We start from the raw sequence: 55,392 nt of genomic DNA, 5'->3' as shown, positions 1-55,392 counted from the left end.
TCTGCGCGACCCAGCCTTCGATGTTTCGTTGCGGCGCGACGGTGATGGCGAGCGCCCCAGCTGGAACGTCCTTCCGGACGACCGTTCCCGCTCCGGTGTACGCTCCGTCACCCATCCTAACGGGCGCGACGAGCACCGTGTTCGTGCTGATCCGGACGTGCGAGCCGATGGTCGTGCGGTGCTTGTTCACGCCGTCGTAGTTGGCGGTGATGACGCCGGCCCCGAGGTTGCCCTTCTCCCCCACCTCGGCGTCGCCGACGTAGTTGAAGTGGGCGAGCTTGGTGCCCGCGCCGATGACCGCGTTCTTGGTCTCGGAGAACGTGCCGATCTTGCCGTTCGCGCCGAGGATCGTGCCGGGGCGGAGGTAGGAGAACGGGCCGACCGTCGCGCCGTCGCCGATGACCGCGAGCGTGGCGTCGGTGCGCTTGACCGTCGCGCCCGCTCCGACCTCGGTGTCGACCAGCGTGGTGTCCGGGCCGACCTCGGCGCCGGTGCGGACGACGGTCGCGCCGCGCAGCTGCGTGCCGGGGAGGATGGTGACGTCGGGCTCGAGGACGACCTTCACGTCGATCCAGGTCGTCGCCGGGTCCTGCACGGTCACGCCGGCGAGCTGCCAGGTGCGCACGACGAGCGCGTTGAGACGGGCCGCGGCCTCGCTGAGCTGGGCGCGGTCGTTGATGCCCTCCACGAGCCACGACTCGGACACCGGGAGGGCGTCCACGTCGAAGCCGGCCTCCCGCAGCAGCCCGATGACGTCGGTGATGTACTTCTCGCCCTGGGCGTTGTCGGTGGTCACGTTGGCGAGCATGTCGCGCAGGGCCGCTGCGCCGAAGACGTAGATGCCGGCGTTGATCTCGCCGATCGCGCGCTCGGCCTCCGTGGCGTCCTTGTGCTCCACGATCCGGTCGAGGTGACCCTCCGGCGTGCGCACGATGCGGCCGTAGCCGGTGGCGTCGGCCGGGAACGACGAGAGGATGGTCGCCGCGGCTCCGCCCGCGCGGTGCGCCGAGACCAGCTCGCGCAGCGTCGCGGCGTCGAGCAGCGGGACATCGCCGTTGACCACGAGCACGTCGCCCGCGAAGCCCTCGGGGAGCGCCGCGACGGCCTGCTCGACCGCGCGGCCGGTGCCGGGCACCTCGTCCTGGTCGACGATGACCGCCTCCGGCAGGTCCGCCTCGATCACCTCGGCCAGCCGGTCGCGCTCGTGGCGCACGACCGCGACGACGCGGGCGGCGTCCAGCTCGCGCGCGGTCGCCAGCACGTGGCCGACGATCGGGATGCCGCCGAGCGGGTGCAGCAGCTTGGGCGTGGCGGACTTCATCCGCGTGCCCTGGCCGGCGGCGAGGACGACGATGGCGAGATTCTGATCGGTCATGGAAGCTCCGGGTGCGATGAGGTCGGGCGGATGTCGTGTCGGTCGGGCGGACGAACGCTCCGCCTCCAGGACTCGAACCTAGACCTCACAGCTCCAAAGGCTGTCGTGCTGCCATTACACCAAGGCGGACCGCGCAACGCGCACAGACAGTCTGCCAGACTCGGCCCGCGCCGCCGCCGAGCGGAGGCCCGCGCCGAATAGCATGGAGGGATGGCGGAGGCACAAGACCAGGGCGGGCGCACCGGCGCGCGCGACGAGGTCGACCGCATCGTCGGCGCCTGGCTGCGCGAGCGGCCCGACCTCGACTTCTCGCCGCTGCAGGTGCTCTCCCGCGTCGACCGGCTCTCCCGCCACCTCGACCGCGCCCGCCGCGGCGCGTTCGACCGCTCCGACCTCGACTCGTGGGAGTTCGATGTGCTCTCGGCGCTGCGCCGCGCGGGGTCGCCGTTCCAGCTCAGCCCCAAGTCGCTCCTCCAGCAGACGCTGGTGTCGTCCGGCACGATGACCAACCGGATCGACCGGCTCGTCGCCCGCGGCCTGGTCGAGCGCCGCACCGACCCGAACGACGGCCGCGGCATCCTCGTGCAGATGACGACCCAGGGCCTGGCCCGGGTGGACGCGGCGATCACGCGGCTCGTGGATGCGGAGGCCGACCTCCTGGAGGCGCTGTCGCCGGGCGAGCAGGAACGCCTGGCCGGCCTCCTGCGCAAGCTCAGCCTCGGCTTCGACGCCGGCGCGTGACGCGGGCCTGACCGGCGGCGTTCCCGGCGCAGGCTTCGCATCCTCTCAGGTGTCTGTTATCCCGCTCTCATAAACTCGTCGCCGATGAGACTTTCCCTGAAGCGCCTTCCGTCCCGGGTGAAGCGCGCAGCCCGCTTCGAGATCCACGCGCACTGGCGCCGGCAGCCGCTCGTCCTGGGCTCCGTCTTCTACGAGTCGTTCTCCGGCAACGGGATGCTCGACAACCCCGAGGCGATCTTCCGGCAGCTGCTCGCCGCACCCGACCTCACGCACCTCACCCACATCTGGGCGCTGTCCGACCTTCACCAGTACCGCGCCGCGGTCGAGGAGTTCGCCGACGACCCGCGCGTCACGTTCGTGCGCTACGGGTCGGCCGCCTACTACCGGGCGCTCGCGACCAGCCAGTACCTGGTCAACAACGCGACGTTCCCGTACGACTTCTCCAAGCGGCAGGGCCAGGTCTACCTCAACACCTGGCACGGCACCCCGCTGAAGCGCATGGGCTACGACATCGAGGGCGGCGCGCTCGCGACCGCGAACATCGTCCGCAACTTCGTCCAGGCCGACTACCTGCTCGCCGCCAACGAGTTCATGACCGACCAGATGTACCGCACCGGCTACAAGCTCGACGGCATCTACCGCGGCACGATCGTCGAGGAGGGCTACCCGCGCGTCGACCGGCAGTTCCTGGACGACGCCCAGCGCGAGGACGTGCGCCGCCGTCTGATCGCCTCCGGCATCCCGCTCGGCGACCGCAAGGTCATCCTGTACGCGCCGACCTGGAAGGGGCAGGTCTTCGGTCGCCCGGAGGACGACCTCGACGCGCTGCTCGCCCACATCGCCCAGGTGGAGGAGCGGATCGACACGAGCCGCTACGCCGTGCTGGTGAAGACCCACCAGAGCGTGCACGCGCTGGCCGCCGGCCGTCCGGAGCTGGCACGGATGCTCGTGCCGAACGAGATCCCGACCAACCTGGTGCTCGGCGCCACGGACATCCTGGTGTCCGACTACTCCAGCATCTTCTTCGACTTCCTGCGCACCGGGCGGCCGATCCTGTTCTTCACGCCCGACCTCGCCGACTACGCCGGCACCCGCGGCCTCTACTTCGAGCCGGAGGAGTGGCCTGGCCCCGTGCTCATGTCGGCACGCGAGCTCGGCGACGCCCTCGCAGCCGTGGCGGACGACGGCGATCAGGTGCCGGCCGAGGCCCGCGATCGCTACCTCGACCTGCAGCGACGGTTCACCCCGTATGACGACGGCTCGGCCGCCGAGCGCGTCGTGGACATCATGTTCCGCGGCGTCCGCGAGGGCTACCGGCTGCGCACGTCGCTGGACGACGACGGCCGCGAGAAGATCCTGCTGTACCTCGGCGGGATGCGCCCGAACGGCATCACGACCTCCGCGCTCAACCTGCTCAACAACCTGGACCACGAGCGCTACGACGTGTCGGCGTTCTTCGCCCAGAGCAACTCGCAGGCGGCGATCGGCAAGCAGCAGCAGATCCACCCGGCGGTGCGGCAGTTCCCGCGCGTCGGCGGCATGAACGGCGCGAAGCTGCGACACCTGGCCCGTCACCTCGACTTCCGGCGCGGCCGCACCGCCCAGCACGCGGACACCGCCGCGCAGAACCGGCTCTGGGACGACGAGTGGTACCGCTGCTTCGGCGACAGCCGCTTCGGCTACGTGGTCGACTTCTCCGGCTACGGGCCGTTCTGGGCGATCCTGCTCCTGCACTCCCCCGACGCGCAGCGCGCCATCTGGCTGCACAACGATCTGGCCTCCGACGCGCACCGCGAGGTGAACGGCGAGAAGCGGATGCTGCACTCGCTCACCCAGCTCTTCACCCTGTACGCGCAGTACGACCACCTGGTGTCGGTCTCCCCCACGCTCTCCGAGGTGAACCGGACGTCGCTCGCGGAGTTCGCGCCGCCGGAGAAGTTCCTCTCTGCGCTCAACACGGTGGACGCCGAGCACATCCTCGACAACGCGAAGGGCGACCTCCGGACGCTGACCTTCGACGAGGAGACCGGGAGCGTCCCCGACTGGGCCGAGGCGCTGATCGCGCCGGCCGACGGGGTCAAGACGTTCGTCAACGTCGGACGGCTCTCGCCGGAGAAGAACCAGGAGCGCCTCATCCGCGCGTTCGCGCAGGTGCACGCCGACGACCCGAAGACCCGCCTGGTCCTCGTCGGCGCCGGCCCCCTCCAGGACCACCTGGAGGCCGTCGTCGCCGAGCTCGGTCTGCAGGGGTCTGTCCATCTGACCGGGATGCAGCGCAACCCGCACGCGATCATGGCGAAGGCGGACTGCTTCGTGCTGTCGAGCGACTACGAGGGCCAGCCGATGGTGATCCTCGAGGCGCTGGTCCTCGGCCTCCCGATCGTGACGGTGGAGTTCGCGTCCGCGAAGAACGCCCTCCCGGCGGGCAGCGGCCTGGTCGTCCCCCAGTCGGTCGACGGCGTCGCGGACGGGATGCGCGCGTTCCTGCGCGGCGACGTCCCGGACAGCGTGTTCGACTGGGCGGCGTACAACCGCAAAGCCGTCGGCGAGTTCTACCGCGCGATCGGGGCGGAGCCGATCGTGGCGGCCGCCGCTGAGGTGGAGGCGGCCGCGCCGTCGGCCGTGCCGCTGGACGCGCCGGAGCCGACGCCGGTCGCTGCCTCCGAAGCGACGGAGGCTGCGGCGGCCGAGTAGCGCGGCTCACCCCAGAACCGGGACGGGTGCACCGGCTCCTGCTGCTCCTATGCTGACGGAATGATCTTCGGTGCGCTGCTGCTCACGGTCGCAGCGGCGTTGCTCCTCACAACGCTCCTGATCGCCGAGCGGACGTCCCGGATGCCGCGCTCGCTCGTGGTCGAGTACCTACCGCTTCGGGGCGCGCGAGTCATCGACGACGCCGTGCTCGCCGGCCGGGAGAAGCGGGCGGCGGCGGCCGCGCTGCTCGACCTGGCCGTCCGGGGACGTGTCCGGCTGATCACCGAGCCGGCGCCGAAGCGGAAGCGTCCCACCATCGCGATCGAGGTCGCCGATCCGGGTGCGCTCGGCCGCGACGACCTCGCCCTGCTGGACGCGCTGTTCGCCTTCAGCCGCGGTAAACGCCGCAGGCTCTCGAGGTACACGGGTGAGACCGCGTTCCGGGTGCGCGACCTCATCCGGATGAGCGTCTCCCGGCTCCGGCGCGCGGGGCTGCTGGCGAACGACGGCGTCGCCGGTCCGCTGCTGCTGCGGGCCGGGATGGTCGTCCTGCTCGTCGTCGTCGCCGTCGCGCTGATCGCGTTCCTGGCCGGCGCCCACCTCCTCGGCGTCCTCGCCGTCGGCGCGCTCGCGCTCGTGGTGGCCGAGATCGTCGTGGCCGCGCGGATCCTCCCGCGCCGGTTCACCGCCGCGGCGACCGCGCGTCGTGCGCACCTCGACGGCCTCCGCCAGTACATGCGGCTCGCGGAGGCCGACAGGCTCCGCACCCTCCAGTCGCCGCTCGGCGCCGTGGGGCTGCCCGCCGGCCCGGAGGGCGACGCGGTGCGCCTGAAGCTGCACGAGCGGCTGCTGCCGTACGCCGTGATCTTCGGGATGGAGCGCGAGTGGACGAAGGTGATCGCCGCGGACTACGGCGCGCTCGACGCGGACACCCTCACCGGGCTCGCCGGTGTCGGGCAGTCCGCCGCCGACATCCTTCACGCGGCGGGTGCGCTCGGGGACATCATGGACGCCGTCGGCGCGATCGGCAGCGTGGTGGACGCCGCAGGATCCGCCTTCGATCTGGCCGGAGCACTCGATCTGTTCGATTGGTCTCCCTGAGTCCGCGAGGACGGCCTTCCGCTCAGGCGCGCGCGACGATCCCCGCCGTGTCGAGGCCCGGCGGCAGTTCGCCGTACAACGACCCGCGGTCCGCTCCGAGGCGCGCCGCGACGAACGCGTCCGCGACCGCGGCCGGAGCGTGCCGGATGAGCAGCGACGCCTGCAGCGCCACCGCGAGCGCGGCGACCAGGGCGCGGGCCGACGACTCGTCGGCCTCCGCGACCGCGCGGCGCAGCCGATCGTGGTGCGCGTCGTACGCGGCGTGCGTGCCGCGGGCCGCCGCGAGCTCGGCGTCGAAGGCCGCGACGCTCTCCGGCTCGCGGCCGAGCGCGCGCAGCACATCCAGCGCGATCACGTTGCCGGAGCCCTCCCAGATCGCCATCACCGGCTGCTCCCGATACCGCCGGGCCAGCGGGAACGCCTCGGTGTAGCCGTTGCCGCCCAGGCACTCCATCGCCTCGTAGGCATGACCCGGCCCGCGCTTGCAGACCCAGTACTTGCTCACCGCGGTGGCCAGGCGCCGGAATGCGACCTCGGTGTCGGGGGCATCGTCGTCGTGCGCGCGGGCCAGCCGCAGCGCGACCGCCGTCGCGGCCTCCGACTCCAGCGCCAGATCCGCGAGCACCGCCGTCATCGCGGGCTGCTCGACCAGCCGGCGGCCGAACGCCTCCCGGTGCCGGACGTGCCACGCCGCCTCCGCGACCGCCTGCCGCATCCCGGCCGCGCTGCCGAGCACGCAGTCGAGCCGGGTGCGGTTCACCATCTCCAGGATGGTGCGCACGCCCCGGCCCTCCTCGCCCAGGAGGTAGCCGACCGTGTCCGAGAACTCGACCTCGCTGGAGGCGTTCGACCGGTTGCCGAGCTTGTCCTTCAGCCGCTGGATGAGGAAGACGTTGCGCGTGCCGTCCTCCAGCACCCGCGGCACGACGAAGCAGCTGAGTCCGCCGGCGGTCTGCGCGAGCACCAGGAACGCGTCGGACATCGGCGCAGAGCAGAACCACTTGTGGCCGGTCAGCAGCCAGCGCCCGTCGCCGTCGGCGAGGGCGCGGGTGGTGTTGGCGCGCACGTCCGAGCCGCCCTGCTTCTCGGTCATCGCCATCCCGAACAGCGCGGAGGGCTTGTCGGCCCCGAGCCGCCCGTCGTACTCCCGCGACAGCAGCCGCGGCACCCACTCGGCGGCGAGCTCCGGGGAGGCCGCGAGCGCCGGGACGGCCGCGTGCGACATGGAGATCGGGCAGGCGTGGCCGGGCTCGACCTGCGCGAACAGCATGAATGTCGCCGCGCGCGCGACGTTCGCCCCGGCCCGCGGCTCCGCCCAGGCCGAGGTGTGCGCTCCCGCAGCGACGGCCTCCCGGATCACCCGGTGGTAGCTCTCGTCGTAGTCGACCTCGTCGACGCGGGAACCCCACCGGTCGAAGGTCCGCACCTGCGGCTCGCGCACGTTGGCCCGCTCGGCGTCGGCCTGGAACTCGGCGGACCCGACCAGCCGCCCGACGGCGCCGAGGTCGGACAGCGCCCAGTCGGCGTCGTACCGCTCGACGGCCTCCCGCAGCGGGAGATTCGCGGCGAACTCGTCCAGGTCGACGCGCGGCGGGGACTGGTTGAGGACGGGGGTTTGGGCCTGATTCACGACGATGTGGGTCGGCATGCGGCGAGTCTAACCGGAGGGGCCGTGGGGCGAGTCGCCGATGCCCGAGCTCGCGTGCGGCGGACCATCTCCCCGAATCCACTCGACGACGTCTCGCGCGAGTCCCTCGTCGCCGCGGACCCAGGAGAAGTGCGGATCCTTCCCGACCGGCGGCGCCGGGCGGACGACGGCGGTCACTCGCGAACGCGGCATCTTTCTCCGCAGTTCATCGATGGCTCCTTCCGGGGCGAGCGTGTCGCCGACGACTCCGACCAGGAGCACCCGCTGCTCCGCGCGCCGCAGGTCGTCGTCGTACTCCCGCCCCGTTTCACCCGAACGATAGCGTCCCGTGCGAACCAGATGGGCCCAGTCGAGAAGGAGCCGGCGCGGCTGGCGGCCACCGAAGCCCACCCGATCGCCCGGCCAGTATCCCAGGACGACGGTCAATGCGGCGAAGCACGGCGCGAGGAGCCGGTTGCGGATTCCGCGCCACGATGGGAAGGCGCGGAAGTGCGCTGAGCCTGCCGCGACAAGGACCAGGCCGGAGATGGGAAGCGCCGCGTGCGCGGCGCTGACCGCGGACAGCTGACCGCCGAGGCTGTGCCCCATCAGCCAGATCGGATGACCGGGCCACCGGGATCGAGTCTCGGCCACGATCGCCGGGATGTCGACCTCGACGATCTCGCGGAATCCGCTGTCGGAGTGTCGCCCGCGAACATCGTGCCCCCGGAGGTCGGCGGCGACGACGATGACGCCCAGTCGGCGGAGTCTGTCGATCAGTGGACGGTAGTACGACCAGCCGACACCCATCGCCGGATGGAACACGATCACCGGGGTCGCAGCATCCACGAGATCGGGGACAGCCCAGGTGCCCGACGTCGCGGAATGAGGTGCTGCGTTAGAGATGCGTGTTGCCTTTCGGTGCCGATCGCTCCACTCTATGTGCGGCGGAACCGCCGAACCGCGGTGCGCGATTACGCTGACCGGGTGCGCATCCCCACCACCCTCACCACCGACCGGCTCACCCTGCGACCGTGGCGCGACGACGACGTGGACTTCGCCTTCGACCTCTACTCGCGGTGGGAGGTGGCGCGGTTCCTCGGCCGCACGCCCGCGGTCATGACGGATCGCGTCGAGGCGGAGCGGCGGATCGCCCGGCTGCGGGCGCTGGAGGACGACCTGCGTGCGTTCCGGGTGGTGGAGCTCGCCGGGACGCCGGTCGGCACGGTGATGCTGCAGCCCATCCCGGCGTCCGGCCCAGAGCCGTTGCGGCCGTCCGGGGACACCGAGATCGGCTGGCACTTCCACCCGGAGCACTGGGGCCACGGCTACGCGGCGGAGGCGGCCCGCGCACTCCTCACGGCGGCGCTCGCCGACCTCCCGCGCGTGGTCGCCGTCACCTACCCCGACAACGCCGCGTCGCAGCGGGTCTGCGAGCGGATCGGCATGCGCCGACTCGGCCCGACCGACGCGTACTACAACGTGCGGATGGAACTGTTCGAGGCGTCGGCAACGGAGGAGTCCGGAGCCGACACGCCGCCGGAAGGCAGCTAACGGAGGACTCTCGCGCGCTCCGGAGCCCGATCTCCTCCGTTGCCGACTTGGTAGGAGGGCGAGGTGCGGGGGTAGCGGAGGAGATGGGGGGCAAGGCGAGTGGGATGTCCTCCGATGGCTGCGGTGGTGCGGCGTGGCGGGGTGGATGTCCGCCGTTGCCGACGCGGAGCCGACGTGGGCGTCAGCCCTCCAGCTGCTCGCTCAGCTCCAGCCAGCGGGTCTCCTGGTCGGCGATCTCGCCCTCCAGGGTGCGCAGCTCGTCGGTGAGGCGGCCGAGGCCGACGTAGTCGCTCTGGTCGTGGCGGGCGATCGACTCGTGGTGGGAGGTGACCTGGCCGGCCAGCTTCGCCAGGCGGCGGTCGATGGAGGCGAGCTCCTTCTCGGCTGCGCGCAGGGCGGCGCCGGAGAGCACGGGCGACGCGGGAGCGGAGCCCGAAGCAGCAGGCGCAGCCGACGCAGCAGGCGCCGCACTCCTCTCCCTCCGCAACCGCAGATACTCGTCCACCCCGCCCGGCAGGTGCCGGAACGCCCCCTCCACGACCGCGTACTGCTGGTCGGTCACCCGCTCCACCAGGTAGCGGTCGTGCGACACCACGAGCAGCGTGCCCGGCCAGCCGTCGAGGAGGTCCTCCATCGCGGCGAGCATGTCGGTGTCCAGGTCGTTGGTCGGCTCGTCGAGGATGAGCACGTTCGGCTCGTCCAGCAGGATCAGCAGCAGCTGGAGGCGGCGCTTCTGGCCGCCGGAGAGGTCCTTGACCGGCGTCGAGAGCTGGGCGTTCGTGAAGCCGAGGCGTTCGAGCATCTGGCCGGGTGAGACCTCCTTGCCGCCGGCGAGATAGGTCGTGCGCTTGTCGGCGACGACGGCGCTGACCCGGAGGTCGCGCACGGCCTCCAGCTCGTCCAGCTGCTGGGTGAGGGTCGCGATCTTGACCGTCTTGCCGCGCTTGACCCGGCCGGCCGTCGGCTCGACCGTTCCGGCGACGAGGCCGAGCAGCGTGGACTTGCCCGCGCCGTTGATCCCGAGGATGCCGGTGCGCTCGCCGGGCGCGATCCGCCATTCGACGTCGCGCAGGACGGTCTTCGGCGGGAACTCGACGGTGACGTCGATGAGGTCGACCACGTCCTTGCCGAGCCGTGCGGTCGCGAGCTTGGTCAGTTCGACGGTGTCGCGCGGGGCCGGCTCGTCGGAGATCAGCGCGGCGGCGGCGTCCATCCGGAACTTCGGTTTGGAGGTGCGCGCCGGCGCCCCGCGGCGCAGCCAGGCCAGCTCCTTGCGCATCAGGTTCTGCCGCTTGGTCTCGGCGACCGCCGCCATCCGGTCACGCTCGACGCGCTGCAGGATGTACGCCGCGTAGCCGCCCTCGAACGGCTCCACGATCCCGTCGTGGACCTCCCAGGTCGCCGTCGACACTTCGTCCAGGAACCAGCGGTCGTGCGTCACGACCACGAGCGCCCCGGAGGCGGACGGCCAGCGCCGCTTGAGGTGGTCGGCGAGCCAGGCGACACCCTCGATGTCGAGGTGGTTGGTCGGCTCGTCCAGGAAGAGGATGTCGTGGTCGTGCACCAGGAGGGCGGCGAGCGCCACGCGACGGCGCTGGCCTCCGGAGAGCTCGCCGATCGTCGCGTCCCACGGCACGTCAGAGACCAGGCCGGCCAGCACGTCGCGCACCTTCGGGTCGCCCGCCCAGGTGTGCTCGTCGCGGTCGCCGACGATGGCGCGGCCGACCGTGAGCGCGTCGGGCAGCTCGTCGCGCTGGTCGAGCATCCCGACCGTGACGTCGCGGCGTCGGGTGACCCGGCCGGAGTCCGGTTCGAGACGGCCGGCGAGCAGCGAGAGGAGGGTGGACTTGCCGTCGCCGTTGCGGCCCACGACGCCGATGCGGTCGCCCTCGGAGACGCCGAGCGTCACCGAGTCGAAGACGACCCGCGTCGGGTATTCGAGGTGCAGCGACTCGGCGCCGAGGAGATGAGCCATACGGTCCTCCAGCCTACCGTCGCGAACCGGGGCCGCCCCACGCGATGACCTCGTTCCCCCCACCTTTTGGGGAAACCGACCGCACACCCCGATGTGCGATGATCGACCCACCGGACCACGCGTTCCCGACCCGCGCGGTCGATGGGGGCTGAGCGTGACCGACGAGCTGGCGACCGTGCGCCCACTCTTCGGACGCGACCGGGCGCGGGAGACCATCCTGCTGGTCGCCCACCGCGCGATCGACCGCGGCGGCGCGGTGCTGGTCACCGGCGAGGCGGGCCTCGGCAAGACCTCCCTGCTGGCCGACATCGCCGAGCGGCTGGACGGCTGGACCGTGCTGCGGGTGAGCGCCGACTCGTTCGAGTCCGACCTCGCCTACGCGACCGTCGAGACGCTGGTGCGCGGACTGACCGCGCTGCGCGGCGCGAACGGCGGCCCGAACGCCGCCATCCGCCCGCCCGCCCCGGAGGACGACGCCCTCACGGTCGGGAGGCTGCTCCTCGACACGATCGACGGCCTGAACGGCCCCGTGTGCCTCATCGTCGACGACGCGCAGTGGGTGGACGAGCCCTCGGCGCGGGCGCTCCGGTTCGTGGTGCGGCGGCTGTCAGACCGCGGCTTCCTGTTCACGGCGGCGTCGCGTCCACAGCCGAACAGCGTGACCGCCCTGTTCGACGACCTCGCCGCGACCTCCGTCAACCACGCCCGTATCGACCTCACCCCGCTCACCGTCTCCGACACCCAGGAGCTGGCCGAGCACCTCCTCGGCCACCCCATCTCCCGCCGCACGGCGACCCGCCTCACCGAGGCGACGCAGGGCTCCCCGCTGCTGCTGAGCGTCCTGCTCGGCCAGCTGCGCGACACGTTCGAGCAGGCGCTGCATCCCGCGGGCTGGGACCTGCCGGACACCGCGATCATGCCGCTGGCCTCGGCCATCTCGGCGGCGCTGGAGGGCGCCGACCCGTCCGTGCGCACCGCGGCCGAGTTCGTCGCCGTGCTGCGCGACCCGCTGCCAGCGCCCGTCGTCGGCAGCGTCGCCGCCCGCCTCGGCACGAAGCTCGACCTCCCCGGAGCGGTCACGCGCGGGCTGGTCCTCGGCCTCACCCGCGACGGCGTGCTCTGGGTGGAGCCGGCGCACGCGCTGCTCGCCGACGCGCTCGCCGCCGAGCTGACCGTCGAGCGCCGGGTCGCGATCCACCGGGTCGCCGCGGAGGTGCTGGACGGCCACCGCGCCCTCCGGCACCGGGTGGAGGCCGCCGACACCGCCGACCCGCTGCTGGTCGACGAGCTGCTCACCGCCGCGCTGGCCGCCGCCGACCAGGGGCACGCCGAACAGGCCATGAGCTACGCCCGCTCCGCGATGCACCTCGCGACCGACGGTGAGCTGGAGCGCGCGCTCATCGAGCTCGGCCTCCTCGCGATGCGGTTCCGCCTGCACGAGCAGATCCTGGAGCTGCGGCCCGCCATCGAGGCGCTGCCGACGTCGCCTGCGCGCGACGCCGTGCTGCTGGAGCTGCGCACGCTCTCCCGCGACGTGCCCGGCGCGCTGGAGCTCGCCCTCAAACTGGAGGCCGCCCCCGCGGTCACCCCGGACGAGCGCGCGATCCGCACCCACGTCGCCGAGGCGATCCCGAAGGTGCTCATGGCGATGGGTGACTTCGCCGGCGTCCTCGACCACCTGGAGACGGCGCGCGCGCACATCGCGGAGTGCCCGCGCCCCGAGGAGGTCGCCGACCCGGCGCTGCGCTGGCTCGCGGAACCCGACGAGCACCTGGTCCGCCTGCTCGGCTGGGCCCTCAACTCGGCGGCGCACGCCGGGCGTCCCGACCTGTTCGCCCCGCTGACCGCGGAGCTGGACACGCTGCTGGCGCAGCACGAGTCGCCCGCGGCCGTGGACGCGCTCGTCGCGCGCTCCCGGGTGTTCATCCTCGGCGGCGACGTCGAGCGCGCCCGCGCCGACCTGGCCCGTGCCAACGAGCTGGTCCGCCGGTTCCCGTCGAGCTGGACCGCCGGCTTCGTCCGCACGATCTACGCGCACATCCTCTTCCTGGTCGGCGAGTGGGAGGAGTCCGTCACGCTGGCCGACACGGCCGTCGCGCTGGCACTGGACGAGACCGACCTGTCCTGCTGGCCGATCGCGCTCTGGACCTCCGCGCTGGTGCGCGCCGGCCGCGGCGAGGCCGACTCGGTGGGCGACCGGCTGCGCTCGGCCGCGCGCGCGGATCCCCGGTTCATCGGCTCCTACGACGGCGACCTGCCGTTCCTCGCGCGGGCCGAGCTCGCCCGCGCGCTCGGCCGTCCGGAGGAGCAGCTGCAGGCCACTGTCGACGCCGAGGCCGCCGCGACCCGCGCCTCCACCCTCGGCTGGCTCAGCTACCGCGTCGACGCGCTCGCCGCCCTCGGCCGCGCCGCCGAAGCGCGCGCCGCCTTCGAGCGCTGCACCGCCCCCGGCCTCTGGCGGCCCTACTACGGCTCGCTGCGCTGGCTCGAGGGCCGGGTGCTGGAGGCCGAGGACCGGCGCGACGAGGCGGTGACCGCGTACCGGGAGGCCGCACAGGAAGCGCGCTTCGCCTTCCCCGAGGCGGTCGCCGCGCTGGACGCCGGCAGGCTGCTCGTCGCCGGCAGGCTGCTCGCCGACGGCCACCACGACGCCGAGGCCCTGCTCGAGTCCGCCGCCGCCACATTCCGCCGCCTCGGCGCCAGCAGCTACCTCGCTCGCACGGCGCAGTACCTCGACGAGGTCCGGTCCGGGACCGGCGCCGCCGACGGCGAACGCGAGGCGGCCGCCGCCGACCCGCTCGCATCGCTCACGACCCGCGAGCGGCAGGTGGCCCACGCGCTGGCCGCGGGCATGACCAACAAGGAGATCGCCGAGCGGCTGTACGTGTCGGTGACGACCGTCAACTTCCACGTGCGCAACATCCTCGCCAAGCTCGGGATGCGTTCCCGCCGGGAGCTGCGCTCGCTCGCCCTCCCCCGCCGCCGGCCCGTCAGAAGCGACCGACCCGTCAAGAGTTGACGGTTTTCCGGTCCCCCACTAGGAGGACACGCGGGCCGCTCGCTAACGTTGATCTCACCCGGGATGCCCGACCCGCACCCGCACGGAAACGACTCACTCAAACGAATCGTCTCAACCCGACGTGCGATGCGGATCGGGCATCCTCGGGCTCAGGCGCCGGATTCGCGCGCCTGGGCGCCTCACCAGCTGCCGAGTATGCCCGCGCCGGGATGTGGCCCGACATGGCCCGGCTCCCGGGATACTCGGCAGGGGGTGGCGGGGGCGCTGCGCGGTCGGGCGGCCGGATCAGTCGCCGACGACCCGCGCGCCGTGCACCGGCCCGGTCGCCCGCACCGCGCGGATCCGGGACGCGCTGAGCGCGATCTGCAGGTCGAGGGCGTTGTCGAGGTCCGCCACCAGGAACGCCACGGTCGGACCGGAGCCCGACACGATCCCCGCGAGCGCGCCGTTCAGCTCGCCGAGCTCCAGCACCTCCGCGATGCTCGGGGCCAGGTGGATGGCCGGCGCCTGGAGGTCGTTGGTGAGCGCCTCGGCCAGCATCGCCGGGTCGCCCGCGCGCAGGGCCTGCAGGATCTCCGCGTCGACGCTCGGGCTGCGCTCGGCGGGCGCGATCTCGCCGATGTGTCGCTGCCGGTGCCGGTCGAGCTCGCTGTAGACGGCGGGCGTGCTGAGCTCGCCTTCCGGCAGGGCGAGCACCCACTGGAACTGCCCGGTGGCAAGCGCGGGGCTGAGCCGGTCGCCGCGGCCGGTGCCGATCGCCGTGCCGCCGATCAGCGCGAACGGGACGTCCGCGCCGAGCCGCGCGGCCAGGGCGAGCAGTTCCTCGCGGCCGAGCTCGGTGCCCCAGAGCGCATCGCAGGCGACCAGGGTCGCGGCCGCGTCGGCCGAGCCTCCGCCCATGCCGCCCGCGATCGGGACATGCTTCTCGATCTCCAGCCGGACGCCTCCGGTGTGGCCGGTCTTCTTGGCCAGCAGCTTGGCGGCCTTGATCGCGAGGTTCGTGCCGTCGGTCGCCAGCTCGCTGGTGTCGACACTGCCGGAGAAGCTGACCGAGAACTCGTCGTCGCGGTAGGCGCGGACGTCCTCGTAGAGCGAGACGGCCTGGTAGGCGGTCGCGACGTCGTGGTAGCCGTCGTCGCGGACGGCGCCGACTCGCATGAACACGTTGATCTTGCCCGGCGCCCGCACATGCACGGCATCCACGTCCCACCCCGTACCAGCCTCGACCATGCCTCAAACCTACACAGTGCGGGGGTCCCGGGAGGACCACGGCGATCAGGCGGAGGCGGCGAGTCTCACGAAGTCGTCGAGCTGGAGCTGCTCGCCCCGCAGCGACGGGCTGATCCCGGCGGCCTCCAGCGCCGTCGCGGCGGAGGTCGGGTCGCCGAAGACCACGGAGAGCGACTGCCGGAGGGTCTTCCTGCGCTGCTGGAAGGCGGCGTCCACGAGGGCGAACGTGCGGCGCCGGAGCGCTTCGTCGCCGCGCGGCTCCGCGCGCCGGTCGAAGCCGACCAGCACCGAGTCCACGTTGGGCACCGGCCAGAAGATCTGCCGGCTGACGTTGCCGGCCGTGCGCCAGTCGCCGTACCAGGCGGCCTTCACGCTCGGCGCGCCGTAGACCTTGGAGCCGGGGCCGGCCGCGATGCGGTGGCCGACCTCCGCCTGCACCATTACCACGCCGGAGCGCAGGGTCGGGAAGGTCTCCAGGAAGTGCAGCAGCACCGGCACCGAGACGTTGTACGGGAGGTTGGCGACCAGCCGGGCGGGCTGCTCGGGCAGCTCGGTCACGGTGAGGGCGTCCTGGTGGACGACCGTCAGCCGCCCGGCCGCGGACGGCGCCAGCTGCTCGACCGTGACCGGGAGCTGCCGGGCCAGGCGCCCGTCGATCTCCACGGCGACGACGCGCGCGTCCGCCTCCAGGAGGCCGAGCGTGAGCGAGCCGAGGCCGGGGCCGACCTCCACCACCACGTCGCCGGCCTCGACCTCCGCGACCCGGACGATGCGGCGCACGGTGTTCGCGTCGATGACGAAGTTCTGGCCGAGCTTCTTGGTCGGGGTGACGTCCAGCAGCTCCGCGAGGTCGCGGATCTCGGCCGGTCCGAGCAGGCGCAGCTCGCTCACGCGATGGTCCCGATCGGGCCCGACGGCGGCTGGCCGACGGGCTCGCTGTCCCAGCGGCCGTAGACGAGCTCCGTATTGGAGTTGATCTGCGCCGCGAGCGTGGAGGCGTCGGTGCTCAGGTACTCCGCCATCGCCCGCAGCGTGTGCGGGATGAGGTACGGCGCGTTCGGCCGGCCGCGGAACGGCGCGGGGGTGAGGAACGGCGCGTCGGTCTCCACCATGATCAGGTCGCGCGGAGCGGCCTGGAGGGCGGCACGCAGGTTCGGCGCGTTCTTGAACGTGACGTTGCCCGCGAACGACATGTACCAGCCGTTGTCCGCGCAGATCTCGGCCAGCTCGACATCGCCGGAGAAGCAGTGGAAGACGGTGCGCTCCGGCGCGCCGACGCGCTTGAGCGTCGCGACGACGGCGGCGTGCGCGTCCCGGTCGTGGATCTGCAGGGCGATGCCGTTCTGCTTGGCGATCTCGATGTGCGCCTCGAAGGACGCGAACTGCGCGTCGCGCCGCGGCCCCGCCTCTGTGCGGAAGAAGTCGAGTCCGGTCTCCCCGACAGCCCGCACCCGCGGCCTCCCGGCCAGCTCGGCGATCGCCGCGAGGGCGTCGTCCAGCTCGCCGCGTTCGGCGTAGTCCGGGGCGTCGTTGGGGTGCAGGGCGACGGCGGCCAGCATGCGCGGCTCGATCGCGGCCATCTCCGCCGACCAGCGGGAGGTCTCCACGTCGTTGCCGACCTGGACCACCCCGCGCACGCCGACGCTGGAGGCGCGGTCGAGCTGCTCGCGGTAGTCGAGCGGCTCGTGGCCGTCGGCGATCTCCAGGTGGGTGTGGTTGTCGTAGACGGGCACGACGAGCGCCTCCGGAAGCGGCGGGTACGCGAGGTCGCGACCGTCGGTGACGTGCCGCTGCCGGATGAACGCGGGGTCGGTCATGCCCCCTGCACCACGTCCGCCTCGATGCGCGGGAACAGCGCCTCGAGCCCGTTGACCTCGGTGCCGGCGGGCAGCCGGCCCCAGTCGCCGGCCTTCCGCAGCGGCTGCGCGTCGAGCGGGCCGAGCTCCGCGGTCACGCCGAGCGCGGTCCACAGCTTGGCCGTCGCCTTCGGAACGACCGGCGAGAGCAGCACCGCGAGGGCGCGCAGGCCCTCCGCCGCCGTGTAGAGCACCGTCTGCAGGCGCTCGCGCTTGGTCTCGTCCTTCGCGAGCGACCACGGCTCCTGGATCGTGATGTAGCCGTTCAGCTCGTCCACGATGGTCCACACCGCGGCGAGCGCGTCGTGGATCGCCAGCGTGCCCATGGCGGCGTCAGCGTCGGCGGTGGCCTTCGCGACGACCTGCTGCACGTGGAGGTCGGCCTCCTCGTACTGCCCGGCCGGCGGCACCACGCCCTCGAAGTAACGCGTGACCATCGCGATCACGCGCGACGCCAGGTTGCCGAAGCCGTTGGCCAGCTCGGCCTGGTAGCGCGCGGCGAGGTCCTCCCAGCTGAACGAGCCGTCCTGGCCGAAGTTGATCGCGCGCAGGAAGTAGTAGCGGAACGCGTCGGAGCCGAAGGTGTCGGTGATCTGGGTCGGCGCGATGCCGGTCAGCTTGGACTTGGACATCTTCTCGCCGCCGACCAGCAGCCAGCCGTGGCCGAAGACGCGGTGCGGCACCTCCAGCCCTGCGGCCATCAGCATGGCCGGCCAGATGACGGCGTGGAAGCGCAGGATGTCCTTGCCGACCAGGTGCGTCGCCGGCCAGCGGCGCTCGAAGGTTTCCTCGTCCTGGCCGTAGCCGACCGCGGTCACATAGTTGAGCAGCGCGTCGAACCACACGTAGACCACGTGCGACTCGTCCCACGGCACCTTGATGCCCCAGTCGAAGCTCGACCGCGAGATGGACAGGTCGCTGAGCCCCTGGCGCACGAAGGACACGACCTCGTTGCGGGCCGACTCCGGCTGCACGAACTCCGGTCGGTCCTCGTAGAGGGCCAGCAGCCGGTCGGCGAAGTCGCTCATCCGGAAGAAGTAGTTCTTCTCCTGCAGCAGCTCCAGCGGCTTGGAGTGGATGGCGCAGACCTTCTGGCCTTCGTACTCCCCCGTGCCGTCGACGATCTCGCTCTGCGGCTTGAACTCCTCGCAGCCGACGCAGTACAGGGCCTCGTACTCGCCCGCGTAGATGAAGCCGTCGTCGTACAGCTTCTGCAGGAACTTCTGGACGTTCTTCTCGTGCCGCTCGTCGGTGGTGCGGATGAAGTCGTCGTTCGCGATGTCGATGGTCTTCAGCAGCGGCAGCCACTCGTTCGTCACCAGCCGGTCGGCCCACTCCTTCGGGGTGGTGCCGTTGGCGGTCGCGGTGCGCAGGATCTTCTGCCCGTGCTCGTCGGTGCCGGTCAGCAGCCAGGTGTCGTCGCCGGCCTGGCGGTGCCAGCGCGCGAGCACGTCCGCGGCGACCTCCGTGTAGGCGTGCCCGATGTGAGGGACGTCGTTGACGTAGAAGATCGGCGTGGTGATGTAGAACGCGGAGCCGTCGGACATGGTGACTATCCTACGGGCGCGGGAGGGGGTGGACGGCGATGTTACCGGGGCGGAGCGGGCGTTCAGCCCATTCGGAGCCGCAGCCTCTAGAATCAGAGCCGAATTTACGAAATGGAGCAGATATGACTCTCACGGCAGCCGAAATCGATCGTCTCCCGCACGTGCCGATCAGTACGTTCAAGTCCAACCCTGCCCACTATCTGAAGTCCGGCGCTGCGGTGACGACGCACGGCCGCGTGAGCGCTGCCTTCATTCCGGTTTCCGACGACACCGACCAGAAATCCGACACCGCCCTCGAAGCGGCGAAAGCGCGACTCCGTCTCCTCGCTCGACTCGCGGATGACGAGGTCGTCACGGAGGAACTCGAGCGGTTGACCGCCTCCCGCGACACCGACATGGTCGGAGAGCCGCGATGACGATCCGCGGCATGCTCGACACCAGCGTTCTGGTCAGCGGCCTCCCCACGGACGTCGTCGACGACCTCGGCTCGTACCGTTCATCGATGATCTGCCGAGGCGAACTCGTCCAGGGCCTGGTCGTCTTCCGCGGCGACGCGAGGCGAAGGTCCGCAGCCGATCAGCGCGAGGAGCTGATCAGGACGCTGGATGACCTGGCCGACTTCTGGCTGGACTTCGATCGAGCGGCATCGGACGCTTATGGAACGCTGACCGCCGAGCCTCGCCGCGCGGTCCGGCCGAAAGACGCCCTCATCGCCGCGCACGCAGGAGCGGTCGGAGTTCCACTGCTGACGGAAGACGCCGGGTTCAGCCGGTTCCCGGATGTCGAGGTGGTCGTCCTTCCCCACACTCGATCGCGCTAACCCCGCCGCGCGTCCAGCGCCGCCTGGTACAGGTCGCGCCGGGACAGCCCCGTCGCCTCCGCGACCTCCGCGGCGGCGTCCTTCAGCCGGGTCCCGTCGGCGACGAGGGCGAGCACCTGCTCGAGCGCCGTGGCCGGGTCGGCCTCCCGGGCCGGGGCGCCGGCGACCACGACGACGATCTCTCCGCGCACGCCGTTCGCCGCCCACGCGGCCAGCTCTTCCAGCGTCCCGCGGCGGGTCTCCTCGTGCAGCTTGGTCAGCTCGCGGCAGACCACAGCGCGGCGGTCGGCGCCGAACACATCGGCCAGGTCGGCGAGCGAGGCGGCGAGCCGGTTGGGCGACTCGAAGAACAGCATCGTGCGCTGCTCGGCCGCCAGCGCCCGCAGAGACGAGGTGCGCTCCCCGTGCTTGCGTGGCAGGAACCCTTCGAACGTGAACCGGTCGGTCGGGAGGCCGGACACGGCGAGCGCCGACAGCACAGCGCTCGGGCCGGGCACCACGGTCACGCCGACTCCGGCGGCCGCCGCGGCCTCCACGAGCGGGAAGCCGGGGTCGGAGACCGTCGGCATCCCGGCGTCGGAGAGCACCACGACGTCCTGGTCGCGGGCGAGCTCCACCAGCTCGGCCGCCCGGTCGCGCTCGTTGTGCTCGTGCAGGGCGATCAGCCGGGGCCGGTTCTCCACGCCGAGGCCCGCGAGCAGCCGCTGCGTGACCCGGGTGTCCTCGGCGGCGACGACGGTCGCCGAGCCGAGCAGCTCGACCAGGCGGGCGGAGGCGTCGCCCAGATTTCCGATCGGCGTCGCGGCGAGGATGATCATAGGTCCAGTCTGTCAGGATGTCCTGGTGACCTCCCCCTCACCCCTCGCGGGCGACACCGCCGCAGCGGCCTCCGGCGCCGACACGCCCGTCGCCCACCCGGCGGCGCACGTCGCCCCGGCCCGCATCGGCAGCCGGCTGGACGACTGGTGGGCGCGCGTGCTGCGGACGCCGCTGCGGCTGAAGCTCTGGTACTGGGGCGCGCCGATCGCGGTCACGCTGCTCGCCGCCGTCCTGCGGCTGTGGGACCTCGGCTCCCCGCACGTGCTCGTGTTCGACGAGACCTTCTACGTCAAGGACGCCTGGAGCCTCTTCCACCTCGGCTACGAGGGCAGCTGGCCCGACAAGGCCGACCAGTCGTTCAACGCGGGGAACACGGACATCTTCGAGTCCTCCCCCTCCTTCGTCGCGCATCCGCCGCTCGGCAAGTGGATCATCGCGCTCGGGATGGCCGCGACCGGAGCGGGCAACTCGTTCGGCTGGCGCGTGTCGACCGCTGTCGTCGGCATCCTGGCCGTGCTGGTCGTCTTCCTGATCGCGCGGGCGCTGTTCTCCTCCACGATGATCGCGACGATCGCGGGCTTCCTGTTCGCCATCGACGGGCACGCGATCGTGATGAGCCGCGTCGCGCTGCTGGACAACATCGTGATGTTCTTCGCGCTGCTGGCGTTCGGCTGCATCCTGCTCGACCGGCGCTGGCACGCGAACCGGCTGGCGGCGAAGCTGCTCGACGCCCGCAGAGCCGGACGCGATCCGTCCTGGGGGCCGGTGCTGTGGTGGAGGCCGTGGCTGATCGCCGCCGGCATCCTCACCGGGCTCTGCGCCGGCGTGAAGTGGAGCGGCTTCTACTTCCTCGCCTTCTTCGCCGTCTACGTCGTCGTGGTGGACATCGTCGCCCGGCGCAGGGAGGGTGTCGCCTTCTACATCAGCGGCGGCCTGCTCAAGCAGGCGCCGGCGACCTTCGTGCTGATGGTCCCGATCGCGTTCCTGTCCTACATCGCCACCTGGACCGGCTGGCTGGTCACCAGCGGCGGCTACTACCGCAACTGGGCCGAATCGGTGCACGCGCAGTGGACGGGGGCGCTCGCGTGGGTGCCGCTGTGGTTCCAGAACCTCTGGCACTACCAGACGGAGATGTACAACTACAGCATCAACCTCCACGTGCCGCACCCGTACCAGTCCAACCCGCTGACCTGGCTGTTCATGATCCGGCCGACGAGCATGTACTACACCGGCAACACCTACGGCCAGGCCGGCTGCACCGCGCCGGGAGGCTGCTCGGCGGCGATCACGTCGCTCGGCAACCCGATCATCTGGTGGGCCGCCGCGGCGGCGGTGTTCTACCTGGTCTACCGGCTCGCCCGCTACCGGGAGTGGCGGACGGGCCTCATCCTCACCGGCCTCGCCGCCGGGTACCTGCCGTGGCTGCTCTACATCAACCGCACGATCTTCCAGTTCTACGCGATCGCCTTCGAGCCCTACCTGATCCTCGCGCTCACCGCGGTCATCGCGCTGGTGCTCGGCAGGCGTACGGATCCCGAGCGGCGACGGCGTCAGGGGATCGCCTGGACGACGGTGTTCCTCGCGCTCGCGGCCGTGGTGAGCGCGTTCTTCTGGCCGATCTGGACGGCGCAGCAGGTCCCGTTCTGGTTCTGGCAGATCCACATGTGGCTGCCGAGCTGGGTCTGACGCGTCCTGTTCAGATAGGCCGAATCGGCCCTCACCGCTGTCGGCCCACGGTGGTAGACCGTTGGGTATGGATGCCGAAGAGCCGCTGAACCTCGTCCCCCTTCCCGGAAGCGAACGGCCCCCACGCGCCGGCTTCCAGGCGCACGGAGCCCTCCCGCCGGACACACCCGTCCAGGCCACGCTGATCCTGCGCCGCCAGGCGCCGCTCCCCGACGACGCCTTCACGTCGCACCTGACCACGCAGGAGCTCGGCGACCGCTACGGCGCTTCGCCGGCGGACCTCCAGCTGGTGACATCGACCCTCGAACGCCTCGGCGTGACCGTCGACGAGGCGAACGCCGCGGAGCGCCGCGTCCGCGTCTCCGGCCCGGTCTCCGTGCTGGCGCGCGTGTTCGGGACCGATCTGGCCGAATCCCGGCCGGCCGACGCCGGGGAGGACGCCCCGCGCTACCGGCAGCGCTCCGGCGGGCTGAGCATCCCCGCCGAGCTCGACGGCGTCGTGACCGCTGTGCTCGGCCTCGACGACCGGCCGCAGGCGCGCGCCCAGTTCCACATCACGCCCGCCGCTGCGGTGGCCACCAGCTACACGCCGCCCCAGCTCGGGAAGGTCTACGACTTCCCCGCGGGCACCGACGGAAGCGGCCAGACCATCGCCATCATCGAGTTGGGCGGCGGTTACGTGCAGGCCGACCTCGACACCTACTTCGCCGGGCTCGGCATCCCCACCCCGTCGGTGACCGCCGTCGGCGTGGACGGTGCATCGAACGTCCCCGGCCAGGACCCCAACGGCGCGGACGGGGAGGTCATGCTCGACATCGAGGTGGCCGGCGCGCTCGCCCCCGGCGCCGCGCTGCTCGTGTACTTCGCACCCAACACCGACGCGGGATTCCTGGACGCGGTGAGCACCGCCGCCCACGCGACGCCCACCCCAGCCACGATCAGCATCAGCTGGGGCCAGTCGGAGGACCAGTGGACGGCGCAGGCGCGCAACGCGTTCGACCAGGCCCTCCAGGACGCCGCCGCGCTCGGTGTCACCACCACCGTGGCGGCGGGCGACGACGGCAGCAGCGACCGTGTCGGCGACGGCAAGGCGCACGTCGACTTCCCGGCCTCCTCCCCGCACGCGCTGGCCTGCGGCGGCACCCGCCTGGAGGCGAACGCCACGACCGGCGCGGTCCAGTCCGAGACGGTCTGGAACAACGGGGCGGGGAACGGCGCGACCGGAGGCGGCGTCAGCGCGGTCTTCGCCCTCCCGACCTGGCAGAAGGGCGTCGGCGTCCCCTCCGGCCCCGGAGGCACGGACGCGGGCGGCGCTGCCAACGGCCCCGGCGGCCGCGGCGTCCCCGACGTGTCGGCGGTCGCGGACCCGCAGACCGGCTACCAGGTGCGCGTCGACGGCAAGGACATGGTGATCGGCGGAACGAGCGCGGTCGCACCCCTGTGGGCTGCGCTGATCGCCCGCCTGGCCCAGTCGACGGGTTCGCGCTTCGGGCTGGTGCAGCCGAAGCTGTACGACTCGATCCGGGCGGGCCAGGTCGCCGCGGGCTTCCGGGACATCACGTCGGGGAACAACGGGGTGTACGCCGCGGGGACGGGCTGGGATGCCTGCACGGGGCTGGGGGTGCCGGACGGGGCGCGGCTGTTGTCCAGTCTGTGATGGATGGCCGGCCGGCCGGGCCGAGGCGCAGGTGCGCGCGCACCCTGGTCGCGGCCCGCCACGCCCCGTGTCAAAACCGGATGTGCGTTGACGCAAGAATGGAACGGTGACCTCACCCGCCACCTCGCCCACCCCCTCACCCGCGCGCTCGTCACTCTCCTGGCTGCCCGGCGTCGCCGTCGCCGGCCTCGCCGCGGCCGCAGCCTGGGGAATCCACTGGCTGGCGCCCGCCGTGCCGTTGCTGACGGCGGCGGTCGTGCTCGGCATCGTGGTCGGCCAGATCCCGGCCGCGCGCGGCGCCCTCGGCGGAGTGCTCGCTCCTGGCCTCACGCTCAGCGCGAAGCGGCTGATGCGGATCGGCGTCGTGCTGCTCGGCCTCAAGCTCAGCCTCGGCGACATCGCCGGGCTCGGCTGGGTGGCCATCCTGACGACCGTCGGGATCGTGGCGTTCAGCTTCGGCGGGACGTTCCTGATCGGCCGGCTCTTCCGCCTGCCCGGTCACCAACCGCTCCTGATCGCGACGGGCTTCTCGATCTGCGGTGCGTCCGCGATCGGCGCGATGAGCGGAGTGGTCAAGCCCAAGGACGAGGAGGCCGCCACTCCGGTGGCGCTGGTCACGCTGTGCGGGACGCTCGCGATCTTCGTGCTCCCGCTCTTCTGGCATCCACTGGGCCTCTCCGCGGTGCAGTTCGGTCACTGGGTCGGCGGCGGAGTCCATGATGTCGGCCAGGTCGTGGCGACCGCGCAGATCGCGGGCCCGGCCGCGCTGACCGTGGCGATCGTCGTCAAGCTCACCCGCGTCCTCATGCTCGCCCCGACCGTCGCGATCGCGGCGATCGTCGAGCGCCGCCGGCACGTGGAGGGCGACCCCAGCGTTAAGCGCCCGCCGATCGTCCCGCTCTTCGTCGCCGGCTTCATCGCGGCGGTGCTGATCCGCTCGTTCCTGCCGCTGCCGGCCGCGATGACCGACGGCGCCGACACGCTCCAGACCATCCTCCTCGCGATGGCCCTCTTCGGCCTCGGGACCGCGGTCCGGCTGCGCACCCTCGTCGGAACGGGCTGGCGCGCACTCGCCACCGGTCTGCTGTCCTGGGCCCTGATCGCCGCGCTGGCGCTCGGCGCGGTGTGGGTGTCGGCGGCCTGACCGCCTGACGCCGAATCGCGCTCGCCGATCCAGCCGACCCGGCTAGTGCGCCAGCTTCAGTCCGACGACGCAGCCGACCAGCCCGAGGATGAGCAGCAGCTTGACCAGCGAGAAGCCGTCGCCGCCGAAGACCATCGCGTACAGCACGGTGAGCGCCGCGCCGATGCCGACCCAGACGGCGTAGGCCGTCCCGGTCGAGATGTCGCGCATCGCGTAGGCGAGGCCGCCCATCGAGGCGAGGAGGCCGACGACGAACACCACGGTGGGTACGGGGCGGGTGAAACCGGCGGACTTCCCGAGGGCCGTGGCCCACACGGCTTCGAGCACGCCGGAGAGGATGAGGACGATCCACGACACGATGACGACTCCTTGGCCAGTCTTGTCGCGTGCCGGGTACTGAACCGTCGTCCGGGATCGCGGTCGTGCGAACATTTCGAGCCTATCGAGGCAGGCTGTGCAGGCCCCGTGCACGACGCGGCGACCGGCCGCCCCCATGCAGTGTCGGCGAAACCTACGCGCACGACGCATGGCCCGCGGCGACTGGCCTGCGGCGACCGACGCCCCGACACCCCACGGGCGAAGCCGACGGATGACCGCGTGTTACGGAGGCCGCAGGGTGGCCTCGCGGGGCCTCGGGTAGCGTGGCCGCATGGCTGATCGCGAATATGGCTTCCGGACGCGTGCGATCCACGCGGGCAACATCCCCGACCCCGTGACCGGAGCGCGCGCACTGCCGATCTACCAGACCAGCGCCTTCGTGTTCGACGACACCGCGGACGCCGCGGCGCGGTTCGCGCTGCAGAAGTACGGCAACATCTACTCGCGGCTGGAGAACCCGACGGTCGCGTCGTTCGAGGAGCGCGTCGCGAGCCTCGAGGGCGGCATCGGCGCCGTCGCGACGGCGAGCGGGTTGAGCGCCCAGTACATCACGTTCGCGTCGCTGGCCGGGGCCGGCGACCACATCGTGGCGTCCGCCAACCTCTACGGCGGCTCGATCACGCAGCTCGACGTCACGCTGCGCCGCTTCGGGGTCGACACGACGTTCGTGCAGAGCTCCGACCCGGCCGACTACGCGGCGGCGATCACCGACCGCACCAAGCTCGTCTTCGCCGAGACGATCGCCAACCCGTCCGGCGAGATCGCCGACATCGAGGGCCTGGCCGAGGTCGCGCACGCGGCCGGCATCCCGCTGATCATCGACTCCACCATCGCCACCCCCTACCTGAACCGCCCGATCGAGTGGGGCGCCGACATCGTCATCCACTCGGCGACGAAGTTCCTCGGCGGCCACGGCACCACCCTGGGCGGCGTCGTGGTGGAGAGCGGCCGCTTCGACTGGCACAGCGAAAAGTTCCCGCTGTTCAGCCAGCCGGTCCCGTCGTACGGCGGGCTGCAGTGGTCGGGCAACTTCGGCGAATACGCCTTCCTCACCCGCCTCCGCGCCGAGCAGCTGCGCGACATCGGCCCCTCCCTCGCCCCGCACTCGGCGTTCCTGCTCGCGCAGGGCGTCGAGACGCTGCCGTACCGGATCCAGGCGCACGTCGACAACGCCCGCGCGGTCGCCGAGTGGCTGGACGCGGACCCGCGGATCGAGAAGGTCTTCTGGGCCGGGCTGCCCGAGCACCCCCACCACGAACGTGCGCAGAAGTACCTCCCGAAGGGCCCGGGAAGCGTGTTCTCGTTCGTCGTCACGGGCGGACGCGAGGTCGGCCAGCGCTTCATCGAGTCGCTGAACCTCGCGAGCCACCTCGCGAACATCGGCGACGCGAAGACGCTCGTCATCCACCCGGCCTCCACGACGCACGCCCAGCTCACCGAGCAGCAGCTCCTCGACGCCGGCGTGCTCCCGGGCGTCGTGCGCATCAGCGTCGGCATCGAGGATGTGGACGACATCATCTACGATCTGGACCAGGCGCTCAGCGCAGCGGTGAAGGAGGCGGCAGCATGACGACCGCGAACGCGACGGCGATCGACGCGGCCAGCGACTCGACGACGACCGAGGTCCAGCTGGTCAACGGCCTGAGCTGCTCGCTCCCCGCCGACTCCCCTCTGGCGAAACTCCTGAAGTCGCAGCGCACCTGGACGGGTCCCGACGCGAAGGAGCGCCTGCGGATCCTGCGCGGCGCGAAGTCGGTCGCGATCGTGGGCGCGTCCGCGAACCCGGCCCGTTCGAGCTATTTCGTCGGGACGTACCTGCAGCAGTCGAGCGACTTCCGCGTGTATTTCGTGAACCCGAACGCCGACACCATCCTTGGCCAGAAGGCCTACCCCGATCTCGCCTCCCTCCCCGAGGTGCCGGACATCGTCGACGTGTTCCGCCGCGCGAGCGACATCCCGAGCGTGATCGACGAGGCCGTAGCGGTCGGCGCGCCGACCGTCTGGGTGCAGCTCGGCATCTGGAACCAGGAGGCCGCCGAATACGGCGAGTCCCTCGGCCTCACCGTGGTGATGGACCGCTGCATCAAGATCGAGCACGCCCGCTTCCACGGCGGACTCCACCTTCTCGGCTTCGACACCGGCCAGATCACGGCGCGCAAGACGCTGCGCTGAGCGTCCGGACGCCGGTCACGTCCTACCCGTCCACCGCACGCAACCCCCTCCCGTTCATCGCGGACCCCTTCACCGCGGGCCCCTTCACCGCGGGCACGGACCGCATCGCCCGCTCCAGCCGCTTGTCCGTCGTCACGAGCGGAGCCGTGAGCAGCTCGGACAGCGCGACGAAGGTCGCGTCGAACGCGGTCAGGGTGCCTCGCAGATCCCACACACGCTGCTCGACGGTCTCGAACGGCCACGGCTCGATCGGGAGCTCCAGGAGTTCGGCGTAGGCCATCGAGGCCTCGGCGTCGCTCAGCTTGCGGCGCGCGCGAAGCGTGCGGAGGACGTTGGCCGCCTCGGCGAACATCACGTCGGGAGCGGCGAGGTCGCGGCCGCGCAGACGTTCGGCCACGGCCCGGCCGTTCTCGCCGGGGTCGACCAGGAGGTCGATCACAGCGCACGTGTCGACGATGACCGTCTCGGCCACACCGAAGTCGTGCGCGAGCGGATCGGACGACGACGCAGCGGGTTCTGCGGAGTGGACCGCCGTGCGGCGCACGGCGGCCGCCACCGCGCTCATTCGCGGCTCCGCGCGATCATGTCGGACACGGCCTCCCGGTCGAGCACGGGGAAGTGCTCCGCGCGGCGCCGGATGCTGTCGAGGACGTCGTCGACCGTGCGCTTGCCGGCGAGACGGGTGAGTTCATGCACGAGGTACTCCTGAAGTGATCGCCCCGAGCGGGCCGCACGCGCCGCGAGCTCGTCGCGGACCTCGTCCGGAACGGAGCGGATGGTGATTGAAATGGGCATGCATGCAGTTTAGCAGCAGTGATGGCATTGTGCAGGTGTTCCTTTCGGCGTTGGTGGCCTGATGGATCCATCCTGAGTGGGCGGACGCACGCAGAATCGGGTCGGCGGAGATCTGTGGAGAAGTCGCCGATCGTCAGAGGGTGGGGAGGAAGATCCCGCTCACGCCCGCGCGACGATGTGGAACACGTGCCACTGCTTCGGCCCCTCGAACGACATCCCGCGACGGTCGTCCTCGACCAGCCGCAGCACCTCGAGCCCGGTCAGCATGGCCTCCACCCCCGCGCGGTCGTGGAAGTTCATCCCCGGCCGCCCGAACCACTCGTCGTGCGGCCCGAACAGCTCCCCCGCGAACAGCCCGCCCGGCTCGATCGCGTCCCGGATGTCCGCCCACAGGTAGGGGAACCGGGTGGGATCGCAGAACGGCAGCGCGAACCCGGCATAGACGAGGTCGGCCTGCGGCAGCTCCCCCACCTCCTCGAACGGAGCGCAGCGCGTCGTCACGCGTTCACCCGCCGACGGGTCCAACCCGGCACGCACGCGCTCGTCCACCGACGGGTCGGAGTCCACGGCGAGCACCCGCCAGCCGCGCTCGGCGAGGTCGCGCGTCTCGACCCCGTCCCCGCAGCCGAGGTCCACCGCGGTGCCCGCCGGGCCGTCCCACGCCGCGAGTGCCGACTCGTACGTCGGCCTGACGCCGCGTCCGCCCTGCTTCTCGTAGAACTGCGACCAGTCGAACGCCATGGCCTGAGCCTACGCGCGGCGCGGCGCGAACCGCCCGGTCCTGGCTAAAATCGGCGAGTGGAGTCCGCCCCAGCCCGTCCCCGCGTCGCCGTGCTCGGCCCGGTGCTCGTCGAGGACCGTTCCGGCGCACTGGCCGAGCCGTCGGGGACGCGCGGGAAGAGCCTCATCGTCGCCCTCGTACTGGCGCGCGGCGGTCTGTCCGTCCCCGCCCTGGTCGAGGACCTCTGGGACGACGCTCCCCCGCGGCAGGAGCGCGCGGCCCTGCAGACGCTGGTCTCGCGCGTGCGCACGAGCAGCGCAGACGGCATCCTGGAGTCCACACCGAGCGGGTACGCGCTGGCGGTCGGCAGGCACGGCACCGACCTGGACCTCGCCGCGCATCACCTCGACCTCACCCGCACGGCGCTCGCCGCGGACGCCGCCGGCGACGCCCTCCGCGAGGCGAACGCCGGCCTCGCGCTCTGGCGCGGCGAGCCGGGCCTCGACCTTGCCGGCTCCCGCCTCGGTGAGGAGCTGGCGCGCACCGCGGACGAGCTCCGCACCGACCTGCTCGCCGCCCGCGCCCGCGCCGCGCGGCTGACCGGCGACCCCGCGACCGCGCTCAGCGACCTCCAGCAGCTGCTGCGCCTGCGCCCCCTGGACGAGTCCCTGCACGCCGAGCGCATCCGTGCGCTCGCGGACGCGGGCCGCCGCAGCGACGCCCTGCTCGCCTTCGCCGACCTGAAGGACGCCCTGCGCGACCGCCTCGGCACGCGCCCCGGCGCGGAACTGGTCGCCCTGAACGCACGCCTGCTCGCAGAGGAGGACGACGACGAGGGCGGGTACGACGAGGGCAAGAACAAAAACGACGACGACCGCGAGCCTGCATCGCCCCGGCGCGTCCGCCTCGGCCTGCGCACGGCTCCGAACGCCCTGGTCGGCCGCGAGTACGACCTGGAGGCCGTGGAGGACCTGGTCGCGACCTCCCGCCTCACGACGATCCTCGGCGCCGGCGGACTCGGCAAGACCCGCCTGGCCCACGAGGTCGGTCACCGTGCCATCCACACGCCGGCGGTCGTCCTGGTCGAGCTCGCCAGCGTGCGCACCGGAGCGGACGTCGAACTGGCGTTCGCCACCACGCTCGGGATCCGGGAGGCCAGGGCCGCGCGCCTGGCCGAGCCGGGAGCGCAGCTCGACCTGCGCTCCCGCATCCTCGGCCTGCTCTCCGAGCGCGAGACACTGCTCATCGTCGACAACTGCGAGCACATCATCGACGCGGCCGCCGCCTACATCGAGGACATCCTCTCGGCCACGCCGACCGTGGGCGTGCTCGCGACGAGCCGCGCGCCGCTCGCGATCGGCGCCGAGCGGGTCTATGCGCTCGGCCCGCTGCCGTCCGACGACGACGGTCCGGCCGTCGAGCTGTTCCGCGAGCGGGCCACCGCCGCGCGCCCGGGCGTCGTGCTGCCGCCGGAGGCCGTGGCCCGGCTCTGCGCCCGGCTCGACGGCCTCCCGCTCGCCATCGAGCTGGCCGCCGCCCGGGCCCGCTCGCTCTCGGTCGAGGAGATCGAGCGCCGCCTCGGCAACCGCTTCGCGCTGCTGACCGGCGGCGAGCGCACCGCGCCGGAGCGCCACCGCACGCTGTTCGCGGTCATCGACTGGAGCTGGAACCTGCTCACCGCGTCCGAACAGGCTCTGATGCGCCGGCTCTCGGCCTTCCCCGACGGGTTCAGCGCCGACGCCGCGGAGGCCGTCGCGGGAGCCGGCGCCGCGTCGGTGCTGGACGACCTGGACGCACTCGTCGCGCAGTCGCTGGTGACCGTCTCCGAAGACCCGGACACCGGGATCCTGCGCTACCGGATGCTGGAGACGGTCCGCGAGTTCGGCGACCTGGAGCTGACCGCGGCCGGCGAGTCCGACGAGGTGCAGGCCGGGGTGGACGCCTGGGCGATCGCGTTCGCGCGCGAGGCGATGGCGCGCATGCACGGCCGGGAGCAGGTGCCCACCTTCGCCCGAGTGACCGCCGAGCAGGACAACCTGGTGGCGGTGCTGCGCTCGGCGCTCGACGGCGGCCGGCCGGCGACGACGGCCACGGTGTTCGCGGTGCTGGCCTACTACTGGTCGCTGCGCAGCACCCACACTGAGGTGCTGAGCTTCGGGAAGGCCGTCCTCGACGCGCTGTCCGGCTGGGAGCCGGCCGGCGAGGACCGGGAGGCGGCGGCCGCGTCCTACACGCTGATCGGGGGCACCTTCCTCTACGCGGGGCTGCGCACGGCCGTCCGCGCGATCTCGCGGCTGCGCAGGCTCCGCCGCGATGCGCCCTTCGCCGACCCGCGGCTCGGCGCGATCGCGAGCCTCGTGCTCGCGGCCGGCCACGTGGAGCCCGGGATGCGGCTGCTCGCCGAGTTCCGAAGCTCGGCGGATCCCGAGCTCGCGGCGATGGGCGCCCTCCTCACCGCGCAGCTCCAGGAGAACGCGGGCGAACTGGACGACGCCCTCGCGAACGCGACCCGGGCGCACGAGAAGGCGATCGAGGCGCAGGACACCTGGTCGCGCGCGTCCGCGGCGCAGAGCCTGGCGCAGCTGCACAGCCAGCTCGCGCACCCCCGGGAGGCGCTGGCCTGGGCCGAGAGCGCCTACGAAGGCCTCACCTCGCTGCGCGCGGCGGGCGACCTCCGCCAGCTCGACTGGCTGATCGCGGTCAACTCGATCTCCGCCGGGGACGTCGAGCGTGGGCGCGTTCTCCTCGAGGACTACCTGCACGAGGAGGTCGACCGCACCGGCTTCGACTACGTCGACTACTACGGGATCGGTTTCGCCGGGATGGCGGAGATCGCGCTGGCGGAGGGCGACTACGCACGCGGCATCCGCCTCTACGACGAGGCGATCGGCGTGTACTCGGACGACACCGCCGTCGAGCGCGACGCCGTCGCCAACCCGTGGCTGACGATCCTCGGCGCCGCCCTCATCGCCGCCCGGCTGCGCACGCACGACGCGGAGGCCCGGCTGGCGGAGACGACGGGCCTCGCGATCGAGGACCCGCTCAGCCGCGAGGAGACCGCCGAGGCGGCCCGCCGGCTGCGCACGCGCGTCCTGGTGAACGCCCGGCTGAGCCCGCCCTACCTCGACAAGCCCGTGATCGGCACCGGCCTCCTCGGCTTCGCCATCTGGATGCTCGACGAGGAGGTCGCCGCGGGCCGCGGGGACGAGTGGGTGGACGCGGGGCTGGAGCTCTTCGCTCTCGCGGCGCGGTCGAACTCGCGGCAGGACATCGAGAGTCTGCACCGGCCCCGCCTCGCGGAGCGGGTGCGGCAGACGTGGGGCGAGGATCGTGTCGCGGCGGCGCTGGAGGCCGCAGGCGCGCTGGGGCGGGAGGCCGCGGCGGTGCGGGGGTTGGTGGTTCTGGGGGATGTGCGGGTCTGAGTGGCCTCCACGACGGAGCGGCCGCCGCATCCCTCCGCAGGATGCGACGGCCGCTGTCTCAGCGCGGTACCGCGCTGAGAATCAACCCTCCTAGAAGTTCGAGTGACCGCAGGCGCGTTCGATCGTCCCCAAGTAGGTCACTCCTGCGGGATAAGACGTGATGCCCACCTCGTACTTGTTGTAGTAAGTGCCCTGGCTGAAGCGCTGGCTCTTGAACTTGTACCACCACAGGTACTCGTCGTGCATCTCGCCGAAAGTCCCAGTCTGACAGGAGTACGGCACCGGCATATTGTGAGCGGCCGCGGGTAGCGCAGCTGCCAGGCCGCCGCCGACTGCGGCGACGACGGAGGCGCCAGCCAGGAGGACACGCAATTTCTGTTTCATGACGGCAGGCTATCGTCACTTAAATTTATACACCAGACATTTCCATCTTGATACATTAACACCTCAAGCGCATGTCGTTCAAGGCGTCTAAGCGCTGCAAAACGCACAAGCGGCCGCCGCATCCCTCCGCAGGATGCGACGGCCGCTGTCCGTAGACGGGAGGCTAGGCCTTCCGCATGTAGGCACGCACCGTGAGCGGGGCGAAGACGGCGACGATCACGGCCGCGCCGAGCAGGGCGAGCCATCCGTCGACCCCGAAGGTGCCATGAGCAGTGAGGTTCCTGACCGCGGTCACCAGGTGCGAGACGGGGTTCACGTTGACGAACCCCTGCAGCCAGCTCGGCAGCGTCTGGACGCCCACGAACGCGTTGGAGAAGAACGTCAGTGGGAACAGGACGAGGAACGAGATGCCCTGCACTGAGCCCGCCGTCCGCGCGATGACGCCGAAGAAGGCGAAGATCCAGCTGATCGCCCAGGAGCAGAAGATGACGAGCAACCCCGCGAGGATGACGAAACCGATACCCGCGGCCGGGCGGTAGCCGATCGCGAAGCCCACGACGAACGTGATCGTCGTCGCGATCGTGTAGCGCAGCGTGTCGGCGAGAAGCGCGCCGGAGAGCGGCGCGATGCGTGCGATCGGCATCGACTTGAACCGATCGAACACTCCTTTGTCCATGTCCTCCCGCAGCTGCACGCCGGTGACCACCGATGTCGTGATGACCGTCTGGACCAGCACACCGGGGATGAGCGTCGGCAGGTAGGCCTGCACATTTCCGGCGATCGCGCCCCCGAAGAGGTACGCGAACATGATCGTGAAGATGATCGGCTGGAGCGTCACATCGAACAGCTGCTCGGGCGTCCGCTTGATCTTCAGGAGGCCGCGGTGGGCCATCGTGATCGTGTTGGACAGGGTCTGGCTCAGGCTGACGTGGTTCTTCAGGTTCCGCTCGGACGGCGGGGTGATGGTGGCGATGGCGCTCATGCCCGGACTCCTTCCTCCGCCGCGGCGGTCTCGACGGACTCCTCGTCCGTGTCGGTCTCCTCTTCGACCCCGTGGCCGGTCAGGGTGAGGAACACCTCGTCCAGGGTGGGCTTCTGCACCGACATCTCCTGGAGGTGGATGCCCGCCTCGCGGAACGTGACGAACAGGTCGGTGACGGCGTCAGCGTCGCCCATGGGCGCGGTGAGCCGGGAGCCCTCGGGCGAGACGACCGCCTCCACGCCGAGAACGGTGGCGATGGCGCGGCGGGCGTCCTCGATGTCGGCCGGGTCGGTCAGGCGCAGCTGCAGGGACGACTCCCCCACCGACGCCTTCAGCTCGTCGGCGGTGCCCTCGGCGACGACGCGGCCGCGGTCGATGACGGCGATGCGGTCGGCGAGCTGGTCGGCCTCGTCCAGGTACTGCGTGGTGAGCAGCACCGTGGAGCCCGTGGAGACCAGCCGGCGGATGGTGTCCCACATCTGCGCGCGGGTCCGCGGGTCGAGGCCGGTGGTCGGCTCGTCGAGGAAGATCAGCGGCGGCTGTGCGATCAGGCTGGCGGCCAGGTCGAGGCGCCGGCGCATGCCGCCGGAGAACTTCTTGAGCGGGCGCTTGGCGGCGTCGGTCAGCCCGAACTCCTCGAGGAGCTCGGCGGTCTTGGCCTTGGCCTCCCGGCCGCTGAGGCCGAGCAGGCGCGCGAAGATCATGAGGTTCTCGTTGGCGGACAGGTTCTCGTCCACGGAGGCGAACTGGGCGGTCACGCCGAGGAGCTGGCGGACGACCTGCTGCTCCTTGCGGATGTCGTGGCCGAAGACGAAGGCGTCGCCGCCGTCCGGGCGGAGCAGGGTGGCGAGCATGGAGATGGTGGTGGTCTTCCCGGCGCCGTTGGGGCCGAGGACGCCGTAGACGGTGCCGGCCCGGACGTTGAGATCGACGCCGTCGACCGCCCGGTTGTCGCCGAAGACCTTGACGAGCCCGTGGGCCTCGACGGCCCACTCGGTGCTGCGAGTCATGGTGGTCCTTCCTGATGAGGTGGATGAGCCGATGGTCGCGGAGGCCGCTTGCACAGCGCTTACGGGGCGCTTACGTCGCGCTTACAGCGGCTGTCAGGCGATCCCGCGCAGCGCCGCCACCACGGCAGGCCGGTCCACGCCGGCGAGAGTCAGCGCGCGCGGGACGGTCCCCAGCTCCAGTCCGAAGATGGCGGTCACGAGGTCGGCCTCCCCCGAGCGCTGGCGGCGGTGGGCGGAGGCGACGCGGTGGGCGCGGGTGAGCGCTTCCTTGGCGGAGGCGCCCCAGCGCGGCCGGGCGACGCGGGGCGACGCGGCGAGCCGTTCCTCCGGCGGCGGGGTGACGCCGGCGACGCGGAGGCTGGCCTCGCGTTCGGCGAGCAGGGCGGCCTCCAGCCCGACGGGGTCGAGGCCGGCGGACGCGAGCACGTCGCGGACCGCTCCGCTGCCGTCGCGGGAGAGGGCGAGCAGCAGGTGCTCGGCCTCCACCAGGGTCGCGTTGCGGCGCTGGGCCTCGGTGACGGAGGCGATCACCACCGAGCGGAGGGCCTTGGACAGCGGCTGGCCGGGGGCGTTGTTGGCGGTTCCGGGAGGGATGTCAGACATTTCGTCTCCTGAGGGCTACGCCTGCGGCGGCGACGCGGCGCAGGTGCTTCTTGTGCACGGCCTGGCGGGTGACGCCGAGCGCGTCGGCGATCTGGGTCCAGCTCCAGCCGTCGCGGAGGGCGTGCTCGACCTCCGCGTCTTCGAGCCGGTCGGCGAGCTCGCGCAGGGCGACGACGGCGGCGAGGCCGTCGGCCACCCCGCCGAGCGGGTCCGGAGCCTGGATGGGTGGGTTCATGGGAGCAACTTTAGTTGCTTACTTCGATTTGTCAACTTAAGTTGCTCTTTTGCCCGACACGACGTACCCGCGCGAGCGTAGTGTGACCGGCATGGACATCGGCGTCGGAACGACCGTCTGGCTCGGGGACCGCCCGGGCGTCGTGGTGGAGGGGCCGGACGAGGGCGGTCAGTTCCTCATCGAGTACACGCCCGTCGAAGGCGGCCTGGACACCGCTTGGTGCCCGCCAGGCGACGCTCGCGTCCGCGTTCGCGAAACCTGAGATTCACGCAGGATCTCTGCGCCGATGCGCAGCTGCGCGCGGGATTCCAGCGCGAAAGCCGACGTACACTGGTGAAGTGACAGCGTACGTCTCCGCCTTCGACCTGTTCTCGATCGGCATCGGCCCCTCGAGCTCGCACACCGTCGGACCCCTGCGGGCCGCCAAGGCGTTCGCGGACCGCCTCGTCGCCGACGACCTCGTGGAGCAGGTCGACCAGGTCACCTGCACCCTCTACGGCTCCCTCGGCTCGACCGGGATCGGGCACGGCACGCCCGACGCCGTCGTCGCCGGCCTCCGCGGCAACGAGCCGGAGAACTGCCACCCGGACGACGTACGCGGCGCGTGGTCCGCGATCGGCGACGGCGCGAAACTGCGCCTCGCGGGCGTGCGCGACATCCCGCTCAGCAAGGGCGACATCGACTTCGAGCCGCGCACCCGCCTCCCCGGCCACCCGAACGCGCTCACCCTGCGCGCCTGGGGCCGCAGCGCCGACGGAACCCGACAGCCGCTCCCCCTGCTGGAGGAGACCTACTACTCGATCGGCGGCGGCTTCATCCGCCGGGATGGCGAGGAGGCGGAACTCGCCGCACGCGCGGCGCACCCGCTGCCGTACGACTCCGCCGAGGAACTGCTGGCGATCTGCGCGCGCCTGGACATCCCGATCTGCGAGGTCGCGCGCCGCAACGAGATCGCCCTCCACGGCGAGGACGCCACCGACACGCGCCTCGACCTGATCTGGGAGGCCATGGCCGAGTGCGTCGCGCGCGGCCTGGCCGGCGACGGCACCCTCCCGGGCGGCCTCGGCGTCAAGCGCCGCGCGGCCGCGATGCGCGAGCACCTGGAGAGCGTCCAGGACGACCCGGGCCGCGCGACGTCGCTGGAGTGGCTGCACGCGTTCGCGCTGGCCGTCAACGAGGAGAACGCCTCGGGAGGCCGCGTCGTCACCGCTCCCACCAACGGCGCGGCCGGGATCGTGCCCGCCGTGGCCCACTACTACCTCCGGTTCGTGCCGGGCGCGACGCTCGACGGAATCCGCAAGTACCTGCTCACCGCGACCGCGATCGGCTCGCTGTTCAAGGCGAACGCGTCCATCTCGGGGGCGGAGGGCGGCTGTCAGGCGGAGGTCGGCTCAGCCTGCGCGATGGCGGCGGGCGCACTCTGCGCAGTCCTCGGCGGCACTCCGACCCAGGTCGAGAACGCGGCGGAGATCGCCATGGAACATCACCTCGGCCTCACCTGCGACCCGGTCGGCGGCCTGGTGCAGATCCCCTGCATCGAGCGCAACGCGATCGCGTCCTCCACCGCCGTCTCTGCCGCACGCCTCGCGCTGCACGGCGACGGTTCGCACCTGGTCTCGCTGGACACCGTGATCGAGACGATGCGCCAGACCGGGCTGGACATGTCGACCAAGTACAAGGAGACCAGCGAGGGCGGCCTCGCGGTCAACGTCATCGAGTGCTGAGGCGGCCGAAGCTCGCGTGTCCCACCGCCACGACGCTCTCGTTACGCACGATTGCGCCCCTCGTATACGACGTCGGAGGCCGCCGTTAGCGTGGAGCGCATGACTCTCACGACCGCGCGTTCCGACGAGCCGACCGTCCCCGATCCCGCGACCCTCGCCGACCTCCGCGGCGACCGCAGGAACGGTGCAGACGACAGCAGCGCAGGCGTCGAGGTCCGCGCCGCACTCGGTGCGGCGCTCGCCGGGCCGCTGGTGTCCACCCAGTGGCTGTGCGACCACCTCGGAGCCGACGGCCTCCTGGTGATCGACGCGTCGGTCGTCGCGGTCGCCGGCGCCGACGGCCGCACCGACTACGTCAGCGGGATCGAGCGGCACGGCGAGGGGCACGTCCCCGGGGCGGTGTTCGCGGACCTGCTCGAGCGGTTCAGCGACCCGGCCGCGCCCTTCCCGTTCACGCGTCCGGGCGCCGAGGCGTTCGCCGCCGCCGCGACCGCGCTGGGCGTGGACGCCGACACCACCGTCGTCGTGTACGACGGCGCGGTCGGGCAGTGGGCCTCCCGGCTGTGGTGGCTGTTCCGCTCGTTCGGCCACGACCGCGTCGCGGTGCTCGACGGCGGCGTGACCAAGTGGCGGGAGGAGGGCCGACCGCTCGCGTCCGGCCCCGTGACGCCCGCGCCCGCCGGCCGATTCGTCGCCGCCGAACTGCCGGGGTTCTGGAGCGACAGGGAGGACGTCGCGGCACTGCTCGCCGGCGACCGGCCGGGGACGCTGGTCTGCGGCACCGCGCCGAAGGACTTCGCCGCCCGGCACATTCCGGGTAGCGTGAGCGCGCCGGCCGTGCGGCTGGTGGACCGGGCGACCAACGCGTTCCTGCCGGCCGCCGGACTGCACGACCTCTTCGCCGACGTGCTGGCGTCGCCCGACCCGATCGTCGCGTACTGCGGCGGCGGGATCGCCGCGGCTGCCGACGCCCTCGCTCTGGCGCTGCTCGGGCGCGACGACGTGACGGTCTACGACGGGTCGCTCAACGAGTGGGCGTCGGATCCGGCCGCGCCGCTCGCGAGGGCCTGAACCGCGCCGACGGGACCGTTCCTGGGTCTTCGCCGCATCCGCGCATACACTCACGTATCGGGACGTAGGCTCGGACCATGACCCTGATGGATATCCCGTTCCACACCATCGATGGAGCTCCGACCAGCCTCGCCGCCTTTTCGGGCAAGGTCATCCTCGTCGTCAACGTCGCCTCCCGCTGCGGACTCGCACCGCAGTACGAGAAGCTGGAGCAGCTGCAGGAGACATACGGCGACCGCGGGTTCACGGTGATCGGGTTCCCGAGCAACCAGTTCCTCCAGGAGCTCAGCTCGACGGACGCGATCAAGGAGTACTGCTCGACGACGTGGGGCGTCACGTTCCCGATGATGGAGAAGGTGCGGCTGAACGGCCGCAACGCGCACCCGCTCTACAACGAGCTGACCACGCACCCGGACGCCGACGGCAAGGCCGGCAAGGTGAAGTGGAACTTCGAGAAGTTCGTCATCACGCCCGACGGCGCGGTGCACCGGTTCCGCCCGCAGATGGAGCCGGACGACCCGCGGATCGTCGGCCTCATCGAGGCGTCGCTGCCGGCGGCGGTGTGAGCGCCGAGCTCACGCCCTCCGGAACCAGCGGCCGCCGACGCGTTCGGTGAGCCGCCAGTCCCCGGTCTGCGCGAGCGCTCCGACGGCGGCGACCGCGTGCTCGGCGACGCGCAGTGCGTCGTGCGCGCCGTCCGCGGTGAAACGCACGGTGAGCCGCGCCTCGCGGCTGACGATGTCGACGCTGGTCGCCTCCACGGTCGTCAGTTCGGCCACCGCGGCGGCGGCCGCCGGCTCCACCTGGGTCGGGGCCACGTCGGGCCGCAGGCGCCCGACCGGGATGATCACACGAAACGAAGGCACGCGCCGAGCCTACGTCGGATACCGGATGCCGGGCGTACGCTGACACGGCGGGATCGGAAGGGGGTGCGCGGATGCACACCGAATCACCGGACACACGAGAGCTCTACATCATCCAGGACATCGGACTGACCACCGACGAGCTGGAGGGCTTCGACAGGATGCTGGACGAGCGGCGTCAGGGGGACGTCGCGGAGTCGCAGCGCCTCGCGGAGGCCCTGGGGTCGCTGCTGTCGTCGCGGTCGGAGTCGACCGCCGACGACGAGCACGACCCGGAAGGGCCGACGCTGAGTTCGGAGTGGAGCAGGCTGCACGCCCTCCGCTCGGAGACGGCGGCGGACATCGCGGCCGTGGACGCGGCGCGCGACCGCATCCGGCTGGGACGCTACGGGACGTGCGCCTCCTGCGGGCGCGCGATCGGGGTGCAGCGGCTGGAGGCCCGGCCGACGACGGAGCTGTGCATCGTGTGCGCGGTGGCCGCCGAGCGCTAGCGCGCTGGCGCGCTACCGAGCGGCCCGCGACGCGCGGTAGACGGCCTCCGTGCGGCTGGCGGCGCCGACCTTGCGGAGGATGCTCGAGACATGGACGCTCGCGGTCTTGGCGGAGATGAAGAGGACCTCGCCGATCTGCTTGTTGCTCAGCCCCTGCTCGATCAGGGCGAGGACCTGCTCCTCGCGCTCCGTGAGCGGGGCGCCGGGGCCGAGCGCGGGCGGTCCGCCCACAGCGCGGGCGCCGCGGGACGAGATCAGGGCGACGGCCGCCTCGGCGAGGAGTCCGAAGCCCGTGTTCTGTGCTTCGTCTCGGGCGGCGACGGCCAGGCGTTCGGCGGCCGGGCGGTCTCCCGCGGCCCGCGCGACCCGGGCGGCGCGGACGAGGGCGTAGGGGTGCAGGTGCGCGGGGGCGAGCGGAAACGCGGTCGCCTCGACCGCGGCCTCCCAGGCCACTCGTGCGCCGTCGAAGCGGTCGGCGGCGGACGGATCGGAGACCGTGCCCGCCTCGGCCAGCGCCGCCAGTGCTGTGGCCAGCTCCGCGCGGATCACCGGACCCCACGCGACCGCCGTCGGCCAGGCCTCGATGGCGGCCAGCGCCGCGTCGAGGCGCGCGGCCTCCAGCGCCACATCCACCGGGGTGTCGCGTTCGGCGCGCTCGTGCTCGGAGCGGAACGCGATGTCGGCAAGGGCGCGCGCCGCCGCGGCGAGCACCGGGAGGTCGTTCGCCGGTAGCGGTCGGTGGGCCGCCGTGCGAACGGGAGCGGTGTGCTCCCAGGCGTCGAACGCGTCGCCGCGGGCGATCGACACCTCCGCGGCGAGGCGGGCGACGCCGAGTTCCGACTGGACCTCCAGTTCGCCGAGTGTGCGCAGGCCGCCGTGCCAGCGGCGCAGCAGCGTCTCGGTCGTCTCGAGGTCGCCGCGCCACAGCGTGATCCACAGCTTCATGCGTTGCAGGTGCGCGCGGAAGCTCGGCGGCGGGTCGAGGGCCAGCGCGGGGTCGAGCAGCGCCTCCGCCCGGTCGAGCTCGCCGAGCGCGAGCAGCGGCTCCACGGTGTTGGAGGACAGGATGACGCCGGTGGAGCGCTCGATGCCGCGCGCGCGGGCCTCGCGGACCCCCGCCTCGGCGAGCCGCACCGCCTCGGCGTAGCGGCCGAGGTTGTTCATCGCGTCGGACGCGTTGACGGCGTACCGCAGCTCGGCGGCGGAGTCGTTCTCGGCGAGCCGGCCGGCTTCCTCCAGCTCGGCCAGCCCGCGCTCCACGGAACCGCGGGACACCAGTGAGCTGCCGAGGATGTTGTGCGCGACGGAGCGGAGCGCGTCCGACCCGTCGCCGGCTTCCTCGATCGCCCGCGACGACATGGCCACCGCGTCGTCGAACCGGGCCGCGAGCATGTACCGGGCGGCCAGCTCGGCCAGGAGCTGCAGGCGGAGGCCGTCGCCCTCCGGCAGCGCGCCGGGCGGCACCACGTCGAGGGCGCTCTGCAGCAGCTCCTGGACGCCCGTGCGGTTGAGGTTCTGGAGGTACTGCGCCTTGTCGCGCAGCAGCCGCGCCTGCCGGGCGGGCGGGAGGCCGTCGGCCGTCTCGAGCGCCACGTTGACCAGGGCGAGCGCGCGCTCGTTGTCGCCCGCGTTGCGCAGCGCCGACGCGGTGCGCGCCAGCAGCTCGGTGCGGCCTCCGGTCCGCAGCCACTGCGCGCTCAGCTCGTCGGCGTCCGGCACGCTGTCCCACAGTTCCAGGGCGCGGTCGCCCATCGCGGCGGCCGTGGCGTAGGCGTACGACATCCGCGCCTCGCTCATGGCCTCCAGCGACGCGATGAAGGCGCGCCGCACGTCGTGCGCGGCGAGCCAGTGCGTGGAGAGCTGCGTCGCCGAGCGCTGCGGGCTGGCTTCCAGGGCCTCCGCGAAGCGCATGTGGAACCGGCTGCGCTCCCCCGGCAGCAGGTCGGCGTGGATGGCCTCGCGCACGAGCGCGTGGCGGAAGGTGTACTCGGTCGAGTCGGCGACCAGGACATTGGCGACCACGGCCTCCCGCGCCGCCGCGTCGAGCTGGTCCGGCGTGCCGTCGTAGACCGCGCTGAGCAGCTCGTGGTCGACGCAGACGCCGCCGGCCGAGACCAGGCGCAGCAGCCGCTGGGCGGGATCGCTGAGCTTCTCGAACCGGGCGAGCAGCAGCTCCCGCAGCGTCTCGGGAAGGTCCTCCCCTGTCGCGAGGCCGTCGATGCCGATCAGCTCTTCGACGAAGAACGGGACGCCCTCGCTCATCTCGTAGACGCGGCCGACCGTCGCGGCGTCGGGCTCGCAGCCGAGCAGCCGGGCGATCAGCGCCTCCACCTGACCGCGGCCGAGCCTGGCCAGCTCCCAGCGCGTGACGCGGCGGGTGCGCTCCAGCTCGCCGAGGTAGGCGCGCAGCGGGTGGCCGCGCGTGATCTCGTCTGTGCGGTAGCTCAGCAGGACGAGGAGGTGCCCGCGCTCGGCCATCCGGACGATGAACCGCAGCAGTTCGAGCGTCGCGGTGTCGGCCCAGTGCAGGTCTTCGACCGCCAGGACGAGCGGGCGGTCGGCCGACAGCGTCTCGAACAGGACCGTCACCAGCTCGTACAGCCGCTCGGCGCCGGTGCGCGCCGGGACAGCGGAGTCGTCGGCCAGCTCGGGCAGGAGCACGGAGAGGACGCCGGCGCCGTGGCCCGCGGCCTCCAGCACGGCGTCCAGGCCGCGCAGCTCGATGAGCCGGCGGAGGATGCCGGCGAACGGCGCGTAGGGCGCCCCGTCGTTGCCGAGGTCGACGCATCGGCCGAGCAGCACCGTGGAGGACTCCTCGGCCTCGGCCAGGAACTCGGCGAGCAGCCGCGACTTGCCGATGCCCGCCTCGCCGCCGATCACGACGGCGCGGAGGCCGCCGTCGCGACGGACTCCGTCGAGCTCGTCGCGCAGCGCCTCCAGATCGGACTCGCGCCCGATCATCGTGGGGCTGGACGCCGGTGATCGCATGGCCTCATCGTGCCATGGACCACCGACATCCGAACCCCCTGTCCGCCCTGCTTCGCCCAGGGCAGAACCTCGGTCAACGGCCGGCGTGGGCGAGCTCCCGCTCCTGGTCGCGGGCGGCCTCCGGAGCGGACTCCCGAACCGGCCCCGCACCGGTCGCACGCGGCGCGGAGACCGGCTCCGCCGTCACCGCGGCGACCGACCGCGCCTCGTGCCGTGCCCGGCGTCCGGCAGCCCGCTCGGCCCGGCGCTCGGCGCGCTCCTCGCGGAGCCGGCGCACCAGCTCCCGGTCGTGCTCGGCCCGCTGGACGTCCCCCGCGTACACCCGCGAGGCCACGAACTCCTCGGACAGCATCATGATCCACACCCTTCGCTCCACTGCTTTCTTCGATGACCTCAGACTCGTCGCTAAGGACCCCCTCCCACATCGGGAAGATGCCCTATTCCGGCGCGAATACGTCTCAGACGGGCGCGCGCACGACTCAGGCACGGGACTCGACACCGCGCGAGGCCGGGGGCAAGCTGGCGGCATGGCAACGGTCAACGAGCTCCAACCGCCTTACCGGGTCGGCCTCATCGTCGGCAGCATCTCGTCGGGATCCATCAACCGCAGGCTGTCGAAGGCACTGCTCGAGCTGGCGCCGGAGGAGCTGGTCTTCACCGACATCGGGATCGCGGACCTGCCGCTCTACAGCCGCGACTACGACGGCGACTTCCCGCAGGTCGTCCGCGACTTCAAGGCGTCCATCGCCGCGCAGCAGGCGCTGTTGTTCGTCACGCCGGAGTACAACCGATCCATCCCCGGCGCGCTCAAGAACGCGATCGACTGGGCGAGCCGGCCGCACGGCGAGAACGTGATCGCGCGCAAGGCGACGGCCGTGATCGGCGCCTCGACCGGGCCGATCGGGACGGCGGTGGCGCAGCAGCAGCTCCGCAGTGTGCTGAGCTTCCTGCAGGCGCCGCAGATGAACGCGCCGGAGGCCTATATCCAGCTGAAGCCTGGCCTGATCGAGGACGACGGGACCGTCACGGATGAGCGGCTGGAAGGCCTCCTGCGTGGCTTCATGGTGTCGTTCTTCGAGTACATCGAGCGGGTGCTCACCGTCGTTCCGGCTCCACGGTGACCGGTGTGTTCCTCTCGGACAGCGAGGGCTCACGCAGTCTCGCGCTCCGTGCTCTGTCGCGCGACGGCGACGTGCTCACTGTGGAGGCCATCGCGGCGGACGGGGACCGGCGCTGGCGGCTGGCCGGCCCGCTGCTGCACCTCGACGAGGCCGCGGAACTCGGCGCATGGCTGGCCGGGCTCCCCGGCGACCTCACGCTGGGAGCGGACGAGTGGACCACGCTGACGTTCGCGTCGCCCGTGCTGTCGTTCGCCGGGCGGCGGGTGCCGGGCGGCGTGGTGGAGTTGCGGGTCTCCGTGCTCGGGATGGCGGCCGCGGGTGGAGCGCCGCCGGAGACCGGGCCGCAGCAGCCGGGCGCCTCGCGGCCGCTTACGACGGACGTCGTGCTCGGCCTCGATCTCCCGGCACCCGTGGTGGAGCGGGCGGCCGTCGCCTTCGTGTCCGAGACGGCCGCGCTCCGCGCCTGAGCCACGCAGCGGGGTCAGCGGCCGCCTTCGCGCTTGCGGTGCCGCTGCGCGACCGCCTGCGGCCCGTACGGGTACACCTCCGTGCGCGGCGTGCTCGCCTCGTCCAGCCGGATGCGCTGCTCGTCGGTCAGCTCGAGGTCGGCCGCGGCGAGGTTGTCGTCCAGCTGCTCCAGCGTGCGCGCTCCGAGGATCACGCTCGACACCGCGGGCCGGTCGACCAGCCACGCCAGCGCGACCTGCGACATGCTCGCGCCCGCCTCGTCCGCGACCGCCTGCACCGCGTCGATGACGTCCCAGGTGTGCGGGTCGGCGTTGCGGGCGTCGAAGGCCTCCATGCCGCGCTTCGGGTTCTCGCCGAGCCGGGTGGCCCCCGTCGGCGCCTCGTTGCGGCGGTACTTGCCGCTCAGCCAGCCGCCGGCCAGCGGCGACCAGGGCAGCAGGCCGATCCCGGAGTCCAGCGCCGCCGGCACGATCTCGTGCTCGATGCCGCGGACCAGGAGGCTGTACTGCGGCTGCAGCGTCACCGGCGCGACGAAGCCGTAGGCGTCCGCGACGGCGACCGCCTTGGTGAGCTGCCAGCCGAGGTAGTTCGAGAAGCCGTAGTAGCCGATCTTGCCCGCGGTCACCGCGTCGTCGAGGAAGCGCAGCGTCTCCTCCAGCGGCGTCAGGTAGTCCCAGGCGTGCATCTGGTAGAGGTCGATGTGGTCGACGTCGAGCCGGCGCAGCGAGTCGTCGAGAGCCTTGCGCAGGTGCGTGCGGGACAAGCCGAGGTCGTTGGAGCCGTCCCCCATCGGGAACCGCGCCTTGGTCGCGATCACGAGCCGGTCGCGGGCGCCGTGGTTGCGGGACAGCCAGCGCCCGATGATCGACTCCGACGTGCCCGTGCTGTACACGTCGGCCGTGTCGATGAGGGTGCCTCCGGCCTCCACGTATCGGTCCAGGATGGCGTGGGAGGTGGGCTCGTCGGCCTCCGCCCCGAAGGTCATGGTGCCGAGGGCGAAGGCGGACACGATGGTGCCGCTGTTTCCGAGGGTCCTGAGGTCCATGCCCCCGACGCTAGCCTCGCCCGGCGGAATCGCCTACCGTTTGCCAACGTGAAGCTGCTGATGCTGTCCGACACCCACATCCCCCTGCGGGCGAAGGCGCTGCCGCCGCAGGTGCTGGCCGAGGTGGAGGCCGCCGACGTCGTCCTGCACGCGGGCGACTGGGTGGACGAGGCGACGCTCGACCTCCTCCAGGCGCGGTCGCGGCGGCTGATCGGGGTGTGGGGCAACAACGACGGGCCGGGACTCCGCGGGCGTCTTCCGGAGGTCGCGCGGGCCGAGCTGGGCGGGCTGCGGTTCGCCATGATCCACGAGACGGGACCGGCGAAAGGGCGGGAGGAGCGGTGCGAGCGGGACTTCCCGGACATGGACGTGCTGGTGTTCGGCCACTCGCACATCCCGTGGGACACGGTGTCGCCCGGCGGGCTGCGGCTGCTGAACCCGGGTTCGCCCACCGACCGGCGGCGGCAGCCGGCGTGCACCTACCTGACGGCGACGGCCGGGGACGGGGTGCTCAGCGACGTGCGGCTGGTCGCGCTGCCGCCGCGCTGACGCGAGCGCGGGTCACGGCAGGCGCAAGAGCCCGTCCGTCACCAGCGCCCGGACGGTCGGCAGCAGGTCCGCCCGCAGCGCCTCTTCGTCCACCTCGAAGATCTGGGCCAGCGCGCCGACGATCGCCGCCACGCTCAGGTCCCCGTCGCACGCCCCGACCAGCGCGGCCAGCCCCGTGTCCGAGCTGACCACCCGACCGAAGCCGCCGCCCTGGCGGAGCAGGATGGCCGTGGGCGACTCGGCGCCGGGCCAGAGGTGCCGTTCCTCGGTCACGTCGCCCGCGACCGTGAGCAGCAGCGCGCCGAACGCGTCGTCGTCCAGCGCCGACTGGGCGTCGTGCGCCGCCAAGCACTCGCCGAGGTGGAGGCCGAGCCCGGCTTCGTTCGCGCCGAGCGCCCCGTGGATGCGCTCGAACCGGCGCAGCGTCGGCACTCCCTCCGCCCGGCGCAGCAGCAGGTAGCCGAAGCCGACCTCCCTGACGCCGCGCGCCTCGAAGTCGTCCAGCCACGCGCCCAGCAGCGTGTCGAACACCGGGGTGCCCGGCCGGGTGCCGCCGTCGCGGATCCAGGTCTCCGCGTACTGCGCGGCGTCCTCGGTGTCCCGCTCGATCACCCACGCGTCGAGCGGCTGCGCGGAGTCATCCACCCAGCCGCGCACACGCTCCAGGGCGTCGGCCGTGTCGTGGTACTCCCAGTTGCCGAGGAGCTGCGCGACGCCGCCCGGGTTCAGGTGCTCTCCGCAGCCGGCGATGAACGCCGCGACCAGGCCGTCGCCGACCATCCCGCCGTCGCGGTACTCGTAGGCGGGCACCCCCTCCGCCCGCGGCGTGATGACGAACGGCGGGTTCGAGACGATGTGGTCGAAGGCCTCCCCCGCCACCGGCTCGAACATGCTCCCGAGCCGGAACTCGATGCCCTCGACGCCGTTCAGCTCAGCGTTGAGCGCGGCGAGGCGGAGGGCGCGCTCGGAGATGTCGGTCGCCACGACGCGGTCGGCGTGCCGGGAGGCGTGCAGGGCCTGGATGCCGCACCCGGTCCCGAGGTCGAGCGCCGAGCGGACGGGACGCTGGAGCATGAGGCCGCTCAGCGTCATGGAGGCGCCGCCGACGCCGAGCACGTGGTCCTCGGGGAGCGCGCCGCCCAGCGCGAGCTCGCCCAGGTCGGAGACGATCCACCACTCCGCAGGGCCGAGGGCGTCCACGAACGCGTACGGGCGGAGGTCGACGGCGGCGGCGACCGTTTCGCCCTCGACGATCAGTCCCAGCTCTGCCGCCCCGTCGAGCCCGAGCGAGGGAAGCGCCGCCGCAGCGGCCTCCCGGTCCACGGGCCGCCCGAGCACGAACAGCGCGGCGAGCGTCGCCAGCGGGCCCGCGCCGACGCCGGCGAGCGCGCGCTCGGCCGGGACGCGCTGCCCGCGATGCAGGGCCTCCGCCGCCTCATCTCCCCAGAGCGCGGTCAGGCCGTCGACGGTGAACCCGGCGGCGGCCAGGTCGGAGCGGAGTGCGGCGATGGAGGTCACCGGACAATTCAATCAGGAGCACAATGGGCGGCGTGAGCCAGGAACAGACGACGATCCGCCGGCGGGCGGTCGTGACCGGGATGGTGCAGGGCGTCGGCTACCGCTGGAGCGCCCGCGAGGAGGCGCGGCGGCTCGGCGTGGCCGGGTGGGCGCGCAACCGGTCCGACGGCAGCGTCGAGGTCGAGGTGGAGGGCGAGGCGGCGAGCGTCGACCGGATGATCGACTGGCTGCGCGCCGGGCCTCCCGGCAGCGCCGTGGACGACGTGCGGGTGACGGAGGCGCCGCCGGACGGGGACGACGCGTTCCGGATCCGCCAAACGGATTGAGGCGCCGGACTGAGGCGGCCGGACTGGGCACCGCCACCCCCTGACTTCTCCGCCCCGTCCAGGCACAATAGGCACATGACCCGCGCGACGCTGCTGACCATCACCGTGCCCACCGGAGAGCCCGCGACCGGCGACCCGGGCTTCGCCCTCGCCGACTTCGACGCCGCCCAGGTGCGGATCACCGATCTCGGCATCACCCGCGGCGACGGCGTGTTCGAGACCATCGCCGTCATCGACGGGCACCCGCAGGCGCTCGGCCCGCACCTCATGCGGCTGGCGCACTCCGCCGAGCTGCTCGACCTCCCGGAGCCCGCCGAGCACGTCTGGCACGAGGCGGTGCTGGCCGGCGTCGCGGACTACCAGGCGCGCAACGGCGACGGCGGCGAGCTGTTCGCCAAGCTGATCTACACGCGCGGCGTGGAGGGCACCGGCCGGCCCAGCGGATGGATCTTCGTGGATCAGGGCGAGGACTTCACGCAGCAGCGCCTCGGCCTGAAAGTCGTCACGCTCGACCGCGGTCTCCGGCACGACGTGGCGGAGACCTCCCCGTGGCTGCTCGCCGGCGCCAAGAGCCTGTCCTACGCCGTCAACCGCGCGGCCCAGCGGGAGGCGGCCCGCCGCGGCGCGGACGACGTGATCTTCATCAGCTCCGACGGCTTCGCGCTGGAGGGTCCGACCTCCAACGTGATCGTGCTCGCCGACGGGGTGGTCCGCACCCCGCAGACCGACCAGGGCATCCTCGCCGGCACCACGCAGGCGGCCGTCTTCGCGTTCTTCGCGGAGCGCGGCTACCCGACCGAGTACCGCCACATCACGGCGGAAGAGCTCGCGGCGGCCGACGCGCTGTGGCTGGTGTCCAGCGTCCGCCAGGCCGGTCCGATCACCCACCTCGACGGCCGGGAGTACCCGGTGGACGCCGCGCTGACCGCCGACCTGAACCGATACCTCCTCTCCCGCACGCACTGAGCACGCACTGTTCACCCCTGCGTGGACTCCCCGTTACACCCCGATTCGCGGTGCACGCATTCGCCGCCTAGGCTGTACGCACCGTACCGGCGACGACGCCGGGACCGCCGCTTTGGGGAACAGAGGCGCAGTGAAGGAGGGCGACGTGGACCAGGTCCCGAGGAGCATCGAAGTGCTGCGCCAGCAGGCGCGCGACGAGCTCGCCGCCATCATCGAGCACCGCTGCCGCGCCGGCGAGGACCCCTGGCACTTCATCCCGGACCTGCCGAGCGTCGACGAGCAGGTGGTCATCTCGCTGCGTGCCGGAGCGATCGAGGACTTCGACCTCGCCGAGGAGCAGTCCCGCGCGCACCACCCCGCCGCCGGGCGCGACACCTACACGCGTTTCGAGTACGGCGTGCTGCGCCGGATCGCTCTGGAGCACCCCGAGCTGAGCGAAGCGGTCTGGGGGATGCTCGACAAGGTCGAGCGCGCGTAGTAAACCAGGCGGCATGGGGATCGTCACCGCCGATATCGCCGTCTCGCTCGACGGGTTCGCCGCCGGGCCCAACCAGTCGCTGGAGAACCCGCTCGGCGAGCGCGGGGTGGAGCGGCTGCACACCTGGATGTTCGAGTACGCCGACGCGCACACGGAGGAGATCGCCGCGATCACCGCGGCGGGCGCCTACGTGATGGGCCGCAACATGTTCGGCCCGGTGCGCGGCGACTGGCCGCCGGAGGGCGACACGTTCGGCGACTGGCGCGGCTGGTGGGGCGAGGATCCGCCGTACCACGCGCCGGTGTTCGTGCTCACCCACTACGACCACCCGCCCATCCCGATGGAGGGCGGGACGGTGTTCGAGTTCGTCACCGACGGCATCCACTCGGCCGCCGACCGGGCGCGCGCCGCCGCCGGGGACGCGGACGTCGCGATCGCGGGCGGGGCGGAGACGCTGAACCAGGCGCTCTGGGCCGGCATCGTCGACGAGCTGCGGCTGCACGTGGTGCCGCTCACGCTCGGCGCGGGCGAGCGGGTGTTCGACCGGGTGCCGTCGCTGCAGCTGGAGTTGCTGCGGTCGCGGGTGACGCCGGAGGTGGCGCACCTGACGTACCGGGTGGTGCGCTGACGGCTCAGAGCCCGGCGGGCGTCGTGACCGGGAGTTTGCAGACGAAGTCGCGGCACAGGTAGGCGGTCGGGAGGCCGTCGCGCGTGCCGCGTGCGGCGAACAATTCGAAGCCCGCCTCCGCCAGCGCCGCGCCCTGGGATGCCTCCACGAGCGCGACCAGGTCCGCGGGGTGGCGGCGGGCGACGGCGACCAGGCCCTCGGGATCGGCGTCCGGCTTCCCGGCAACGCCCTCCGCGGGCTCGCTCACGACGACGAGCTGCTGCGGCTCGCCTTCCAGCCGCGACATCAGCGCCAGGGCGGCGCCGAACGCGCTCGGCACACTCGCCGCGGGACCCGCGACGAGCCGCATGGCCTCCCGCGCCGCGCGCTCGTACCGGCGGCCGGCCGTCATCAGGAACAGCGTGTGGGCGGCGGAGGCCGTCGCGGTCAGGCCGGACGGGTAGGCGCCCTCGGACGGGTCGACCCGCACGGCGAGGCCGGTCGACTGCAGCAGCGGGTCGCCGCCGCCGGGGACGGCGAACGGGCAGTCGCCGCCGTCGGCCGCCTCCAGGCACAGGTCGACCAGCTCCCGGGCGGCGGTCGCGGCCTCCACGTCCCCGCTCGCCGCCGCCAGCTCCAGCAGGCCGCCGGCGAGGCCGCCGTAGTCCTCCAGGGTCGCCACCGCGTCCGACACCGCTCCGTCGACCGACGCGCGGCCGAGCGTGCCGTCGGGCCGGCGGTGCGTCTCCAGCACCGAGCGGGCGGCCTCCCCCGCCGCGACGATCCAGGCCGGCCGGTTCAGGATGCGGCCGGCGCGGGCGAGGGCGCCGATCGCGAAGCCGTTCCAGCCGGTGAGCACCTTCTCGTCGATCGCCGGAGGAGTGAGCCGGGCCCGCTCGGCCGGGTCCGCGTGGTAGTAGCCGCCCTCCACGCGGGCGCCGTCGATCGTGCTCTCGGAGTCCTGCGCGGACGCGAACGCGCCGCCGGGCCGGCGGAGCACCCCGAGCAGGAAGGCGGCGACGCCGTCGGCCGTCCGCTCCGCCCACTCCTCGCCGGTCTGCGCCCACGCCGTGGCGTAGGCGTCGAGCAGCTGAGCGTTGTCGTACAGCATCCGCTCGTAGTGCGGATCGCTCCAGTCGCGCCGGGTGGCGTAGCGGAAGAAGCCGCCGTCGACCGCGTCGCGAAGCGGGGAGTCGGCCATGCGACGCAGGGTCCGCTGAGCCAGCTCCCGGCCGGAAGGGCGGTCGAGCAGGAAGCCGAGCACCGGGGCGACCGGGAACTTGGGGGCGCCGCCGAACCCTCCGTACAGCGGATCCTCCGTCTCGGCGAGCGCGCCGACCGCGGTGTCCAGCGCTCTGCCGTCCGGTAGCTCGGAGGCCGTCGTCGCCCGGGCCGCGGCCGAGGCGAGCGCCTCCCCCACCTTGCCCGCGTCGGACTCCACCTCGGCGCGGCGCTCCGTCCAGGCGTCGACGACCGCGTCCAGGATCTGCGTGAACGACGGCCGGCCTCCCATCCCGACCGGCGGGAAGTAGGTGCCCGCGAAGAACGCGCGGCCCGACGAGGTCGCGAACACGGTCAGCGGCCAGCCGAGGCCCTCGGTGAAGGCGCTCGCCGCCGACAGGTAGGCGGCGTCGACGTCGGGGTGCTCCTCCCTGTCGACCTTGATCGACACGAACCGCTCGTTCATGAGTGCGGCGACGGCCGGGTCGCTGAAGCTCTCCCGCGCCATCACGTGGCACCAGTGGCAGGTGGCGTAGCCGATCGAGACGATGACCGGCACGTCGCGGCGCCGCGCCTCGGCGAAGGCCTCCGGCCCCCACGGGAACCAGTCGACCGGGTTCTCCGCGTGCGCACGGAGGTAGGGACTGATCGCACCCGCCAGCCGGTTCGTCATGCGCTCACCCTACGACCCGGGAGCCGGTCGAGGGCCGACCCCGGGGCTTGCTATCGTGGACGATATGGTTGCACACGCAAATACCCCGCTCCTCACCCTGAACAACGGCACCACGATCCCCCAGCTCGGCTTCGGCGTCTTCAAGGTCGACCCGGCCGAGACGACCCGCATCGTCACCGACGCGCTGGAGGTGGGCTACCGCCACATCGACACCGCCGCCATCTACGGCAACGAGGAGGGCGTGGGCGCCGCGATCGCCTCCTCCGGCATCCCGCGTGACGAGCTGTTCGTCACGACGAAGCTCTGGAACGACCGGCAGACCGACGCGGAGGCCGCCTTCGACGAGTCGCTCGCCAAGCTCGGCCTGGACTACGTGGACCTCTACCTCATCCACTGGCCGACCCCGCAGAAGGACACCTTCGTCCAGGCGTGGCGCTCGCTGGAGAAGATCGCCGCGACCGGCCGGGCCAAGGCGATCGGCGTCTCCAACTTCCTCGTCCCGCACCTGGAGAAGCTGCTCGCCGAGACCGAGATCGTGCCGGCCGTCAACCAGATCGAGCTCCACCCGGCGCACCAGCAGCCGGAGGTCACCGCGTTCGCGCGCGAGCACGGCATCCACATCGAGGCCTGGGGCCCGCTCGGCCAGGGCAAGTACCCGCTGTTCGACGCTCCCGAGGTCGCCGGCCCGGCCGCGGCGCACGGCAAGACCCCCGCGCAGGTCGTCATCCGCTGGCACCTGCAGACCGGCAACATCGTGTTCCCGAAGTCGAACCGCCGCGAGCGGATGGCGGAGAACTTCGACGTCTTCGACTTCGAGCTGACCGACGCCGAGGTCGCCGCGATCACGGCCATGGAGCGCGAGGGCCGCGTCAGCGCGCACCCGAACGAGGTCAACTAGCGCGTCCAGGGGATGTGAACGCGCCGGGCGCGGAGGCGAGTCCTCCGCGCCCGGCCCCTTCGCGGCTAGGCTCGCACCGTGAGAATCACGACGATCACGGGGAAGATCATCTACATCGTGGGCGCCTTCGGCCTGATCCTGGCGCTCAACTTCTTCGTGATCGACCGGCTCGTCAACGCGGCGCTGGACGTGCTGATCGTCGCCATCCTGAACGTCGCCTACGTGATCGTCGGCACCCGCGCCTTCCGCGGCGCCGGGGAGAACCGCGAGGACCCGCGGCCCTGGTGGCGGGCGACCGCGCGGCCGGCGGCAGGGTTCTGGTTGGGCGCCATCCTCGCCGTGCTGGCCTTCATCTCCTGCGTCGGGGCGCTGGCCAGCAAGCCGGAGAACTCGTTCGTGCCTGCGGTCGCCTGCATCAGCTACGCGCTGTTGGCCGCGTACTACCTCAACTCCTCTTACCGCCTCCGCACCCTCGACACCGCGCCCTGACCCGCGCCGAGGGGCACGTAACTGCCCTTAAACCGCGGTTTTAGGGGCGTCTACGTGCCCCTCGGGGGCGGGGATGATCTCGAAGCGGGCGACGAGCTCGCGCTTCAGGACCTTTCCGCTCGGGCCGAGCGGAAGGGTCTCCAGGATCTCCACGCGACGCGGGTACTTGTAGGCGGCCACGCGCTCCCGGGCGAACACGACCAGCTCCTCCGCCGTCGCTTCGCCGCCCGGCATCAGCGTGACCGCAGCCATGATCTCCTGCCCGTGCGTGTCGTGCGCGACGCCGAACACCGCGACCAGCGCGACAGCGGGATGCGTCGACAGCGCCTCCTCCACCTCGCGCGGGTACACGTTGTAGCCGTTGCGCACGATCATGTCCTTCTTGCGGTCCACGATCGTGATGTAGTCGTCGTCGCTCTTGGTGCCGAGGTCGCCGGTGCGGAACCAGCCGTCCACGACGGCCTCCGCGTTCGCCTCCGGGAGGTTGAGGTAGCCCTTCATGAGGTTGTGGCCGCGGATCACGATCTCGCCCAGCTCGCCGCGCGGCAGCAGGTGGATGGCGTCGTCCACCTCCGGGTCGGCGATCTCGACGTCCACTCCCCAGATCGGCTGGCCGACCGTGCCGACCCTGGTCGGCTTCCCGCGGTGGTTGAAGGACGCGACCGGCGAGGTCTCGGTGAGGCCGTAGCCCTCGTGGATATCGATGCCGTAGACCTCCTTCATCCGCTCGATGACGGCCACGGGGATGGCCGCGCCGCCGCTCAGGCCGTAACGCAGCGGCGGGCGCTCCGGGTTGGTCTTGGCGGCCTCCAGCAGGGCGATGTACATCGTCGGAACGCCGGTCATGATGGTGCAGGCGTGCGCGTTGAGCAGCTGCAATGCGGTCGCGCCGTCGAACTTCGGCACGAGCACGATCGCGGCGCCCGCGCGGAACCCCATGTTCATGACACAGGTCTGCCCGAACGTGTGGAAGAGCGGGAGACAGCCGAGGACGCGGTCCGTCGCTTCGAAGTCGAAGGTGCCGGAGAGCAGCACGTTCACCTGCTCCACGAGAGCGAAGTGGCAGCCCTCCGCCCCCTTCGGCTTGCCGGTCGTGCCGCTGGTGTAGAGGATGGTCGCGGTGTCCACCGGGTCGCGCGGCACGTAGGTGTCGATCGGCTCGGCGCCTTCCGCTGCGTCCTCCAGCCGCGGGAACGGCAGCTGCTCGACCAGCTCGTCCGGCACCAGCACCGAGAGGGTGTCGACCCCGGCGAGCGCCGCGCCCTTCGCGCCCTCGGCCAGCAGCGGCGCGGCGCAGATCAGGAGCTTCGAGGCGGAGTCGCGGAGCACGTACTCGATCTCCTGGCCCTTGAGGAGGGCGTGGATGGGGACGACGACCGCACCGAGTGCCAGCACCGCGTAGTAGGCGCGCGGGAAGTCGGGCACGTTCGGGATCATGAGCGCCACCCGGTCCCCCGGCCCGACGCCGAGGTCGCGCAGCGCTCCGGCGTAGCGGCGGGTCTGGTCCCAGAGGTCGCGGTAGGCGATCTCCTGGCCGTTGAAGATCAACGCCACGTTGTCGGGCATCCGGTGCGCGGTCTCGGCCAGGATGCTGGCGACGGACATGGTGGCGTAGCCGTGAGGCATGGCGGGGCTCCTTCGTCGACGGTGACGTGACCCGGTCGGGTTGAGGGAAACCTACGTCACGGTGCGGGCTGCCACAATGCCCCGTTTGCGGTGGGGGCCGCCGTCACGCCCCGAGGATCGCCTTCAGCGTCGCCGTGTAGTCCTCGAACGCCCGGCGACCCGTCGTGGTGAGGGCGAGATACGTGACGGGGACGCGTCCGCGGTGCGACTTCTCGACCTCGACGTAACCGGCGTCCTCCAGCTTGCGCAGGTGCGTCGCGAGGTTGCCCGCTGTCAGGTCGAGCAGCTCCTGGAGGCGCGGGAACGACATGCTGCCGCCCTCCGCGACGGTCGCCAGGGTCGCGGTGATCTTGAGGCGGGCGGCGGCGTGGATGACCGGGTCGAGCTCGTCCACTGCGGTCACCGCTGCGGGCTCAGCGTGCGGAGCGTGACGAGGGCGCCCGCTCCGAAGACGACGCCGCCCGCGACGGCCATGAGCAGAAGGTTCGGGCCGAGCCCCAGGAACGGCGCGACGGCGCCGACCACCAGGAGCGCGAGGCCGAGGACGAGCTGCAAGCGGTCGTGCCAGACCGCGGCTCCGGCGAGGTAGAGCGTCCCGCACATGAGCGCGTAGGCGCTCGGGAAGTAGATGCCGGCGAGGTCGCCCGGCATCCCCTCGGCGATCAGGCCGATGCCCAGCAGCGCGAACGCGACGGAGCACACCGACCAGGAGACGCCGTAGAC

At 72.2% G+C, this 55,392-nt stretch carries 54 protein-coding genes, 1 tRNA gene and 1 riboswitch (2 of these 56 cut by a window edge); of the genes, 27 read left to right on the top strand and 28 right to left on the bottom strand.

Translation table 11 applies throughout. From position 1 onward, the window contains the following. Positions 1-1,375 carry the 5' portion of a bifunctional UDP-N-acetylglucosamine diphosphorylase/glucosamine-1-phosphate N-acetyltransferase GlmU gene (gene glmU / locus F1C12_RS21615; RefSeq protein WP_185276845.1) on the bottom strand. Its footprint begins 68 nt before the window's first position, so the window shows 1,375 of its 1,443 coding nt (coding positions 1-1,375); it begins with the start codon at positions 1,373-1,375; the stop codon falls past the left edge of the window. A gap of 57 nt (positions 1,376-1,432) precedes the next feature. Next, a tRNA-Gln gene (locus tag F1C12_RS21610) sits at positions 1,433-1,504 on the bottom strand. A gap of 81 nt (positions 1,505-1,585) precedes the next feature. Here F1C12_RS21610 and F1C12_RS21605 point away from each other — a divergent pair. The 3 genes from F1C12_RS21605 to F1C12_RS21595 all read left to right on the top strand — a co-directional run bounded on the left by F1C12_RS21605 (position 1,586) and on the right by F1C12_RS21595 (position 5,911). Next, positions 1,586-2,116, top strand: a complete 531-nt coding sequence (locus F1C12_RS21605; RefSeq protein ID WP_185276844.1) for a MarR family winged helix-turn-helix transcriptional regulator — start codon at positions 1,586-1,588, stop codon at positions 2,114-2,116. A gap of 84 nt (positions 2,117-2,200) precedes the next feature. Then, positions 2,201-4,810, top strand: a complete 2,610-nt coding sequence (locus F1C12_RS21600; RefSeq protein ID WP_185276843.1) for a glycosyltransferase — start codon at positions 2,201-2,203, stop codon at positions 4,808-4,810. Between the two features lie 60 nt (positions 4,811-4,870). Further along, the gene (locus F1C12_RS21595; protein ID WP_185276842.1) at positions 4,871-5,911 is read left to right on the top strand and encodes a DUF2207 family protein; all 1,041 of its coding nucleotides are present in this window, start codon (positions 4,871-4,873) and stop codon (positions 5,909-5,911) included. Between the two features lie 22 nt (positions 5,912-5,933). On the opposite strand, the gene F1C12_RS21590 is transcribed toward F1C12_RS21595, so the two are convergent. Together F1C12_RS21590 and F1C12_RS21585 are read right to left on the bottom strand one after the other, a co-directional pair. After that, positions 5,934-7,559, bottom strand: a complete 1,626-nt coding sequence (locus F1C12_RS21590) for an acyl-CoA dehydrogenase family protein (RefSeq protein ID WP_185276841.1) — start codon at positions 7,557-7,559, stop codon at positions 5,934-5,936. A gap of 9 nt (positions 7,560-7,568) precedes the next feature. Then, complete coding sequence (locus tag F1C12_RS21585) at positions 7,569-8,387, bottom strand: alpha/beta hydrolase family protein (protein ID WP_185276840.1); 819 nt, start codon at positions 8,385-8,387, stop codon at positions 7,569-7,571. Positions 8,388-8,525: 138 nt separating this feature from the next. Here F1C12_RS21585 and F1C12_RS21580 point away from each other — a divergent pair, with 138 nt between their 5' ends. After that, positions 8,526-9,092: a GNAT family N-acetyltransferase gene (locus F1C12_RS21580; protein WP_258046055.1), complete on the top strand. Its 567-nt coding sequence runs from the start codon at positions 8,526-8,528 to the stop codon at positions 9,090-9,092. A 181-nt stretch (positions 9,093-9,273) separates the two neighbouring features. Here F1C12_RS21580 and F1C12_RS21575 read toward each other — a convergent pair whose 3' ends face one another. After that, a complete protein-coding gene (locus tag F1C12_RS21575; RefSeq protein WP_185276838.1) occupies positions 9,274-11,067 on the bottom strand; it encodes an ABC-F family ATP-binding cassette domain-containing protein in 1,794 nt (597 codons plus the stop codon). Between the two features lie 154 nt (positions 11,068-11,221). Here F1C12_RS21575 and F1C12_RS21570 point away from each other — a divergent pair, with 154 nt between their 5' ends. Then, positions 11,222-14,086 (top strand): helix-turn-helix transcriptional regulator, encoded by a 2,865-nt coding sequence (locus F1C12_RS21570; RefSeq protein WP_185276837.1) that lies wholly within the window; start codon positions 11,222-11,224, stop codon positions 14,084-14,086. A 285-nt stretch (positions 14,087-14,371) separates the two neighbouring features. On the opposite strand, the gene F1C12_RS21565 is transcribed toward F1C12_RS21570, so the two are convergent. The 4 genes from F1C12_RS21565 to metG are packed head-to-tail and all read right to left on the bottom strand — an operon-like array spanning position 14,372 to position 18,719. Further along, positions 14,372-15,316, bottom strand: coding sequence for a 4-(cytidine 5'-diphospho)-2-C-methyl-D-erythritol kinase (locus F1C12_RS21565; protein WP_185276836.1), 945 nt, complete (start codon positions 15,314-15,316; stop codon positions 14,372-14,374). Positions 15,317-15,361: 45 nt separating this feature from the next. Beyond that, complete coding sequence (gene rsmA, locus F1C12_RS21560; protein WP_185276835.1) at positions 15,362-16,207, bottom strand: 16S rRNA (adenine(1518)-N(6)/adenine(1519)-N(6))-dimethyltransferase RsmA; 846 nt, start codon at positions 16,205-16,207, stop codon at positions 15,362-15,364. Continuing rightward, complete coding sequence (locus F1C12_RS21555) at positions 16,204-17,133, bottom strand: TatD family hydrolase (RefSeq protein ID WP_185276834.1); 930 nt, start codon at positions 17,131-17,133, stop codon at positions 16,204-16,206. Before F1C12_RS21555 ends, rsmA begins: the two co-directional genes overlap by 4 nt. Next, positions 17,130-18,719, bottom strand: coding sequence for a methionine--tRNA ligase (gene metG / locus F1C12_RS21550; protein ID WP_185276833.1), 1,590 nt, complete (start codon positions 18,717-18,719; stop codon positions 17,130-17,132). Before metG ends, F1C12_RS21555 begins: the two co-directional genes overlap by 4 nt. A gap of 122 nt (positions 18,720-18,841) precedes the next feature. On the opposite strand from metG, the gene F1C12_RS21545 reads away from it, so the two are divergent. Next, positions 18,842-19,135: a hypothetical protein gene (locus F1C12_RS21545; RefSeq protein ID WP_185276832.1), complete on the top strand. Its 294-nt coding sequence runs from the start codon at positions 18,842-18,844 to the stop codon at positions 19,133-19,135. Further along, positions 19,132-19,539, top strand: coding sequence for a type II toxin-antitoxin system VapC family toxin (locus F1C12_RS21540; RefSeq protein WP_185276831.1), 408 nt, complete (start codon positions 19,132-19,134; stop codon positions 19,537-19,539). The genes F1C12_RS21545 and F1C12_RS21540 overlap by 4 nt, the downstream gene beginning before the upstream one ends. Here the strand turns inward: F1C12_RS21540 and rsmI are convergent. Then, positions 19,536-20,357 (bottom strand): 16S rRNA (cytidine(1402)-2'-O)-methyltransferase, encoded by an 822-nt coding sequence (gene rsmI, locus F1C12_RS21535; RefSeq protein WP_185276830.1) that lies wholly within the window; start codon positions 20,355-20,357, stop codon positions 19,536-19,538. The two genes, F1C12_RS21540 and rsmI, sit on opposite strands and share 4 nt — an antisense overlap. A 25-nt stretch (positions 20,358-20,382) precedes the next feature. On the opposite strand from rsmI, the gene F1C12_RS21530 reads away from it, so the two are divergent. The 3 genes from F1C12_RS21530 (at position 20,383) to F1C12_RS21520 (ending at position 24,845) form a co-directional block, all read left to right on the top strand. Further along, the gene (locus F1C12_RS21530; RefSeq protein WP_258046054.1) at positions 20,383-22,044 is read left to right on the top strand and encodes a dolichyl-phosphate-mannose--protein mannosyltransferase; all 1,662 of its coding nucleotides are present in this window, start codon (positions 20,383-20,385) and stop codon (positions 22,042-22,044) included. Positions 22,045-22,111: 67 nt separating this feature from the next. Next, positions 22,112-23,701, top strand: coding sequence for a S53 family peptidase (locus tag F1C12_RS21525; protein ID WP_185276828.1), 1,590 nt, complete (start codon positions 22,112-22,114; stop codon positions 23,699-23,701). Between the two features lie 106 nt (positions 23,702-23,807). Then, positions 23,808-24,845 carry a YeiH family protein gene (locus F1C12_RS21520; RefSeq protein ID WP_185276827.1) on the top strand — a complete coding sequence of 346 codons (1,038 nt, stop codon included), beginning with the start codon at positions 23,808-23,810 and terminating at the stop codon, positions 24,843-24,845. A 42-nt stretch (positions 24,846-24,887) separates the two neighbouring features. Here the strand turns inward: F1C12_RS21520 and F1C12_RS21515 are convergent, their stop codons facing one another. Continuing rightward, positions 24,888-25,202 (bottom strand): DMT family transporter, encoded by a 315-nt coding sequence (locus tag F1C12_RS21515; protein ID WP_185276826.1) that lies wholly within the window; start codon positions 25,200-25,202, stop codon positions 24,888-24,890. A gap of 11 nt (positions 25,203-25,213) precedes the next feature. Then, positions 25,214-25,278: riboswitch (guanidine-III (ykkC-III) riboswitch) on the bottom strand. 216 nt (positions 25,279-25,494) lie between these two features. Between F1C12_RS21515 and F1C12_RS21510 the strand changes: the two genes are divergently transcribed. Together F1C12_RS21510 and F1C12_RS21505 are read left to right on the top strand one after the other, a co-directional pair. Then, positions 25,495-26,793, top strand: coding sequence for an O-acetylhomoserine aminocarboxypropyltransferase/cysteine synthase family protein (locus tag F1C12_RS21510; protein ID WP_185276825.1), 1,299 nt, complete (start codon positions 25,495-25,497; stop codon positions 26,791-26,793). After that, a complete protein-coding gene (locus F1C12_RS21505; protein WP_185276824.1) occupies positions 26,790-27,395 on the top strand; it encodes a CoA-binding protein in 606 nt (201 codons plus the stop codon). Before F1C12_RS21510 ends, F1C12_RS21505 begins: the two co-directional genes overlap by 4 nt. A 22-nt stretch (positions 27,396-27,417) precedes the next feature. Here F1C12_RS21505 and F1C12_RS21500 read toward each other — a convergent pair whose 3' ends face one another. From F1C12_RS21500 to F1C12_RS21490, 3 genes are all read right to left on the bottom strand, one after another. Beyond that, positions 27,418-27,960 (bottom strand): type II toxin-antitoxin system VapC family toxin, encoded by a 543-nt coding sequence (locus tag F1C12_RS21500; protein WP_185276823.1) that lies wholly within the window; start codon positions 27,958-27,960, stop codon positions 27,418-27,420. Beyond that, positions 27,957-28,190: a FitA-like ribbon-helix-helix domain-containing protein gene (locus F1C12_RS21495; RefSeq protein ID WP_185276822.1), complete on the bottom strand. Its 234-nt coding sequence runs from the start codon at positions 28,188-28,190 to the stop codon at positions 27,957-27,959. Before F1C12_RS21495 ends, F1C12_RS21500 begins: the two co-directional genes overlap by 4 nt. 159 nt (positions 28,191-28,349) lie before the next feature. Next, positions 28,350-28,931 (bottom strand): class I SAM-dependent methyltransferase, encoded by a 582-nt coding sequence (locus tag F1C12_RS21490; protein ID WP_185276821.1) that lies wholly within the window; start codon positions 28,929-28,931, stop codon positions 28,350-28,352. Positions 28,932-28,988: 57 nt separating this feature from the next. On the opposite strand from F1C12_RS21490, the gene F1C12_RS21485 reads away from it, so the two are divergent. Continuing rightward, complete coding sequence (locus tag F1C12_RS21485; protein ID WP_185276820.1) at positions 28,989-32,333, top strand: ATP-binding protein; 3,345 nt, start codon at positions 28,989-28,991, stop codon at positions 32,331-32,333. Positions 32,334-32,423: 90 nt separating this feature from the next. Here the strand turns inward: F1C12_RS21485 and F1C12_RS21480 are convergent, their stop codons facing one another. The 5 genes from F1C12_RS21480 to F1C12_RS21460 all read right to left on the bottom strand — a co-directional run bounded on the left by F1C12_RS21480 (position 32,424) and on the right by F1C12_RS21460 (position 35,547). Beyond that, on the bottom strand, positions 32,424-32,717 hold the full coding sequence (locus F1C12_RS21480) for a hypothetical protein (protein WP_185276819.1): 294 nt from the start codon (positions 32,715-32,717) through the stop codon (positions 32,424-32,426). Between the two features lie 163 nt (positions 32,718-32,880). Continuing rightward, positions 32,881-33,699 (bottom strand): ABC transporter permease, encoded by an 819-nt coding sequence (locus tag F1C12_RS21475; RefSeq protein ID WP_185276818.1) that lies wholly within the window; start codon positions 33,697-33,699, stop codon positions 32,881-32,883. Then, positions 33,696-34,709 carry an ATP-binding cassette domain-containing protein gene (locus tag F1C12_RS21470; RefSeq protein ID WP_185276817.1) on the bottom strand — a complete coding sequence of 338 codons (1,014 nt, stop codon included), beginning with the start codon at positions 34,707-34,709 and terminating at the stop codon, positions 33,696-33,698. Before F1C12_RS21470 ends, F1C12_RS21475 begins: the two co-directional genes overlap by 4 nt. Before the next feature lie 93 nt (positions 34,710-34,802). Next, the gene (locus F1C12_RS21465) at positions 34,803-35,312 is read right to left on the bottom strand and encodes a Clp protease N-terminal domain-containing protein (protein WP_185276816.1); all 510 of its coding nucleotides are present in this window, start codon (positions 35,310-35,312) and stop codon (positions 34,803-34,805) included. Then, positions 35,305-35,547: a helix-turn-helix domain-containing protein gene (locus F1C12_RS21460; RefSeq protein ID WP_185276815.1), complete on the bottom strand. Its 243-nt coding sequence runs from the start codon at positions 35,545-35,547 to the stop codon at positions 35,305-35,307. The genes F1C12_RS21465 and F1C12_RS21460 overlap by 8 nt, the downstream gene beginning before the upstream one ends. A 91-nt stretch (positions 35,548-35,638) precedes the next feature. Here F1C12_RS21460 and F1C12_RS21455 point away from each other — a divergent pair, with 91 nt between their 5' ends. The 4 genes from F1C12_RS21455 (at position 35,639) to F1C12_RS21440 (ending at position 38,908) form a co-directional block, all read left to right on the top strand. Beyond that, positions 35,639-35,809: a hypothetical protein gene (locus tag F1C12_RS21455; RefSeq protein ID WP_185276814.1), complete on the top strand. Its 171-nt coding sequence runs from the start codon at positions 35,639-35,641 to the stop codon at positions 35,807-35,809. A gap of 76 nt (positions 35,810-35,885) precedes the next feature. Further along, entirely contained in the window at positions 35,886-37,271 is a 1,386-nt protein-coding gene (locus F1C12_RS21450) for an L-serine ammonia-lyase (RefSeq protein ID WP_185276813.1), read from the top strand. Between the two features lie 99 nt (positions 37,272-37,370). Continuing rightward, positions 37,371-38,342 carry a sulfurtransferase gene (locus F1C12_RS21445; protein ID WP_185276812.1) on the top strand — a complete coding sequence of 324 codons (972 nt, stop codon included), beginning with the start codon at positions 37,371-37,373 and terminating at the stop codon, positions 38,340-38,342. A 77-nt stretch (positions 38,343-38,419) separates the two neighbouring features. Beyond that, the gene (locus tag F1C12_RS21440; protein ID WP_185276811.1) at positions 38,420-38,908 is read left to right on the top strand and encodes a glutathione peroxidase; all 489 of its coding nucleotides are present in this window, start codon (positions 38,420-38,422) and stop codon (positions 38,906-38,908) included. 9 nt (positions 38,909-38,917) lie between these two features. Here the strand turns inward: F1C12_RS21440 and F1C12_RS21435 are convergent, their stop codons facing one another. Continuing rightward, positions 38,918-39,208: a hypothetical protein gene (locus F1C12_RS21435; protein WP_185276810.1), complete on the bottom strand. Its 291-nt coding sequence runs from the start codon at positions 39,206-39,208 to the stop codon at positions 38,918-38,920. A 71-nt stretch (positions 39,209-39,279) separates the two neighbouring features. Here F1C12_RS21435 and F1C12_RS21430 point away from each other — a divergent pair, with 71 nt between their 5' ends. Next, on the top strand, positions 39,280-39,696 hold the full coding sequence (locus F1C12_RS21430; RefSeq protein ID WP_185276809.1) for a TraR/DksA family transcriptional regulator: 417 nt from the start codon (positions 39,280-39,282) through the stop codon (positions 39,694-39,696). Positions 39,697-39,708: 12 nt separating this feature from the next. Here the strand turns inward: F1C12_RS21430 and F1C12_RS21425 are convergent, their stop codons facing one another. Together F1C12_RS21425 and F1C12_RS21420 are read right to left on the bottom strand one after the other, a co-directional pair. Next, positions 39,709-42,684: a helix-turn-helix transcriptional regulator gene (locus F1C12_RS21425; protein ID WP_185276808.1), complete on the bottom strand. Its 2,976-nt coding sequence runs from the start codon at positions 42,682-42,684 to the stop codon at positions 39,709-39,711. A 73-nt stretch (positions 42,685-42,757) separates the two neighbouring features. Further along, complete coding sequence (locus tag F1C12_RS21420) at positions 42,758-43,039, bottom strand: hypothetical protein (protein ID WP_185276807.1); 282 nt, start codon at positions 43,037-43,039, stop codon at positions 42,758-42,760. A gap of 172 nt (positions 43,040-43,211) precedes the next feature. Between F1C12_RS21420 and F1C12_RS21415 the strand changes: the two genes are divergently transcribed. Next, positions 43,212-43,805: an NADPH-dependent FMN reductase gene (locus F1C12_RS21415; RefSeq protein WP_185276806.1), complete on the top strand. Its 594-nt coding sequence runs from the start codon at positions 43,212-43,214 to the stop codon at positions 43,803-43,805. A 5-nt stretch (positions 43,806-43,810) separates the two neighbouring features. After that, complete coding sequence (locus tag F1C12_RS21410; RefSeq protein WP_185276805.1) at positions 43,811-44,272, top strand: WapI family immunity protein; 462 nt, start codon at positions 43,811-43,813, stop codon at positions 44,270-44,272. Between the two features lie 14 nt (positions 44,273-44,286). Here the strand turns inward: F1C12_RS21410 and F1C12_RS21405 are convergent, their stop codons facing one another. After that, the gene (locus F1C12_RS21405; protein WP_185276804.1) at positions 44,287-45,318 is read right to left on the bottom strand and encodes an aldo/keto reductase; all 1,032 of its coding nucleotides are present in this window, start codon (positions 45,316-45,318) and stop codon (positions 44,287-44,289) included. Between the two features lie 60 nt (positions 45,319-45,378). On the opposite strand from F1C12_RS21405, the gene F1C12_RS21400 reads away from it, so the two are divergent. After that, positions 45,379-45,867, top strand: coding sequence for a metallophosphoesterase family protein (locus F1C12_RS21400; protein ID WP_219732751.1), 489 nt, complete (start codon positions 45,379-45,381; stop codon positions 45,865-45,867). 12 nt (positions 45,868-45,879) lie between these two features. Here the strand turns inward: F1C12_RS21400 and F1C12_RS21395 are convergent, their stop codons facing one another. Next, complete coding sequence (locus tag F1C12_RS21395; RefSeq protein ID WP_258046053.1) at positions 45,880-47,385, bottom strand: PqqD family peptide modification chaperone; 1,506 nt, start codon at positions 47,383-47,385, stop codon at positions 45,880-45,882. Positions 47,386-47,417: 32 nt separating this feature from the next. On the opposite strand from F1C12_RS21395, the gene F1C12_RS21390 reads away from it, so the two are divergent. The 4 genes from F1C12_RS21390 (at position 47,418) to F1C12_RS21375 (ending at position 49,783) form a co-directional block, all read left to right on the top strand. Beyond that, positions 47,418-47,711, top strand: coding sequence for an acylphosphatase (locus tag F1C12_RS21390; RefSeq protein ID WP_258046052.1), 294 nt, complete (start codon positions 47,418-47,420; stop codon positions 47,709-47,711). A 75-nt stretch (positions 47,712-47,786) separates the two neighbouring features. Further along, complete coding sequence (locus tag F1C12_RS21385) at positions 47,787-48,677, top strand: aminodeoxychorismate lyase (protein WP_185276800.1); 891 nt, start codon at positions 47,787-47,789, stop codon at positions 48,675-48,677. A gap of 145 nt (positions 48,678-48,822) precedes the next feature. After that, the gene (locus F1C12_RS21380; RefSeq protein ID WP_185276799.1) at positions 48,823-49,155 is read left to right on the top strand and encodes a hypothetical protein; all 333 of its coding nucleotides are present in this window, start codon (positions 48,823-48,825) and stop codon (positions 49,153-49,155) included. A 13-nt stretch (positions 49,156-49,168) separates the two neighbouring features. Beyond that, positions 49,169-49,783, top strand: coding sequence for a dihydrofolate reductase family protein (locus tag F1C12_RS21375; RefSeq protein ID WP_185276798.1), 615 nt, complete (start codon positions 49,169-49,171; stop codon positions 49,781-49,783). Between the two features lie 4 nt (positions 49,784-49,787). Here the strand turns inward: F1C12_RS21375 and F1C12_RS21370 are convergent, their stop codons facing one another. Continuing rightward, positions 49,788-51,656 carry a thioredoxin domain-containing protein gene (locus tag F1C12_RS21370; RefSeq protein ID WP_185276797.1) on the bottom strand — a complete coding sequence of 623 codons (1,869 nt, stop codon included), beginning with the start codon at positions 51,654-51,656 and terminating at the stop codon, positions 49,788-49,790. Positions 51,657-51,720: 64 nt separating this feature from the next. Here F1C12_RS21370 and F1C12_RS21365 point away from each other — a divergent pair, with 64 nt between their 5' ends. Next, on the top strand, positions 51,721-52,554 hold the full coding sequence (locus F1C12_RS21365) for an aldo/keto reductase (RefSeq protein ID WP_185276796.1): 834 nt from the start codon (positions 51,721-51,723) through the stop codon (positions 52,552-52,554). A 78-nt stretch (positions 52,555-52,632) separates the two neighbouring features. Continuing rightward, positions 52,633-53,043, top strand: a complete 411-nt coding sequence (locus tag F1C12_RS21360; RefSeq protein WP_185276795.1) for a hypothetical protein — start codon at positions 52,633-52,635, stop codon at positions 53,041-53,043. 27 nt (positions 53,044-53,070) lie between these two features. Here F1C12_RS21360 and F1C12_RS21355 read toward each other — a convergent pair whose 3' ends face one another. The 3 genes from F1C12_RS21355 to F1C12_RS21345 all read right to left on the bottom strand — a co-directional run. Further along, entirely contained in the window at positions 53,071-54,669 is a 1,599-nt protein-coding gene (locus F1C12_RS21355) for a long-chain-fatty-acid--CoA ligase (protein ID WP_185276794.1), read from the bottom strand. A gap of 103 nt (positions 54,670-54,772) precedes the next feature. Beyond that, complete coding sequence (locus tag F1C12_RS21350) at positions 54,773-55,063, bottom strand: transcriptional regulator (protein ID WP_185279112.1); 291 nt, start codon at positions 55,061-55,063, stop codon at positions 54,773-54,775. Between the two features lie 5 nt (positions 55,064-55,068). After that, a protein-coding gene (locus F1C12_RS21345) for a hypothetical protein (RefSeq protein WP_185276793.1) crosses the window boundary here: on the bottom strand, positions 55,069-55,392 show its 3' portion. Its footprint extends 291 nt past the window's final position; 324 of the gene's 615 nt are visible here — the last part of the coding sequence; its start codon lies off the right edge, out of view; its stop codon occupies positions 55,069-55,071.

The organism is Leifsonia shinshuensis, from assembly GCF_014217625.1.
In the GTDB taxonomy this organism is placed as follows: domain Bacteria; phylum Actinomycetota; class Actinomycetes; order Actinomycetales; family Microbacteriaceae; genus Leifsonia; species Leifsonia shinshuensis_A.
The sequence above is the reverse complement of the archived record's forward strand: the minus strand, read 5'-3'. Positions and strand labels throughout refer to the sequence as shown.

Excerpts from the sequence above, each read along its gene's own strand:
- F1C12_RS21490 (WP_185276821.1), bottom strand. The coding sequence starts at position 28,931 with ATGGCGTTCGACTGGTCGCAGTTCTACGAGAAGCAGGGCGGACGCGGC.
- F1C12_RS21555 (WP_185276834.1), bottom strand. The coding sequence starts at position 17,133 with ATGACCGACCCCGCGTTCATCCGGCAGCGGCACGTCACCGACGGTCGC.
- F1C12_RS21505 (WP_185276824.1), top strand. The coding sequence starts at position 26,790 with ATGACGACCGCGAACGCGACGGCGATCGACGCGGCCAGCGACTCGACG.
- F1C12_RS21595 (WP_185276842.1), top strand. The coding sequence starts at position 4,871 with ATGATCTTCGGTGCGCTGCTGCTCACGGTCGCAGCGGCGTTGCTCCTC.
- F1C12_RS21455 (WP_185276814.1), top strand. The coding sequence starts at position 35,639 with ATGGACATCGGCGTCGGAACGACCGTCTGGCTCGGGGACCGCCCGGGC.
- F1C12_RS21575 (WP_185276838.1), bottom strand. The coding sequence starts at position 11,067 with ATGGCTCATCTCCTCGGCGCCGAGTCGCTGCACCTCGAATACCCGACG.
- F1C12_RS21365 (WP_185276796.1), top strand. The coding sequence starts at position 51,721 with ATGGTTGCACACGCAAATACCCCGCTCCTCACCCTGAACAACGGCACC.
- F1C12_RS21470 (WP_185276817.1), bottom strand. The coding sequence starts at position 34,709 with ATGACTCGCAGCACCGAGTGGGCCGTCGAGGCCCACGGGCTCGTCAAG.
- F1C12_RS21370 (WP_185276797.1), bottom strand. The coding sequence starts at position 51,656 with ATGACGAACCGGCTGGCGGGTGCGATCAGTCCCTACCTCCGTGCGCAC.
- F1C12_RS21430 (WP_185276809.1), top strand. The coding sequence starts at position 39,280 with ATGCACACCGAATCACCGGACACACGAGAGCTCTACATCATCCAGGAC.
- F1C12_RS21415 (WP_185276806.1), top strand. The coding sequence starts at position 43,212 with ATGGCAACGGTCAACGAGCTCCAACCGCCTTACCGGGTCGGCCTCATC.
- rsmI (WP_185276830.1), bottom strand. The coding sequence starts at position 20,357 with ATGATCATCCTCGCCGCGACGCCGATCGGAAATCTGGGCGACGCCTCC.
- F1C12_RS21460 (WP_185276815.1), bottom strand. The coding sequence starts at position 35,547 with ATGAACCCACCCATCCAGGCTCCGGACCCGCTCGGCGGGGTGGCCGAC.
- F1C12_RS21355 (WP_185276794.1), bottom strand. The coding sequence starts at position 54,669 with ATGCCTCACGGCTACGCCACCATGTCCGTCGCCAGCATCCTGGCCGAG.
- F1C12_RS21590 (WP_185276841.1), bottom strand. The coding sequence starts at position 7,559 with ATGCCGACCCACATCGTCGTGAATCAGGCCCAAACCCCCGTCCTCAAC.
- F1C12_RS21605 (WP_185276844.1), top strand. The coding sequence starts at position 1,586 with ATGGCGGAGGCACAAGACCAGGGCGGGCGCACCGGCGCGCGCGACGAG.
- F1C12_RS21480 (WP_185276819.1), bottom strand. The coding sequence starts at position 32,717 with ATGAAACAGAAATTGCGTGTCCTCCTGGCTGGCGCCTCCGTCGTCGCC.
- F1C12_RS21440 (WP_185276811.1), top strand. The coding sequence starts at position 38,420 with ATGACCCTGATGGATATCCCGTTCCACACCATCGATGGAGCTCCGACC.
- F1C12_RS21565 (WP_185276836.1), bottom strand. The coding sequence starts at position 15,316 with ATGGTCGAGGCTGGTACGGGGTGGGACGTGGATGCCGTGCATGTGCGG.
- F1C12_RS21465 (WP_185276816.1), bottom strand. The coding sequence starts at position 35,312 with ATGTCTGACATCCCTCCCGGAACCGCCAACAACGCCCCCGGCCAGCCG.
- F1C12_RS21545 (WP_185276832.1), top strand. The coding sequence starts at position 18,842 with ATGACTCTCACGGCAGCCGAAATCGATCGTCTCCCGCACGTGCCGATC.
- F1C12_RS21495 (WP_185276822.1), bottom strand. The coding sequence starts at position 28,190 with ATGCCCATTTCAATCACCATCCGCTCCGTTCCGGACGAGGTCCGCGAC.
- metG (WP_185276833.1), bottom strand. The coding sequence starts at position 18,719 with ATGTCCGACGGCTCCGCGTTCTACATCACCACGCCGATCTTCTACGTC.
- F1C12_RS21525 (WP_185276828.1), top strand. The coding sequence starts at position 22,112 with ATGGATGCCGAAGAGCCGCTGAACCTCGTCCCCCTTCCCGGAAGCGAA.
- F1C12_RS21420 (WP_185276807.1), bottom strand. The coding sequence starts at position 43,039 with ATGATGCTGTCCGAGGAGTTCGTGGCCTCGCGGGTGTACGCGGGGGAC.
- F1C12_RS21500 (WP_185276823.1), bottom strand. The coding sequence starts at position 27,960 with ATGAGCGCGGTGGCGGCCGCCGTGCGCCGCACGGCGGTCCACTCCGCA.
- F1C12_RS21400 (WP_219732751.1), top strand. The coding sequence starts at position 45,379 with ATGCTGTCCGACACCCACATCCCCCTGCGGGCGAAGGCGCTGCCGCCG.
- F1C12_RS21540 (WP_185276831.1), top strand. The coding sequence starts at position 19,132 with ATGACGATCCGCGGCATGCTCGACACCAGCGTTCTGGTCAGCGGCCTC.
- F1C12_RS21425 (WP_185276808.1), bottom strand. The coding sequence starts at position 42,684 with ATGCGATCACCGGCGTCCAGCCCCACGATGATCGGGCGCGAGTCCGAT.
- F1C12_RS21445 (WP_185276812.1), top strand. The coding sequence starts at position 37,371 with ATGACTCTCACGACCGCGCGTTCCGACGAGCCGACCGTCCCCGATCCC.
- F1C12_RS21600 (WP_185276843.1), top strand. The coding sequence starts at position 2,201 with ATGAGACTTTCCCTGAAGCGCCTTCCGTCCCGGGTGAAGCGCGCAGCC.
- F1C12_RS21385 (WP_185276800.1), top strand. The coding sequence starts at position 47,787 with ATGACCCGCGCGACGCTGCTGACCATCACCGTGCCCACCGGAGAGCCC.
- F1C12_RS21405 (WP_185276804.1), bottom strand. The coding sequence starts at position 45,318 with ATGGACCTCAGGACCCTCGGAAACAGCGGCACCATCGTGTCCGCCTTC.
- F1C12_RS21475 (WP_185276818.1), bottom strand. The coding sequence starts at position 33,699 with ATGAGCGCCATCGCCACCATCACCCCGCCGTCCGAGCGGAACCTGAAG.
- F1C12_RS21510 (WP_185276825.1), top strand. The coding sequence starts at position 25,495 with ATGGCTGATCGCGAATATGGCTTCCGGACGCGTGCGATCCACGCGGGC.
- F1C12_RS21375 (WP_185276798.1), top strand. The coding sequence starts at position 49,169 with ATGGGGATCGTCACCGCCGATATCGCCGTCTCGCTCGACGGGTTCGCC.